43 protein-coding genes and 1 tRNA gene (1 of these 44 cut by a window edge) are annotated in these 45225 nt (G+C 63.2%); 15 read left to right on the plus strand and 29 right to left on the minus strand.

The window, feature by feature from the left end; all coding sequences use genetic code 11:
* A protein-coding gene (locus tag GVL04_RS19795) for a 1-acyl-sn-glycerol-3-phosphate acyltransferase (protein ID WP_159707782.1) crosses the window boundary here: on the minus strand, nt 1-617 show its 5' portion. It extends 175 nt beyond the left edge of the window; 617 of the gene's 792 nt are visible here — the first part of the coding sequence; it begins with the start codon at nt 615-617; its stop codon lies beyond the left edge, outside the window.
* Between the two features lie 109 nt (nt 618-726).
* On the opposite strand from GVL04_RS19795, the gene GVL04_RS19800 reads away from it, so the two are divergent.
* The 3 genes from GVL04_RS19800 to GVL04_RS19810 are packed head-to-tail and all read left to right on the plus strand — an operon-like array spanning nt 727 to nt 2856.
* Complete coding sequence (locus GVL04_RS19800) at nt 727-1515, plus strand: carboxylesterase (RefSeq protein ID WP_159707709.1); 789 nt, start codon at nt 727-729, stop codon at nt 1513-1515.
* Nucleotides 1512-2315, plus strand: coding sequence for a carboxylesterase (locus GVL04_RS19805; RefSeq protein WP_159707711.1), 804 nt, complete (start codon nt 1512-1514; stop codon nt 2313-2315). Before GVL04_RS19800 ends, GVL04_RS19805 begins: the two co-directional genes overlap by 4 nt.
* Nucleotides 2302-2856, plus strand: coding sequence for a hypothetical protein (locus GVL04_RS19810; RefSeq protein ID WP_159707713.1), 555 nt, complete (start codon nt 2302-2304; stop codon nt 2854-2856). Before GVL04_RS19805 ends, GVL04_RS19810 begins: the two co-directional genes overlap by 14 nt.
* Before the next feature lie 29 nt (nt 2857-2885).
* Here the strand turns inward: GVL04_RS19810 and GVL04_RS19815 are convergent, their stop codons facing one another.
* Nucleotides 2886-3944 (minus strand): ROK family protein, encoded by a 1059-nt coding sequence (locus tag GVL04_RS19815; RefSeq protein ID WP_159707715.1) that lies wholly within the window; start codon nt 3942-3944, stop codon nt 2886-2888.
* A 186-nt stretch (nt 3945-4130) separates the two neighbouring features.
* On the opposite strand from GVL04_RS19815, the gene GVL04_RS19820 reads away from it, so the two are divergent.
* Complete coding sequence (locus tag GVL04_RS19820; protein WP_159707717.1) at nt 4131-5942, plus strand: long-chain fatty acid--CoA ligase; 1812 nt, start codon at nt 4131-4133, stop codon at nt 5940-5942.
* 70 nt (nt 5943-6012) lie between these two features.
* Here the strand turns inward: GVL04_RS19820 and GVL04_RS19825 are convergent, their stop codons facing one another.
* Nucleotides 6013-9408: a pyruvate carboxylase gene (locus GVL04_RS19825; protein WP_159707719.1), complete on the minus strand. Its 3396-nt coding sequence runs from the start codon at nt 9406-9408 to the stop codon at nt 6013-6015.
* A gap of 301 nt (nt 9409-9709) precedes the next feature.
* On the opposite strand from GVL04_RS19825, the gene GVL04_RS19830 reads away from it, so the two are divergent.
* On the plus strand, nt 9710-10519 hold the full coding sequence (locus tag GVL04_RS19830; protein WP_159707721.1) for a ParA family protein: 810 nt from the start codon (nt 9710-9712) through the stop codon (nt 10517-10519).
* A gap of 112 nt (nt 10520-10631) precedes the next feature.
* Here the strand turns inward: GVL04_RS19830 and GVL04_RS19835 are convergent, their stop codons facing one another.
* The 5 genes from GVL04_RS19835 to gcvH form a co-directional block, all read right to left on the minus strand.
* The gene (locus GVL04_RS19835) at nt 10632-11225 is read right to left on the minus strand and encodes a MerR family transcriptional regulator (protein ID WP_011774391.1); all 594 of its coding nucleotides are present in this window, start codon (nt 11223-11225) and stop codon (nt 10632-10634) included.
* A gap of 235 nt (nt 11226-11460) precedes the next feature.
* Nucleotides 11461-11964 carry a bifunctional nuclease family protein gene (locus GVL04_RS19840; RefSeq protein WP_026548570.1) on the minus strand — a complete coding sequence of 168 codons (504 nt, stop codon included), beginning with the start codon at nt 11962-11964 and terminating at the stop codon, nt 11461-11463.
* A complete protein-coding gene (locus tag GVL04_RS19845; RefSeq protein WP_159707784.1) occupies nt 11964-12680 on the minus strand; it encodes a MerR family transcriptional regulator in 717 nt (238 codons plus the stop codon). The genes GVL04_RS19840 and GVL04_RS19845 overlap by 1 nt, the downstream gene beginning before the upstream one ends.
* Before the next feature lie 20 nt (nt 12681-12700).
* On the minus strand, nt 12701-13177 hold the full coding sequence (locus tag GVL04_RS19850) for an FHA domain-containing protein (RefSeq protein ID WP_144652821.1): 477 nt from the start codon (nt 13175-13177) through the stop codon (nt 12701-12703).
* Between the two features lie 137 nt (nt 13178-13314).
* Nucleotides 13315-13701 (minus strand): glycine cleavage system protein GcvH, encoded by a 387-nt coding sequence (gcvH, locus tag GVL04_RS19855; protein ID WP_159707723.1) that lies wholly within the window; start codon nt 13699-13701, stop codon nt 13315-13317.
* Nucleotides 13702-13818: 117 nt separating this feature from the next.
* Between gcvH and GVL04_RS19860 the strand changes: the two genes are divergently transcribed.
* Nucleotides 13819-14421, plus strand: coding sequence for a hypothetical protein (locus tag GVL04_RS19860; RefSeq protein WP_159707725.1), 603 nt, complete (start codon nt 13819-13821; stop codon nt 14419-14421).
* A 62-nt stretch (nt 14422-14483) separates the two neighbouring features.
* On the opposite strand, the gene GVL04_RS19865 is transcribed toward GVL04_RS19860, so the two are convergent.
* Nucleotides 14484-15692: an MFS transporter gene (locus GVL04_RS19865; protein WP_159707727.1), complete on the minus strand. Its 1209-nt coding sequence runs from the start codon at nt 15690-15692 to the stop codon at nt 14484-14486.
* 173 nt (nt 15693-15865) lie between these two features.
* On the opposite strand from GVL04_RS19865, the gene GVL04_RS19870 reads away from it, so the two are divergent.
* The gene (locus GVL04_RS19870) at nt 15866-16312 is read left to right on the plus strand and encodes a MarR family winged helix-turn-helix transcriptional regulator (RefSeq protein ID WP_159707729.1); all 447 of its coding nucleotides are present in this window, start codon (nt 15866-15868) and stop codon (nt 16310-16312) included.
* A gap of 125 nt (nt 16313-16437) precedes the next feature.
* On the opposite strand, the gene GVL04_RS19875 is transcribed toward GVL04_RS19870, so the two are convergent.
* From GVL04_RS19875 to GVL04_RS19920, 10 genes are all read right to left on the minus strand, one after another.
* Nucleotides 16438-16514: transfer RNA gene (locus tag GVL04_RS19875), tRNA-Pro, on the minus strand.
* A 141-nt stretch (nt 16515-16655) separates the two neighbouring features.
* A complete protein-coding gene (gene der, locus GVL04_RS19880) occupies nt 16656-18206 on the minus strand; it encodes a ribosome biogenesis GTPase Der (protein WP_159707731.1) in 1551 nt (516 codons plus the stop codon).
* Nucleotides 18207-18216: 10 nt separating this feature from the next.
* Complete coding sequence (locus GVL04_RS19885; protein WP_200846910.1) at nt 18217-18951, minus strand: 1-acyl-sn-glycerol-3-phosphate acyltransferase; 735 nt, start codon at nt 18949-18951, stop codon at nt 18217-18219.
* Nucleotides 18941-19654, minus strand: coding sequence for a (d)CMP kinase (gene cmk / locus GVL04_RS19890; RefSeq protein WP_159707733.1), 714 nt, complete (start codon nt 19652-19654; stop codon nt 18941-18943). The genes GVL04_RS19885 and cmk overlap by 11 nt, the downstream gene beginning before the upstream one ends.
* Nucleotides 19654-20760 carry a prephenate dehydrogenase gene (locus tag GVL04_RS19895; RefSeq protein WP_159707735.1) on the minus strand — a complete coding sequence of 369 codons (1107 nt, stop codon included), beginning with the start codon at nt 20758-20760 and terminating at the stop codon, nt 19654-19656. Before GVL04_RS19895 ends, cmk begins: the two co-directional genes overlap by 1 nt.
* A 3-nt stretch (nt 20761-20763) precedes the next feature.
* Complete coding sequence (locus tag GVL04_RS19900; RefSeq protein ID WP_159707737.1) at nt 20764-21975, minus strand: pseudouridine synthase; 1212 nt, start codon at nt 21973-21975, stop codon at nt 20764-20766.
* A gap of 150 nt (nt 21976-22125) precedes the next feature.
* Nucleotides 22126-22737 (minus strand): SMC-Scp complex subunit ScpB, encoded by a 612-nt coding sequence (locus GVL04_RS19905; RefSeq protein ID WP_200846911.1) that lies wholly within the window; start codon nt 22735-22737, stop codon nt 22126-22128.
* A gap of 37 nt (nt 22738-22774) precedes the next feature.
* Nucleotides 22775-23689: a ScpA family protein gene (locus GVL04_RS19910; protein ID WP_159707741.1), complete on the minus strand. Its 915-nt coding sequence runs from the start codon at nt 23687-23689 to the stop codon at nt 22775-22777.
* A gap of 6 nt (nt 23690-23695) precedes the next feature.
* Complete coding sequence (locus GVL04_RS19915; protein WP_159707743.1) at nt 23696-24595, minus strand: ParA family protein; 900 nt, start codon at nt 24593-24595, stop codon at nt 23696-23698.
* Between the two features lie 253 nt (nt 24596-24848).
* Nucleotides 24849-26195 (minus strand): cation:dicarboxylate symporter family transporter, encoded by a 1347-nt coding sequence (locus tag GVL04_RS19920; RefSeq protein WP_159707745.1) that lies wholly within the window; start codon nt 26193-26195, stop codon nt 24849-24851.
* Nucleotides 26196-26332: 137 nt separating this feature from the next.
* On the opposite strand from GVL04_RS19920, the gene GVL04_RS19925 reads away from it, so the two are divergent.
* The 6 genes from GVL04_RS19925 to GVL04_RS19950 all read left to right on the plus strand — a co-directional run bounded on the left by GVL04_RS19925 (nt 26333) and on the right by GVL04_RS19950 (nt 33073).
* Nucleotides 26333-27979 (plus strand): sensor histidine kinase, encoded by a 1647-nt coding sequence (locus GVL04_RS19925; protein WP_159707788.1) that lies wholly within the window; start codon nt 26333-26335, stop codon nt 27977-27979.
* Nucleotides 27976-28689 (plus strand): response regulator, encoded by a 714-nt coding sequence (locus tag GVL04_RS19930; RefSeq protein WP_159707747.1) that lies wholly within the window; start codon nt 27976-27978, stop codon nt 28687-28689. Before GVL04_RS19925 ends, GVL04_RS19930 begins: the two co-directional genes overlap by 4 nt.
* Nucleotides 28690-28764: 75 nt before the next feature.
* Nucleotides 28765-29406: a GntR family transcriptional regulator gene (locus tag GVL04_RS19935; RefSeq protein WP_159707750.1), complete on the plus strand. Its 642-nt coding sequence runs from the start codon at nt 28765-28767 to the stop codon at nt 29404-29406.
* A 23-nt stretch (nt 29407-29429) separates the two neighbouring features.
* Nucleotides 29430-30950, plus strand: coding sequence for an MmgE/PrpD family protein (locus tag GVL04_RS19940; protein WP_159707752.1), 1521 nt, complete (start codon nt 29430-29432; stop codon nt 30948-30950).
* Nucleotides 30951-31856, plus strand: coding sequence for a methylisocitrate lyase (gene prpB / locus GVL04_RS19945; RefSeq protein WP_159707754.1), 906 nt, complete (start codon nt 30951-30953; stop codon nt 31854-31856). It begins immediately after the preceding gene.
* Between the two features lie 77 nt (nt 31857-31933).
* Nucleotides 31934-33073 (plus strand): bifunctional 2-methylcitrate synthase/citrate synthase, encoded by a 1140-nt coding sequence (locus GVL04_RS19950; protein ID WP_159707756.1) that lies wholly within the window; start codon nt 31934-31936, stop codon nt 33071-33073.
* Nucleotides 33074-33180: 107 nt separating this feature from the next.
* On the opposite strand, the gene GVL04_RS19955 is transcribed toward GVL04_RS19950, so the two are convergent.
* Nucleotides 33181-33678, minus strand: coding sequence for an 8-oxo-dGTP diphosphatase (locus tag GVL04_RS19955; RefSeq protein WP_159707758.1), 498 nt, complete (start codon nt 33676-33678; stop codon nt 33181-33183).
* A 56-nt stretch (nt 33679-33734) separates the two neighbouring features.
* On the opposite strand from GVL04_RS19955, the gene GVL04_RS19960 reads away from it, so the two are divergent.
* Nucleotides 33735-34505, plus strand: coding sequence for a hypothetical protein (locus GVL04_RS19960; protein ID WP_159707760.1), 771 nt, complete (start codon nt 33735-33737; stop codon nt 34503-34505).
* A gap of 21 nt (nt 34506-34526) precedes the next feature.
* Here the strand turns inward: GVL04_RS19960 and xerD are convergent, their stop codons facing one another.
* From xerD to GVL04_RS24730, 9 genes are all read right to left on the minus strand, one after another.
* On the minus strand, nt 34527-35486 hold the full coding sequence (gene xerD / locus GVL04_RS19965) for a site-specific tyrosine recombinase XerD (protein ID WP_159707790.1): 960 nt from the start codon (nt 35484-35486) through the stop codon (nt 34527-34529).
* Between the two features lie 2 nt (nt 35487-35488).
* Nucleotides 35489-36151: an NUDIX hydrolase gene (locus GVL04_RS19970; RefSeq protein WP_159707762.1), complete on the minus strand. Its 663-nt coding sequence runs from the start codon at nt 36149-36151 to the stop codon at nt 35489-35491.
* Nucleotides 36152-36178: 27 nt separating this feature from the next.
* The gene (locus tag GVL04_RS19975; protein WP_159707764.1) at nt 36179-37924 is read right to left on the minus strand and encodes a CTP synthase; all 1746 of its coding nucleotides are present in this window, start codon (nt 37922-37924) and stop codon (nt 36179-36181) included.
* A gap of 146 nt (nt 37925-38070) precedes the next feature.
* Entirely contained in the window at nt 38071-39810 is a 1740-nt protein-coding gene (recN, locus tag GVL04_RS19980) for a DNA repair protein RecN (RefSeq protein WP_159707766.1), read from the minus strand.
* Nucleotides 39811-39813: 3 nt separating this feature from the next.
* Nucleotides 39814-40845, minus strand: a complete 1032-nt coding sequence (locus GVL04_RS19985) for an NAD kinase (protein ID WP_159707768.1) — start codon at nt 40843-40845, stop codon at nt 39814-39816.
* Between the two features lie 13 nt (nt 40846-40858).
* The gene (locus tag GVL04_RS19990; protein WP_159707770.1) at nt 40859-41671 is read right to left on the minus strand and encodes a TlyA family RNA methyltransferase; all 813 of its coding nucleotides are present in this window, start codon (nt 41669-41671) and stop codon (nt 40859-40861) included.
* A 3-nt stretch (nt 41672-41674) separates the two neighbouring features.
* A complete protein-coding gene (locus GVL04_RS19995; protein WP_159707772.1) occupies nt 41675-41968 on the minus strand; it encodes a hypothetical protein in 294 nt (97 codons plus the stop codon).
* 9 nt (nt 41969-41977) lie between these two features.
* Nucleotides 41978-42964, minus strand: coding sequence for an HAD-IIA family hydrolase (locus GVL04_RS20000; protein WP_159707774.1), 987 nt, complete (start codon nt 42962-42964; stop codon nt 41978-41980).
* On the minus strand, nt 42957-43784 hold the full coding sequence (locus GVL04_RS24730) for a hypothetical protein (RefSeq protein WP_235036370.1): 828 nt from the start codon (nt 43782-43784) through the stop codon (nt 42957-42959). The genes GVL04_RS20000 and GVL04_RS24730 overlap by 8 nt, the downstream gene beginning before the upstream one ends.
* A 36-nt stretch (nt 43785-43820) precedes the next feature.
* Between GVL04_RS24730 and GVL04_RS24735 the strand changes: the two genes are divergently transcribed.
* Nucleotides 43821-44834 carry a hypothetical protein gene (locus GVL04_RS24735; protein WP_235036371.1) on the plus strand — a complete coding sequence of 338 codons (1014 nt, stop codon included), beginning with the start codon at nt 43821-43823 and terminating at the stop codon, nt 44832-44834.
* Nucleotides 44835-45225 lie beyond the last annotated feature (391 nt).

A 45225-nucleotide genomic window follows, 5' to 3' on the forward strand; every position in this document is an offset into this window, starting at 1 on the left:
CGCATCAGTTCATACATGATTTCATCCGTCACGGCCCGCTGGATCAGTCGGTCATCCTCCATGCCGTAGTAGCGGCTGAAGTCCAGTGGTTGTCCGAAAATGATGCCGACCCGACGGATGCTCGGCAGCCGTTTGCCGATGGGCTGGACCTTCTCGGTCCCGATCATGGCCACGGGCACTACGGGCACACGTGTTTGCAGGGCCAGCCTGGCGACTCCCACTTTGCCGCGGTAGAGCCTGGCATCCGGACTGCGGGTACCTTCCGGATAGATTCCCAGCAGGCCCCCGGCAGTCAGGACGTCCTTGCCTGCCTGCAGTGACATCTCCGACGCGGCCCCTCCGGAACGGTCCATGGGGAGTTGGTTGCTCAGCCTGAAGAACAGTGCTGTCAGCCGCCCCTTGAGTCCCTTTCCAGTGAAGTACTCGGACTTGGCCAGGAAGATCACCGGCCGGTGCACCATGAGGGGTAGGAAGATGGAGTCCGAAAAGGACAAGTGGTTGGACGCCAGGATTGCAGCGCCACTTTCAGGAACGTTGTCCAAACCCTTGACCCAGGGCCGGAACAGGAGTTTGAGGATGGGACCCAGAAAGATCCTCTTCATGACCCAATAGAACACGCTTGTCCTCTCACGGCCGACGGCTGACGTGCGTCCGGCAACCCGGCCGGCATTCAACAGCAACCCTACTCCAGTGAGAAATGTCCGGAAGAGTGACACGATGGGACACATGACGGAACGCCCTTCACCTGCTGCGCCGCTCGCATTCCACCATCCCGGGCATGGACCCAATGCCTCCACGGGCGTGGCGATCTGCCATGGGTTCACTGGCAGCCCGCTGAGTATGCTCCCTTGGGCCGAGTACTTGGCCGCCCAGGGATTTGCTGTTTCCGTACCTCTCCTCCCCGGCCACGGCACCAGTTGGCAGGATCTTGCAACGACGCGTTGGCAGGACTGGTACAGGACCTTCGAGCGGAGCTACCTGGACCTGGCCGCCCGGACTGAGAGCTGTTTTGTCGCAGGACTGTCCATGGGAGGTGCGCTGGCCCTTCGGGTAGCCTCACTGCACGATGTTCCCGGGCTGGTTCTGGTCAACCCGGGCCTTAGTTTCTATGACCGAAGGGTGAAGTATGTGGGCGCCCTCAAGTACGTCATGCGCACCACCACACCCATAGTGGAGGACACACCAGCCCCGGCCACCGCTGAGACCGGCGACTATTCCAAGACGCCCCTGAAATCGGTGCATGAACTGAAGAAGCTCTTCCGCTCGGCGACCCGTGGATTGCCCCGGGTGGAGGCTCCGGCTTTGGTGTTCAAGTCGTCAGTGGACGGTGTCATACCGCCAAGCTCCGTGGCAACCATCAGCAGGCACATCGCATCGTCCCGTTTGAAAGTCGTCACGCTTCCCCACAGCGGCCACGTTGCCACGCTTGATGTTGACGCCCCCACCATTTTTGAACAATCAGCAGAGTTTTTCCGTCAGCACGCCAGCGACAGAGTAGCCTCAGAGTCATCATGAACATGCTTCCGGATTTCTCACCGTTCCACAGCAGCTGGAACGGAATCGGACCGCGCATTGGCGTCGTCATGTCCCACGGGTTTACGGGAAGCCCCCACAGCGTCAGGCCGTGGGCCGAGCACCTGGCAGCGGCTGGATATGCAGTCAGGCTGCCCTTGCTGCCAGGCCACGGTACCACCTGGCAGGACATGGCCACCCGTTCGTGGCGGGAATGGCACAGAGCAGTGGATGACGCCTACCTTGAGCTGGCCGCCGAGTGCGACTACGTCTTCACCACGGGCCTGTCCATGGGAGGCACGCTGGCGTTGCGGATCGCAGCTACGCGTCCTGTGGCCGGCACTATCGTCGTCAACCCAGGGCTGGTCCTTGATGATCCGCGCGCCGTCATCGTCGCAGCGCTCAAGTATGTGGTCAAAACAACTCCGGCGATTGCCAACGACATCCTCAAGCCGGACCAGGATGAGGGCGCCTACGCCCGCACACCTGTAGCGGCAGCACACGAACTGAAAAAGATGTACAAGGACACTGCGGCGATCCTTCCGCGCATCAGCTCGCCCGTCCGCGTGTATAAGTCCACAGTGGACAATGTCATCTCGAATGCGAGCCTGGAGTTCCTGCGTTCCCGGGTGAGTGCACCCGTGGACATCAGCTACCTGCGCAACAGCTATCATGTGGCCACGCTCGACAACGACGCCCCGGAGATCTTCGCGGGCACCGTGGAATTCATCCAAAAGACCGTTGCAGCCCTGGCCGGACACGGGCCTTCCTCCGAAAAGGACACAGCCCATGAACAGGCCTGATCCCAATTCTGCCGATCAAAGCGCCAATAAGGACGACGACGCCGTGTGGCTGGACCTCGTGGCCCGGCTGGAAGCTACGCAGTCCTCCACGGCGGAGGAACCGCCGTCGTCCGATCAAACGGAGCCAACGCCCGGCGAGGCCGGGCCGGCCCCGCGTGAATCCAGCAAGACCTTCCGGGATTTTGATCCCCTGGGATTGTCCATGCCACCCGCCGAAGCGGCGCCTGAAGCGGCAGCAGTTCCTGCCACTGCTGAAGCCGCGGGACGCCCTCTGGGACCACGTGACTTCGAGGTCGAGGACGACGACGCATTCGTTCCCGAGGAACCCCCAAGCCTTGCCGGTACCGAACCACTGACCATGCTGGCCTGGGTTGGCGCAGTCGGAGGACCCGTTGCGTTGCTCTTCACGGCGATGTTCTGGCGGTCAGCGCCCCTCGCTGCGATACTCGGAATTGTTGCCGCCTTCGTGGCGTCCGTGGTGTTCCTCATCATGCGGCTTCCGCAGGAAAAGAATGAGGACGACGACGGCGCCCGCATCTAAGTGCCGACGCCCATCTCAGTGGCAACAACCTAGCTGTGCGCACGGCCGCTGACTCGTGAAAGGTCAGCAGCACCAATCATGCCGGCACTCGGGCCAAGGGCGGCGAGTTCCAGCCGTGCCATCGGCCTGAACCCTCTGCCTGTAAGGTTTTTCGCGAACGACTCCCGGGCCGGTCCAGCCAACAACTCCCCTGCATCGCACAGTCCCCCGCCGATCACGAACATCCCCGGGTCCAGGGCCGCGGCGAGATTGGCCAATCCCAACCCCAACCATTCGCCTTGGTCCGCCAGGAGTTCCCGCGATGTGGCATCGCCTTCAAGGGCCAGCGCTGTCACAGCAGCCCCGGTGAGGTTGTCTGCGGTCCCGCCGGCCTTTGCCAGCAGGGCGCGGCCCTCAGGAGAGTTTGTCCGAACGAGTTGGCGGGCCTCACGCCCCAGGGCGTTGCCGGAGGCGTACTGTTCCCAGCACCCACGGTTTCCGCATTCACAACGGTGCCCACCGGGAAATATAATCTGGTGCCCGAACTCGCCGGCCACCCCGTAGCGTCCGCGTTCCACCCGGCCATCCATCACCATGGCACCGCCAATGCCGGTGCCCAGGGTGACGCACACCAGGCGGCTCTCACCGTGGCCGGCACCGAAGCGCCACTCTGCCCAGGCCGCGGCGTCGGCGTCGTTCGTCAAGAGAACCGGACGCCTCAGCAGCTTTTGGAGGCTCGCCCGCAGGGGTTCGTTGCGCCAGGCGAGATGCGGGCTGAACAGCACGGTGCCGCCGTCGAGGTCCATCCATCCTGCGGCGCCGATCCCTACGGAAGCCACACGGTGTTCGGCGCTGAGCTCGTCCACCAGTTCCACGATGGTCTGTTCCACAGCACGGGGGTCAGCACCGGGAGTGGACCTGCGGGCCTCAGCGAGGACCCTGCCCTCGGCATCCACCACGCCGGCGGCCACCTTGGTGCCGCCGATGTCGATGCCGATGGCCAGGCCCCGACGGCCCAGATGGCTGCGGCGGGCAGCCCACGGCACGTCCTTCCATGCCGTGGGCTGTGGCTTGGGTCTGGCACGAAATGAGGACCGTAGTGCGGGCATCCCATCATCTTATTCCGCCGTGCACAGAGGCCCCGCATGCAAGGGTCCCCGTGGCCCCGAGTTGCTTGAAATGACGGCGCATCCGTAAAGTTACTCGCCAGTAGGTGAAATAGGACACACCTCCGCGAGCGGGCATACTAGAGTGAAAGCAGCCCCTCGTGGCCCGTGGATATCAAAGGAGCTACCGTGCGTGAAATCAGTGTTCCTCCCCTCGTGAACATCGCCCCGGAAACCAACATCACGGACCTCGTGATCCGAGAGGCAGAAAAAGCATCGAACCCGGCATTATTCTCAAAATTGGACGGCAACGGGCAATGGCAGGACATCCGGGCAAAGGACTTCCTCGCTGATGTCAGGGCCCTGGCAAAGGGCTTGATCGCCAGCGGCGTGGGCCAAGGCGACAGAGTGGGCATTATGTCCCGGACCCGCTACGAATGGTCCTTGGTGGACTTTGCCATCTGGTTTGCCGGGGCAGTCTCCGTCCCGATCTACGAGACGTCCTCGCCCTCCCAGGTGGCCTGGAATCTTGGTGATTCAGGTGCCGTCGCAGCATTCGGCGAAGCAGCGCATCATGAGGACGTCATCCGCCAGGCCGTCGCCGCCGAGGACATCAGTTCCGTGGCAAACGTCTGGCAGCTTGAAGGAGCCGGGCTGGATGCCCTGCGGGCAGCCGGTGCAGGAGTACCCGACGACGAACTCGAGTCACGCCGTTCCGCGGCCGGCCTCGCCGATCTCGCCACGATTATCTATACATCCGGTACCACTGGCCGGCCCAAGGGCTGCGAACTGACCCATGGAAACTTCGTGGAGTTGTCCGAGAATGCACGCGCGTCCCTTCCCGAGATCATCAATGAGTCCGCCAAGACCATCATGTTCCTCCCCCTGGCTCACGTCTTCGCACGCTTCATCTCCGTGCTGGCCGTCGCAGGCGGGGTCAAAGTCGCGCACACCCCGGACATCAAGAATCTGTTGGCCGACCTGCAAAGCTTCCAGCCAACGTTCATTCTTGCCGTACCCCGCGTCTTCGAGAAGGTATACAACTCAGCGCTGACCAAGGCCGAAGACGGAGGCAAGGGTGCCATCTTCCACCGCGCGGTGGACACGGCGATCGCCTATTCCAAGGCCCGCGAGTCCGGTTCCCTGGGCCTGGGCCTGAAAATCAAGCACGCTGTGTTCGACAAACTGGTCTACGGCAAGCTCCGCGCTGCCATGGGCGGCCATGTGGCCCACGCCGTCTCAGGCGGCGGCCCCTTGGGTGAGCGCCTCGGCCACTTCTTCCAGGGCATCGGCCTCCAAATCCTGGAGGGTTACGGTTTGACCGAAACCACAGCACCCATCTCCGTCAATACCCCGTCCATGATCCGCATTGGCACCGTGGGCGCCCCCTTGCCGGGAAACTCCGTCAAGATTGCCGACGACGGCGAGATCCTCGCCAAGGGTGTTTGCGTCATGCGCGGATACTACAAGCGGGAAGACCTCACTGAAGAGACCTTCGCCGACGGCTGGTTCCGCACGGGCGATATCGGCGAGTTGGACAGCAACGGCTTCCTGAAAATCACTGGCCGCAAGAAGGAAATCATCGTCACCGCCGGCGGAAAAAACGTGGTCCCCGCTTTGCTGGAGGACCAGATCCGCGCCGACGCCTTGGTTTCCCAGGTACTGGTGGTTGGAGACAACCGCCCGTTCATCGGCGCGCTGGTCACCTTGGACGAAGAAGCCCTCCCGGGCTGGCTGGAACGCCACGGACTGACTTCAGGCACCACGCTGGCCGAAGCTGCGGACCACGCTGTGGTGAAGGCTGCGGTACAAGAGCTCATCAGCAAGGCCAACCAGTCCGTGTCCCAGGCTGAAGCCATCAAATCCTTCCGGATTGTCCCCGCGGACTTCACCGAGGCCTCCGGCCATCTCACTCCTTCCCTGAAGGTCAAGCGTGCACAGGTCATGAAGGACTTCGACACCGTGATCGAGGAAATGTACTCGGCACCCCGCGCCTCCTAGAGGATCACAGCCATGACAAAAAAGTACCCCGTCCGGACCATGCCGGACGGGGTACTTTTTTAGCGGATTGCTAGCCGATCACCAGCAGCAAGTCGCCGCCCTGGACCTGCTCCACCGATGAGATCGCAAGGCGCGACACCGTGCCGGCCACCGGCGTCGTGATGGAGGCTTCCATCTTCATTGCCTCGATGGTTGCAACGGTGTCTCCGGCGTTGACCACATCGCCTGCCTTGACCGTGACGGTCACGGCACCCGCGAACGGGGCAGCCACCTGGCCGGGCTGGGCAGGATCGGCCTTCTCGGCCGCCTTGACGTTGCTGACTACCGAACGGTCACGGACAACGACGGGACGGGACTGGCCGTTGAGCGTGCACATCACCGTGCGCATGCCCTTCTCATCGGCTTCGGACACGGCCTCGAGCTGGGCAATGAGGCGGACGCCCTTCTCCAGTTCAATCACGTGCTCTGAGCCTTGCTGGAATCCGTACAGGTAGTCCCGGGTGTCCAGCACGGAAATGTTGCCGTAGGTGTCCACACTCTTCAAGTAGTCCTTGGTGGGACCTGCGAAGAGCAAGCGGTTCAGCGTGTGCTGGCGGGTCTTGGAGTCACCCTTGAGCGCAGCGCTGTCTTCGGCACTGATGTCCACATCGCGAACCTTGACGCTGCGGCCCTGGAGGGCCTTGGTGCGGAACGGCTCGGGCCAGCCTCCGGGAGGATCTCCGAGTTCGCCGGAAAGGAACCCAATGACGGAGTCAGGGATGTCGTAGTTCTGCGGGTTCTCGTTGAAGTCCGCAGGGTCGGCATTCAGGCCAACGAGGTGCAGGGCAAGATCACCCACCACCTTGGAGGACGGCGTCACCTTGACCAGCCGGCCCAGGATGCGGTCCGCAGCGGTGTACATGTCCTCGATTGCTTCGAAGTGTTCACCCAGGCCCAGCGCGATGGCTTGCTGGCGAAGGTTGGACAGCTGGCCGCCCGGGATTTCGTGCTGGTAGACACGTCCTGTCGGGCCCGGCAAGCCAGACTCGAACGGCGCGTAGACACGGCGAACGGCTTCCCAGTAAGGCTCCATCGCACCGACGTTGGCCAGGCTGAGGCCGGTGTCGCGTGGGGTGTTGGCCAAAGCTGCCACCAGCGCCGAAGCGGCAGGCTGGCTCGTGGTGCCCGCCAACGAAGCAGCGGCGACGTCCACAGCGTCCACTCCAGCATCCACGGCCGCCAGGAGGGTAGCGAGCTGGCCACCGGCGGTGTCGTGGGTGTGGAGGTGCACGGGCAGGTCGAAGCGCTCACGCAAGGCAGTGACCAGCTTCGCGGCCGCGGCAGGACGGAGCAGGCCTGCCATGTCCTTGATGGCGAGGATGTGCGCACCGGCGTCGACGATCTTCTGGGCGAGGTCCAGGTAGTAGTCGAGGGTGTACAGGTCCTCGTTGGGGTCCAGGAGGTTGCCGGTGTAGCAAAGGGCAACTTCTGCAACAGCGGTCCCGGTTGCACGCACGGCCCGGATCGCCGGAGCCATCTGGTTCACGTCGTTGAGGGCGTCAAAGATGCGGAAGATGTCGATACCCGTGGCCGCAGCCTCGTTAACGAAAGCCTCAGTGACTTCTTCGGGGTACGGCGTGTAGCCAACGGTATTGCGTCCACGGAGGAGCATCTGAAGGCAAGTGTTGGGAAGTGCCTGCCGCAGTGCCGCCAAGCGGTCCCAGGGATCCTCACCGAGGAAGCGCAGGGCGACATCGTAGGTCGCGCCGCCCCAGGCTTCGACGGACAGAAGTTCCGGCATGAGGGCGGTGACAGCCGGACCGGCCGCTACGAGGTCCCGGGTGCGGACGCGGGTTGCCAGCAGCGATTGGTGGGCGTCTCGGAAGGTGGTATCCGTGACCGCCAGGGCCTGCTGCTCCCGAAGTGCCTTGGCGAAGCCCTCGGGTCCGAGTTCCTTCAGCTTCTGGCGCGAACCTGAAGTGGGAACCGGACCTTCGATCACGGGCAGCTTGTTGGCCGGGTCCGAGTGAACAGTGAGCTCGCCGTTCGGCTTGTTCACGGTGACCTCAGCCAGCCACGTCAGCAGCTTGGTGCCACGGTCGGCGGAGATGTGTGACTTAAGCAGTTCGGGGCGCTTGTCAATGAAGTCCGTGGCCACGTTGCCCGCGTTGAAGTCCGGATCCGCGAGGACGGCCTGCAGGAAGGGGATGTTGGTTGACACACCGCGGATACGGAACTCAGCCAGGCCACGGCGGGCACGGGCCACCGCTGCCGGGTAGTCACGGCCACGGCACGTCAGCTTCACCAGCATGGAGTCGAAGTGCGGGCTGATCTCGGCACCTGAGTAGACCGTGCCGCCGTCGAGCCTTACGCCGGCACCGCCGGCAGAACGGTAGCCGGTGATCTTTCCGACGTCCGGACGGAAACCGTTGGCAGGATCCTCGGTGGTGATGCGGCACTGAAGTGCGGCACCCTTGATGGAGACTGTCTCCTGGCTGAGGCCGAGATCCGCGAGGGTCTCCCCCGAGGCAATACGCATCTGCGCCTGCACGAGGTCCACATCCGTGATTTCTTCGGTCACGGTGTGCTCGACCTGGATGCGGGGGTTCATTTCGATGAAGACGTGCTGGCCGGCGCGCTCACCCTCAGTGTCCACGAGGAATTCCACGGTTCCTGCGTTGACATAGTTGAGGGCTTTCGCGAAAGCAACGGCATCGCGGTAGAGCGCCTGGCGGATGTTCTCATCCAGGTTCGGCGCAGGAGCGATTTCCACCACTTTCTGGTGGCGGCGCTGCAGTGAACAGTCACGTTCGAAGAGGTGCATGACATTGCCCTCGGCGTCCGCCAGGATCTGCACTTCGATGTGGCGGGGACGCAACACAGCCTGCTCAAGGAACATGGTGGGATCGCCGAACGCGGCGTCAGCTTCACGCATGGCGGACTGCAAGGCCTCGGGGAGGGCTTCGCGCGTCTCCACGCGGCGCATCCCACGGCCACCACCGCCGGCAACGGCCTTGGCGAAGATGGGGAACCCGATCTCGTCCGCAGCCGCAATGAGCTCGTCGAGGTCCTTGGACGGCTTGCTCGACTTCAGGACCGGAACACCGGCCTTGCGGGCGGCTTCCAATGCGGCAACCTTGTTGCCCGCGAGCTCCAGGACCTCCGCGGGCGGACCCACGAACGTGATTCCCGCCGCCTGTGCGGCGCGGGCAAGGTCCGGGTTCTCCGAGAGGAAGCCATAGCCGGGGTAGATGGCGTCTGCGCCGGCTTCTTTGGCGACGCGGACAACCTCCGCCACGTCCAAGTAGGCGCGGACGGGGTGGCCCACCTCGCCGATCAGGTAAGCTTCGTCGGCCTTCTGCCGGTGGATCGAGTTACGGTCCTCGTGCGGAAAGACGGCTACGGTCTTGGCGCCCAGTTCATAACCAGCGCGAAACGCCCTGATCGCGATTTCGCCGCGATTGGCCACCAGAATTTTCGAAAACATACTTCTCCTGCATCATTGCGGGTGGATCGGTCGGTGGTCACAGTGTGTAGTGCCGCCAGCATCAAACACAAATCTTTGTGGCAACCATCACAAAGGAATCGTCATGTGGGCTGTATATGCGTGCGCGCGATCCGACGGCATGCTATTGCCGCCCTTCTCCCCTGCGGCCGGGCGCGTAGAAAGCGGGATTCGACGGCGATGCACCATATGATGTTGAGGGGGCTTCGGCGAGCCCCGGCTCCGGCTGTTCCGGAGCCGAATCAGCGCGATACGGCAACCGGCGTTAGGTTTTGGGTTTCAAGTGCAAGTAGTCAGCATCAGCAGCCTCAAAGGTGGAGTGGGAAAGACGTCCGTGACCACTGGTCTGGCGTCCGCGGCCCTTGCGGCCGGAATTCCTACCCTCGTGGTGGATCTCGATCCCCACGCCGACGCCACCACGGCGCTCGGCGTTCAGCCGGGCGGACAGCTCGATATCGGGCGGATGCTCAAAAGCCCGCGCAAAGCCCGGCTCCAGGAAAATGTGGCCGGCAGCAGCTGGGTGTCCAACGGTTCCAGCGATGGGACCTTGGATGTCGCAGTGGGTTCAGCCTTCACCGGAATCTACGACCGCCCTGATTTGGGCCGCCGCGACCTTCGCAGGCTCTCAGCCGTACTGGCCGGCACCACGGCCTACGAACTGGTCCTCGTGGACTGCCCGCCCTCCCTCAACGGTTTGACGCGCATGGCCTGGAGTGCCAGCGATCGCGTAGTCCTCGTGGCCGAGCCCGGGTTGTTTTCCGTCGCCGGTACGGAACGTACCATGCGGGCCATCCAACTGTTCCGGCAGGAGTTCGCTCCCAATCTGGCTCCGGCCGGCATCGTTGCCAACAGGGTACGGACAGGGTCGGCCGAGCACACGTTCCGCCTGGCCGAGATGGAGTCCATGTTCGGCGAATTACTGCTGACGCCCCAAATTCCGGAACAGGCCAACTGGCAGCAGATCCAGGGTGCCGCCCATTCGGTCCACCATTGGCCCGGAGATTCGGCCAAGAACTCCGCCAAGCTGTTCGACGCGCTCCTGCAAAGCCTCCTGGCGGGGCAATCGTCGTTGCGGGACCGCCGCCAGCGCTAGGCGACACCAAAGGTCGCCAAGCCCTGGAATCACGGGCACACGCAAGAAAGCCTCCGCCCGTAAGGGAAGAGGCTTTCTTTCTGTCTAAGTTCGCGGCCTATTGGATCGGCATTTAGCCGATGCGGCGGGCCACACGCCGCTTGCTCAGTTCGTCGTCGGGAAAGGACTGCTCCGCGGCGTGCTCGCTCGGAAGGGCGGCAAGGCTTCCCTCAACTTCCCGCCATACGCGTCCAACAGCAATGCCGAAGACGCCCTGCCCTCCTTGAACAAGGTCAATGACCTCGTCGGCAGACGTACATTCATAGACACTGGCGCCATCGCTCATCAGTGTTATCTGTGCAAGATCCTCAACGCCCCGCTCGCGGAGGTGCTCCACCGCGGTGCGGATCTGCTGCAGGGAAACCCCCGTATCCAAGAGGCGCTTGACGACCTTGAGGACCAGGATGTCGCGGAAACCGTAGAGGCGTTGCGAGCCGGATCCGGCTGCGCCACGAACGGCGGGCTCAACAAGTCCAGTACGTGCCCAGTAGTCGAGTTGGCGGTAGGTAATACCTGCGGCCTTGCATGCGGTGGGACCGCGGTAGCCCGCGTCCTCGTCCAGCACGGGAAGGTCCTCTGTGAAGAGCAAACCTTGGGCGCCGGATGCGGGCGCAGCAATGCCGGCAGAGGACTGCTTCAGCTCGCCTGCTTCGCCTTTCGGACTCACGTGACCTCCTTGTTCTCAGTTCCCTTGGGGACGGTGCATACGCTGGCACAACACCGAAATGCAGCAGTGTGATTCCCGCAAGTCCGCACCTTCCAGTGTGACTTGCGCAGGCAGTGTATGCAACGGGAACTTGATACCTTCGACGTTAGGCCCGTCGAGGGCCGAGGTCAAAGACCTTGGCCCCAATTTCCAGTCGTGTCGAAACTTTCACCCTCAACTTTAGGCTTAGGGTGACTCAGCCCTCAAAGTCCTCGGGTTCCACGTCGTCCAGGAACTCGCGGAAGCGCCGCATTTCGCGTTCTTCGTCCACTGATGGATCAGGCTCGGAGTCTTCGCCTTCATCGTGCTCCGTGATGCGGACGCCGGCTTCTTCCATCACGGCGTCGGCGCACCAGATGCGGCACTTGGCCCGAAGCGCCAGCGCCAGCGCATCAGAAGCGCGCGAACTGACGACCGTGCCGTCGTCGAACTGTAATTGTCCGTAGAAGATATTGTCCTCAACGGCGACGATGTTGACGCTGATGATGGAGTGTCCCAGGGATTCCACGACGTCCACCAAGAGGTCGTGCGTCATGGGTCGTGGCGGCACCACGCCCTGCTGGGCCAGAGCGATGGCACTGGCCTCCGGCGTACCGATCCAGATGGGAACGTGCCGCTCGCCGTTGAGTTCCCGGAGGAGGACCAAAGGCTGGTTTGATGGCAATTCAATCCGGACACCCACGATTTCGACTTCGATCATCAGCTATCCATCCGGGAGATGCGATCGTGGACGAGCGCCCTGTGGAGGGTGAGGCAGAGGTCGCTGATTTCGCGGGCGGCCTCTGCGGCGCGTGCCTGTGACGCTGCGTCCCTACGGGACGTCAGTGGAGCAACCGCCCTTTCGACCAGGCCGAACTCCCGTTCCGCCGCAGCTTGGAAGGGACGAAGATGCCGGGGCTCCAGGCCGTGGCTTTCCAACTGCACGCAAGCCCGGGCCACCTGGAGAGCATGTTCGTCGAACCGCCCGCCAATATGGCTGATCAGCCCAAAGCTCAAGAGGGACTCCAGCAACGGGACACTGGCACCCGACTCGACGCGCAACTGCTCCTCAGTCAATGCGCGCGCCCTCCCCTGCAACTCCGCGGCCATCCCCTCCGAGACGGCCTTGGGCGCCACATTAACGCCGGGCGGAAGGTTCTCCGGCCGCTCCCCGCGGTCTATGGCATCAAGGTAATCCTTAATGACTTTCAACGGCAGATATTGGTCGCGCTGCAATGCGAGGACAAAACGAAGGCGCTCAACGTCACTATCGGCATATTGCCTGTAGCCGGCAGGGGTCCTCTTCGGGTTAATGAGCCCCTTTTCCTCCAGGAAACGGATCTTGGACGCAGTCATCCCCGGAAAGTCGTCACTCAGCTGCGCGAGGACTTCCCCGATATTCAGGACCTGCGGTCCGCGGCGGTCCGGCTGGGCAATAGCCACAGGCAGGTACCCCGTCAGACTTGGCCTGCTGCGCGGACAGGGCTCAGGTAGTAGGTCAACCGGAACTTGCCGATCTGAACCTCGTTGCCGCTCTTCAGCTGCACGCGGTCAACGCGGTCGTGGTTGACATACGTTCCGTTGAGGCTGCCCATATCCACGAGTTCGAAGCCGGATGCAGAGCGGAGGAACTGGACGTGCTTCCGCGACACTGTGACGTCGTCGAGGAAGATGTCCGCATCCGGGTGCCGCCCCGCCGTGGTGGTGTCCGCGTCCAACAGGAACCGGGCTCCGGCATTGGGACCGCTATGGGCGATGAGCAAAGCCGAGTTCGGCGGAAGTGCTTCCACGGATGCACGCTCTTCAGGGGCCAACTTTGGTGCAACGCTTGGCTCGTCCCACGTTGGCGTGATGCTGATCGAGGTGGTCTCCGACGTCGGCTGTTCCTCCGCGCCGTTCCCGACATTGGCTTGATTCTGTTCGCCGCCAACCATGGAATTTCCTCCTCATCCGCCGGCAGTTCCAAAACCTGCCAGGCACTTCCGCATCCCGGTACCGCCGGGCAAATCGGTTGCTGGCCCGCCGTCGCGCTTTCCCGCTAAGGAAAATCAGCCTGGCGGGCCAGATAACTTTAGCCTACCTGTTGTTCGTACTCCGATGCACTGAGCAGGGAATCCACGGCATCTGCTTCTGCGAGCTTTACCTCAATGAGCCACCCTTCGCCGTAAGGGTCCGAGTTAATCAGGGCAGGATCGGTGTCCAGTGCGTCATTGCGGTTGATGACTTCGCCGCTCACCGGGGCGTAGATATCACTGACGCTCTTGGTGGATTCGACTTCGCCAACTACTTCATTGCCGGTGACTTTCGTCCCCGGTTCAGGCATCTGTGCGTACACGACGTCGCCCAGTGCGTCTTGCGCAAAGTCTGTAATGCCAATCCGCACAACTCCGTTGGCATCAGGAGCGGTAACCCATTCATGTTCCGCGGTGTAGGAAAGTTCTTCTGGAATATTGCTCACGGGTGGCCTTTCATCGGGACAATTACGAACCTCGACGGCGGCCCGTGCTGGTGGCCACCGCTGAAAGTATAGGCACATTTCCCCTGCACCTGATGGGGTCTCTGCCATGATTGACCCATGACTGAACAAGCACAAGTACCAGCTCAGAAAAAGCGCAATTGGGGCGTAAAAATAATCCTGATCCTGGTGGCATTGCTTGTCGCTGTGGCCGCCTGTTTTATCCTCAGGGCCATCCTCCCCCGCTGGTGGTCCGACGTCATCGCCGGGCAGATCAGGCGTGATCTAGGAGCCAGCGTCCTGGTAGGCATGTTCTACGGTTTCGTCTTTACGTTCATTCCGCTCCTGGTCGCATGGCAGGCCACCCGCAAGTCGGTTACCTGGCCCTGGAAAATCGCTATTGTCCTGGTGGCCGTCGCCATCGCCACCCCAAACCTGCTCACCGCCGGCATCGTCTTCGGCAGCACGGAGTCAGCCCACGCCGGTCAGCGTACTCTCAGCGTGGATGCAGGTTTCTTCACGACGTGGACAGCAGTTTCGGCCATTGCCGCGCTGCTCATCTTCATCGCCGTGACAGTCCTGTGGGCCCTTTGGCGGCGGCGGGGCAAGCAAATGAAAGTTCTGAAGCAGGCAGAAAATGAACGATTGAAGGCCGCGAAAGTCGCTGAACAGGAATCGCGCGATGCCTCACCCAACACACGCGACGCATCGCCCAACACATAGGACGCGGGAAGCCCGCCACGGAATGGTCCGTGGCGGGCTTCCTTCTTAACCGATGTCCAGCGTCAGGCGACAGTCGCCTCACGCGGTTCGCGTTCGACGTCGGGCGTTGCGGTGGGTGCCACAGCTCCCCTGCGCTTGGCTGCTGCGGCTGCGATCACCATGACCAGCAACGCAGCGACCGTAATGCCCGCGCCTGCCCAGATGGGAGACGTGTAGCCGAGGCCGGCGGTGATGGTCACGCCACCGAGCCAGGCTCCAAGCGCGTTGCCAAGGTTGAAGGCACCGATGTTGGCGCCCGACGCAAGCGTTGGTGCAGTGGAAGCGAAGTGCATGACGCGCATCTGCAGACCTGGAACCGTGGCGAAGCCGAACCCGCCCATCAGCGCCAGTGAGATCAGCGTGGCAATGCTGTTGGACGCCGTGAGGGCGAAGAAGACCAACACCACGACGAGCCCGGCGAGGATGACCACGAGTGACTTGTCGAGTGCTTTGTCTGCCGCCTTGCCACCCAGGAAGTTGCCCACGAACAGGCCTCCGCCGAAGAGCACCAGCAGCCACGGCACGGCGCCGGACTCGAATCCGGAGACCTCCGTCAACGTGAAGGCGATGTAGGTAAAGGCGCCAAACATACCGCCGAAGCCAAGGATGGTCACGATGATCGAGAGCCACACCTGGCCGGACTTGAAAGCCCCCAGTTCGCTGCGGAGACCCTTGGTGGGCTCGGTGCTGGCCTTGGGGACCATGAGTGCGATGCCGAGAAGCGCAACGACGCCGATGACCGTGATGGCCCAGAACGTTGAGCGCCATCCGAAGTTCTGGCCCAGCAGGGTTCCGAACGGAACACCGAGGACATTGGCGGCAGTAAGGCCCGTGAACATGATGGCGATTGCCGCAGCCTTCTTGTGTGCCGGGACAAGGCTGGCAGCTACCACCGAACCAATACCGAAGAATGCTCCGTGGCACAGTGCTGCCACAATCCGGCCGATCAGCATTGCTGTGTAGCTGTCGGCTATTGCGGAGAGGAAGTTGCCGGCTATGAAGAGGACGAGCAAGCCGATGAGCACGGGCTTGCGTGGCAGTCGGGTGACTGCGGCCGTCACCAGGAGGGCGCCGACAGTGACGCTGAGGGCGTAGCCGGAGATAAACCAGCCGGCCGAAGCCTCGCTGACGTGGAAGTCAGCAGCAACCTCGGGCAAGAGGCCCATAATCACGAATTCGGTCAGTCCGATGCCGAATCCGCCGAGGGCAAGGGCAATCAACCCTGCGGGCATGTGGAGCTCCTTAGATGGGTGGTTCCGTCGGGAAGTGGAAGTGCGCCGCCGGGAACCGTAGAATAATAGTTGCAGACGCTTTATATATAGTTGCACACGCTAGGTACTTGCGCAAGCAACTACTTTGGGATGCGTCGCGATCGACACTTAAACCAGGCAGGAGCACAGCAGACATGGGCATCAAGGATGACGCCGTAGAAGTACGGGCACAGGGCTGGCGGACCCTTGCCGCCCTGCACGGGAGCATCGAGGCGGAACTGGAGAAGTCACTCCAGGCTTCAAGCGAGCTGTCCGTGGTGGAGTACACAGTCCTGGATGCCCTGAGCCGCCAGGATGGCTGGCATATGCGGATGCAGCAACTTGCCCGCGCCACCGCACTGTCCAGCAGCGCCACCACCCGGCTGGTCAACCGACTCGAAGACCGGGGGCTGCTCACCCGCATCCTGTGCGCCGATGATCGCCGCGGCATCTACACGGAGCTCACCGCCGCCGGCCAGAAGCTGCTTGAGGCAGCAAAGCCGGTGCATGATGAAACTTTGGCTTCCGCGCTGGAGGCAGCCGAGGCAGTTCCCGAGCTTGAGCCGCTGGTGAGGGCCCTCGGCGCGCTCGAAAGGGTTTAGCCGACTTCCGGCCTTGTTCGTTTCCCCGGCGCTGAACGCGAGGGCCAACGAGCGAGGCCGGGAGAACGTGGCCCATTAACGACCAAAGGCCGGAATCACGCGTTTCCGCGTGATTCCGGCCTTCATGGTCGGGCTGACAGGATTTGAACCTGCGACCCCTTGACCCCCAGTCAAGTGCGCTACCAAGCTGCGCTACAGCCCGCTGGTTCCACCGTTCTCCGCCTAAGTTTTCCTCCGAAGAGTCCCACCTAAGCAGTCCGGCCGAACCACCTCCAAAAGCTTACACGAAGTTGGAGGTGGGAGACGCCATCACAGCCAATGTTGGCTGTGATGCCCGTCTCACTTAGCGCTTCTTGCCACGCTTCTCGCGCACGCGCATGTTGACCTCGATGGGCGTACCCTCGAAGCCGAACGTTTCGCGCAGGCGACGGGTGATGAAGCGTCGGTATCCGGGATCCAGGAACCCAGTGGTGAAGAGCACGAACTTCGGCGGGCGGCTGGAGGCCTGGGTGCCGAAGAGGATACGCGGCTGCTTGCCGCCACGAACCGGGTGCGGGTGAGCGGCAACAAGCTCGCCCAGGAACGCGTTCAGGCGTCCGGTAGGGATGCGGCGGTCCCAGCTCTCGAGCGCGATGTCCAACGCAGGGACCAGGCGGTCCTTGTGCCAGCCGGTCTTGGCTGAGATGTTCACGCGCGGAGCCCATTCGACGTGGGCAAGGTCCTGATCGATTTCGCGTTCGAGGTACCGGCGGCGTTCGTCGTCCAGCAGGTCCCACTTGTTGAAGGCGAGAACCAGTGCACGGCCGGATTCGATAGCCAGCTGGAGGATACGGACGTCCTGCTCGCTGAGGACTTCGTCAACGGCAAGAAGCACGACGGCGACCTCGGCCTTTTCGAGCGCGGCCTGCGTACGCAGGGACGCGTAGAAGTCGGCACCCTGGGCCATGTGCTGGCGGCGGCGGATACCTGCGGTGTCCACGAAGCGCCAAGTGCGGTCACCGAGTTCGATGAACTCATCAACCGGGTCGCGAGTGGTGCCGGCCAGCGGATCCACCACAACGCGTTCAGAGCCTGCGAGCTTGTTCAGCAAGGAAGACTTGCCCACGTTCGGGCGGCCGATCAGGGCGATACGGCGGGGGCCACCTGAGCGTTCCACGCCTTCCACCAAGGAGTACTCGGGCAGGGTGTCCATGACGTGGTCAAGGAGGTCGGCCACGCCACGGCCGTGCAGTGCCGAAACCGGGTACGGCTCACCAAAGCCGAGGCCCCACAGTGTTGCCGAGTCGGCTTCCTGCGCGAAGTCATCCACCTTGTTGGCCACCATGATGACCGGCTTCTTGCTCTTGCGGAGCATCTTCATGACGCCCTCATCCGTGGCGGTAGCGCCAACAGCGGAGTCCACCACGAAGAGAACGGCATCGGCCAGTTCCACGGCCATTTCGGCCTGCTCAGCGACGCGGGCGTGGATGCCCTTGGCATCGTGCTCCCATCCACCGGTATCGACCAAGGTGAAGTTGCGGCCATTCCAGCGGGCCGAGTACATGACGCGGTCGCGCGTCACGCCCGGGGTATCTTCAACAACGGCTTCGCGGCGGCCCAGGATGCGGTTGACCAGCGTGGACTTACCCACGTTCGGGCGTCCGATGATGGCCAGGACCGGATCCAGCTTGAGGGGACCTTCGTCGCCTTCATCGCCGTATTCACCGCTGAGCAGCGCGGCGTCTTCCTCGTCGAGTTCGTAGTCGTCCAAGCCGGCCCGGAGGGTAGCCGCGCGGAGCTCGGCCTCGTCATCGTCCAAGGCAGCCAGGTTTTCAGCCACCTGGTCGGTGCCGGTGGGCGTGTATTCGTCGTCGCCGGCTCCGTGGAGGCCGGATTTTTGAGTCGTATCGCTCATTGCACTTTCCTTAGTGGTGGTCTGCCGGCGTCCCGGCTACTGCTGTGTGGCGGTGCTGCGGAGTTGGTTCTCCGGGCGCAGGATCCTGGGGAAGGCCCTGGCCTGTTGCCCGGATGGCGTCCTGGACGTGTCCGGCCAGGGCTTCACGGATTTCCGCAGCCGCCCTGTCCATTGAAACACGCCCCGGTTCGCCCTTCCGGCGCTTCACCGTGATGGGTTCGCCGAAGCTGACATGGAGCTTCCGGCGTGGTTTGGGGATATGGTCGCGGTGCTCGTCGCCCTGACGGGTTCCGAGGATGGCGACCGGAATAACAGTTGCTCCTGAGTTGATGGCGAGCCAGGCAACCCCGTTGCTGATGCTTTCGGCTGCACCGCTCCCCCGGGTCCCTTCCGGAAGAATCCCGACGCAGCGGCCGTCGTCGAGCAGTTGTTTGCCGATGTGCAGGGCGGTGCGGTCGCCGGCGCGGTCAACCGGAATTTGTCCGGATCCCCGCAAGACTGAGCCCAGGAGTCCCTTGAACATTTCTTTCTTGACGAGGATGTGCATGGGGCGCGGGGACGCACCGAACATCACCGGCCCGTCCAGGAAACTGATGTGGTTCGCGGCGAAAACAACCGGTCCGGCGGCGGGAACGTTGCCTTTGCCCGCCACCGTGGTCCGGTAGATGACGTGGTCAAGGAACCAACCAACGGGTCGGCTCCACACCCTGGTCCACGCGGAGGGGAGCTGCTTCCTAGTCGCCATAGATCACCTTGCTGACGATCGCCAGGGCGGTCTCTACAGTTTCCTCAAAGTTCAGGTCCGAGGAATCCAGCGTCACAACACCATCTGCTGCTTGGGTGAAGTTCACCACGGTGGAGTCCTTGGCGTCACGCTGGATGACCTGGGCGGCGAGCTGTTCCTTGCTCTGCGTCCCACCCAGTTGGATGCCCCGACGCCGGAGCCGGGCTTCCTCACTGGCGGTCAGGAGCATGCGGACCTCGGCATTCGGGACGACGACGGTGGTGATGTCGCGTCCCTCCACCACCATGCGGTGGTGGTGCTGGTCGATCAGCTCGCGTTGGCGGCGGATCAACTCGGTTCGGGCGCCAAGGGTGGTAGCGACGGCACTGACAGAGGATGAGATCAGGGGATCCCGAATCTCATCTGTGATGTCGGTGCCGTCGACGGCCACGTACTCCGTGGCGGTGGTGGTGCTGATTTCCAAAGGCATGGTCTTGGAAGCCTGCTCCACTGCCGCGCCGTCCTGGAGGTCAACGCCGGTCTTGAGGCAGTACCACGTCAGGGCACGATACATCGCACCGGTATCGAGGTACGCCAGCTTCAAGCGCCGGGCTACTTCCTTGCTGACACTGGACTTGCCCGATCCCGAAGGGCCGTCGATGGCAATCACCAGCGGCTTGCCCGGGCGGGCGACCGTTTCCGGGCCGAAGAATTCACGCGTCATTACTGGAGTACCCGCCATCCACGGTCAGTCAAAGCTTCAACAAGGAGGTCATGCTTGCTGGGAAGCACGGAAAGCTCCACCATGCCCACGTTTTGTCCCGACGAATGGTCGAGTCGAAGGTCTTCAAGGTTCACACCGATCTCGCCGATCTCCGTGAGGAGGTGCGCGATCTGGCCTGGCTTGTCGTCCACCAGGATAGTGAGCCACGAATACGCCTGCGGAGGTCCACCGTGCTTGCCCGGAATCCGTGCCTGCCCGGCGTTGCCCTCGCTGATCAGCTGAGCCAGATCGAGCCGGGCGCCGGGCGCCATCGGTTCTTCCAGTGTTCCGATCAAGCGGTTCAAGTCCTCGCGGACACCGTGCAGGATGGAGACTACCTTTTCGGCATTGCCTCCCAGGATCTGAACCCAGAGGGTGGGATCGCTGGCTGCGATGCGGGTGGTGTCCCGGAGCCCGTTGCCTGCCAGCGACAGGGCGTGCAGAGGCGTACCTTGCAGCCGGCTGGCCAGCAGGGAAGACATGATCTGCGGCAGGTGCGACACCAAGGCCACGGCTTCATCGTGCTCATCAGCCGTGAACTGGGAGACGATACCGCCCAGGTCACCAGCGAGCGAACGCGCCGTTTGCAGGGCATTGGCTCCGGTTTCATCCGACGGGCAGACAACCCACGGCATGGAGGTGAAAAGCTCACCCCGCGCAGCCACGGGACCGGACTTTTCCCGGCCCGCCATCGGGTGCGTACCCACATAACGGGAAAGGTCCACGCCGCGTTCGCGCAGCTGCGCTTGGATAGTGGCCTTCACGCTGGCGATATCGACCACGACGGCGGACGGGTAGTCCGTCAGTGCCTGTTGGACAACGTCGGCAGTAACGTCCGGCGGTGCAGCAACAACGACGAGCTGGGGTACTTCTTCCAGCTCTGCCACCGGCCGTCCCGCTCCGATGTCCACCGCCACAGCCTGATTGGTGGGCGAGGGATCGGAAAGGAAGACCGGAACTCCACGTCCGCGCAGGCCCAGGCCAATGCTGGCCCCCAACAGGCCAGTACCAAGAACGACGACCGGACCATCAAGATGGCCCCGGCCGTGCGTACCGAATGCCGACATGCCCTAGAGCCCTACGGATGCCAGGAGGTGTCCGACTTCCTGCCTGCCGAGGTTGCGGATGCTCCCCTGGCGCTGATCGCCCAAGCCAATGGGACCAACCTTGACGCGGACGAGCCGCTCAACGGGGAATCCGACGGCGTCGAACATACGGCGCACAATACGGTTCTTTCCCGAGTGGAGGACAACCTCAATCAGGACGTGGCCCGGTGTGGAGTCCACCAAACGGAAGGAGTCCACGGCAGCCACGCCGTCTTCAAGCTCGACGCCGTTCTTCAGCTTCGCGCCGACGCCCTGCGGGAACGGACCGCGAACCTGGACGAGGTACGTCTTGGGCACCTCATAGGAAGGGTGCGTCAAGCGGTTGGCGAGTTCGCCGTCGTTGGTCAGCAGCAGCAGGCCCTCAGTGGCGACGTCGAGGCGGCCGACGTGGAACAGACGCTCGCCCTTGTTCTTGTTGTTCTTCAGGAAGTCGCTGATACAGGGGCGGCCCTCGGGGTCTTCCATGGTGGAAACGACGCCCTTGGGCTTGTTGAACACCATGTAGACGAGGGTCTCGTCCAGCTGGATCCGAATGCCGTCAACGTGGATTACGGCTGAAGTGGGGTCCACGCGCATTCCGAGCTCAGTGGTGACCACGCCATCGACCTCTACGCGGCCTTCAAGGATCATTTCCTCACACACGCGACGTGAAGCCACGCCTGCCTGGGCCATGACCTTTTGCAGGCGTACGCCGTCAACATCGTGAAGGTCCGACTGCGGAACTTCCTGGCGCGGACCACGGTTGCGGCCCGGCTTGCGGATGGGACCCAGGTTCTGGCCGAAGCGTTCGCTGCCGAAGGCCTTGGAACCGAACTGCTTGGCAGGCTTCGCCTTCGGCTTTATTGCGCCCGGAGTTCCCGGTGCTTTGCCGAAGCCGGGCTTGTTGGAGCCGGGCTTCCGGAAAGGCTTGGCAGGCCTGGCGGCCTGGCGGCGATCGAAGTCGGCAGCCGATGTGGGGTTATCGGGATCGAAGGGGGCCGCTTCCCGTGGCTTGGAAGCCTTGAACGGGCGGCCCTCGCCCTGGGTGAAGTTGCGCTTTCCAGCGCCGGCGCTTCCGCCGCGGCCGGAGAAGCCGCCGGCGTTGGAGCGGCCTGTGCCGCCCGTGGCCTCATTGCGTCCAGAACTGTTGCGTCCCGAACCGTTACGTGGTGAACTCTGGCGTCCCGCCTGTGTCATGACCCGTCCTTGTGTAGTAATGGCCGGCATTCCGTGCTGCAATCAACACTAGCCAGCCGGGGCAGACATCGTCTGCCCTTTGTCGCTGCGCACCTGGAAGGTGCTGTGAATCCATATGAAGTTCTCTTGCGGCGCCGGTACTGGCCTTGGCTACATCCGGCTGGCGTCGTAGTGCTCGTCGATCCCTTCCAAACCTGGAAGGTGCGGCGAAAGCTGGGGCAATTCCGCCACCGAGCCGATGCCCATCCGTTCCAGGAAATAGGAGGTTGTCCGGTAAAGGACAGCCCCGGATTCGGGATCGTTTCCGGAATCCTCGATCAAACCCCGTTGGGTCAGAGTCCGGACGACAGAATCGACGTTGACGCCGCGAATGGCAGACACCCGGGCCCTGGAGACCGGTTGCCGATAGGCAATGACTGCCAGGGTTTCAAGCGCTGCCTGAGTGAGCCTGGTGGTCTGCCCTTCGAGAACGAACCTGCCCACGATGTCGGCAAAATCCGACCGTGAGTAGATCCGCCACCCGCCGGCGACGTTCCGCAATTCAAAACCCCGGGGTGCAGTGCTGGCATCGGCAAAGCCGACAGCATCCACCTCCGGGGCTTTAACAGTATAGCCGCTATACTCCCGCTGCAGGTCATGCAGCAAATCCTCGACGACGGCGACCGTTACGTTAAGCCCTGCGGCCAGCTCTTCGGAGGTGGCCGGTTCGTCAATGACCATGAGGACTGCCTCCAGGGCCGACCGGGCACCGCCGGGCAGCATTTCCAGTTCAGACAGACCGTCCGGGGCCGCATCCTGTTCATTCACTGCTGTTCTCTCCGCTTCCCGCATCGGGACCAACTTCGTATTCCTCGTTCAGGCTGGAACTGTCCCAGTCGGCGTCATCGCCCGTCCAGCGAACCGTTAGCTCGCCCAGGGGCCCGGGCTGTTCGAACGCAACCACGCGGTCGCGGAACATCTCCAGCAAGGCCAGGAAACGTGCCACCACCACCAAGGTAGTCTCGGCATCTGCTATCAGCGTTTGAAAGGACAGTGGCGCACCCAACTTCAGGCGGTAACCCATGATCTCGGCCTGCTCCTTGACGCTGACCGGAGGGGCATGGAGGTGGTCCAATCCCACCTCGGCCGGGGCCGCGTCCTTGGGTTTCAGTGCTTTAGCAGCGAGTTCCGCGAACTGCTCCGGGGTGTGCCGCCACACGAGTTCGGGCAACAGGGCGGCGAAATGACCTTCCAGCGCCACCTGTCGCGGGTATCGGCGGGCTTCCTGTTCCAGGGTTTCGCCCATAATTCCGGCGATCTGCTTGAAGGCCTTGTACTGCAGGAGCCGGGCGAACAGAAGGTCCCTGGCCTCCAGCAGCGCGATATCCTCAGCGTCTTCCACCTCACCCGCAGGCAGAAGACGGGCTGCTTTCAGGTCAAGCAGCGTCGCGGCGATCACCAGGAACTCGCTGGCTTCATCGAGCGCCCAGTCCTCCCCCAGTTCCTGGAGTCGGCGGATGTATTTGATGAATTCATCGGTGACTGTGGCCAAGGCCACCTCAGTGATGTCCAGCTTGTGTTTCGAAATAAGGCCAAGCAAGAGATCGAACGGGCCCGTGAAGTTGGCCAGCCGTACCTCGAAGCCGGCCTTACGGCCTTCGGAGGTACCGGCGTCGGGCGCTTCTGCGGTGACGGCGGAACCCGCGTCCGTTGTCGGGGCGAGTGACGGTCCCACCGTGCGCTACGGCGCGCCGCCGCGCGAGATCAGTTCCTTGGCAAGGCGGCGGTAGGCGTCGGCTCCGATGTGGTTGCCCGCGTAACTGGTGATCGGCTCGGCCGCCACGGTGGCATCTGCGAACTTGATGGAACGCTTGATGACAGTCTCGAAGACCTTGTCACCGAAGGCCTCCACCAGGCGTGAGATCACCTCGCGGCTGTGCAGGGTGCGGGCGTCGTACATGGTTGCCAGGACACCGTCCACCTGAAGTCGTGGGTTAAGCCGGTCCTGGACTTTTTCAATGGTCTCTACCAGCAGCGCAACTGCCCGCAAGGCGAAGAACTCGCAAATCAGCGGGATGATCACTCCATGGGCCGCGGTCAGCGCATTGACGGTCAGGAGTCCCAGGGACGGCTGGCAGTCGATCAGGACGACGTCGTAATCGTCCTCGACGCTCTTGAGCGCGCGGTCCAGGACTTGCTCGCGGGCGACCTCGTTAACGAGCTGGACTTCCGCGGCGGAGAGGTCGATGTTGGCAGGAAGAAGGTCGACGCCCTCGACGCCGGTCTGCTGGATGGCATCGCGGATATCGACCTTGCGGTCCATCAGCACGTTGTAGACCGTGAGGTCCAGTTCGTGCGGATTGGCACCGAGGCCCGCGGACAGTGCGCCCTGGGGGTCGAAGTCCACCAGCAGGACACGCCGGCCGTATTCGGCGAGCGCCGCAGCGAGGTTGATGGTGGAGGTGGTTTTACCCACGCCACCCTTCTGGTTGACCATGGCGATGACTCTCGCCGGGCCGTGGGAGGCAAGTGGAGCCGGTTCCGGAAATTCGCGGTAAGGGCGGCCCGTGGGCCCCATGATGGCGTCTTCCAGATCGAGCTCGGTGCCTTCCAGCGTTGCTGAACCCCGTTCGATGCTCACGTATCTAACCACTCTTTCGACGACGATCTTCCCTGCCGCTGGCCCCCAGCTACAGCGCTACTACCCACCTAGGCTACAGCGCCCGACACGGTTATTTGGGGAACTTGACTTTGTCCCACACTTGAGCCTTGACCCTCTAGTTGAGGTCGAAGGTTGGCTAATTGGTCCGGTGCCGGCACGTGAAATGGCCGAAAGCCGGCACCCCGCGGGATGCCGGCCTTCGACTCATCTTTCCTGCAGGAGCTTGTCCTTGCTAGACGGTTGCCTTCTCGCGGGTCTCGGCATCAGGCGCAGCCTCTTCTTCGCCGCCGTGGGCGATCATGGTCTGCTCGTCGAAGGGCTCACTGCCGGAGAGGACGCGTTCGACCTGGCCGTTGTCGATTTCCTTGACCCAAGTACCGATCAGGACGGTTGCCACGGCATTGCCCGTGAAGTTGGTCAGCGCGCGGGCCTCGGACATGAAGCGGTCGATTCCCACGATCATGCCCACGCCGCCCAGGAGTTCAGGCTTGTGTGCCTGGAGGCCGGCCGCCAGCGTCGCAAGCCCGGCACCCGTGACTCCTGCAGCGCCCTTGGAGGCGATGATCATAAAGACCAGCAAGGAGATCTGTGCGCCGAGGTCCAGCGGGGTACCCATGGCGTTGGCGACGAACAAGGAAGCCATGGTCAGGTAGATCGCGGTGCCGTCAAGGTTGAAGGAGTAGCCCGTGGGAACCGTGACGCCGACCACCGGCTTGGAGACACCCAGGTGTTCCATTTTGGCGATGAGGCGGGGCAGCGCAGCCTCCGAGGAGGAGGTGGAGAAGATCAAGAGGTACTCGCGGGCCAGGTACTTCATGAGCCTGAAGATGTTCACGCCGGCAACTGCACGAAGCAGGGTGCCCAGGATGACCACAATGAACAGGGCGCATGTGATGTAGAAGGCCAGCATCAGGGTGAACATGCTGAGGATCGCCTGGGCACCCGTGGCACCGACGACGGCGGCGATGGCACCAAAAGCGCCAACCGGAGCCAGCCACATGATCATGATGAGGATGCGGAAGACAAGCCGTTGTCCGTGTCCGATGGCACCGAGGATGGGGGCGCCTTGCTTGCCCATCTTCTGCAGGGCGAAACCGACCAGGATGGCAGCAAGCAGGGTAGGCAGCACCGGGATGTCACCGGGGATGATTCCCAGGAGGAAGTCAACGGTGCTGTTGGTGTCGGCCTTCTTGGTGGGATCGTACGGTGTCAGCTTGAGCCCCTCACCCGGGTGGATCAGGTTGCCGACCACGAGGCCGATAGCCAGGGCGAAGGTTGACATGGCCACGAAGTAGCCGAGGGCGAGGCCGCCGACCTTGCCAACGGTGGCCGCCTTGGCGATGGAGCCGATGCCCAGGACGATGGTGCAGAAAATAACCGGAGCGATCATCATCTTGATGAGCTTGATGAAGCCATCGCCGAGCGGCTTGAGTGACTTGCCGACCTCGGGGAACACCAGGCCGACCACTGCGCCCAGCACTACGGCCAGGATGACCGCGATGTACAAGTAATGCGACTTGTCGAGCCCCTTGCGTCCAACTTTGGCAGCTACTGCCGACTCTCCTCGTTGAGAGGTCATGGGATTCTCCTTTGGATACTGTGTAAGGCGCTGCGGTCCTGCACTGATGTCCAATCCGCTGCCCTTGTGTGATATCCATCATTGAGCCGTTGGTGACACACATCACCGTTGCGGTCATATTGGTCATGGAGGTCCACGTGTTTCACAGCTGGAGCATCGCCCGCCGCTTGTTCGTGGCAAACCTGCTGTTCGTCCTTGTGCTGACGGCGGTCTTCGGGGCGTTCTCCGTCGTGGAAGCCAGGGACAGGGCCTATGACAACGCCGGTGGACGGATGCTTGCCCTCGCAACCTCGATTGCGAACAACCCCCTTGTCCTGGAGGCAGCCGGAACGGCAGATCCCTCAGCGGTCCTGCAGCCGTACGCCCGGGACGTCATGGACGACGCCGATGCCGACTTCATCACAATCATGGCTCCGGACCGGACACGTTGGACCCATCCCCGGACAGAGGAGCTGGGCAAGCCTTACATCGGCACCATTGAACCCGCGCTCCGCGGCGAAACCTTCACCGAAGTCACCGCCGGAACCTTGGGCCCCTCGGTCCGCACCATTGCGCCCGTCAAGGACGGCGACGGAAACATCAAGGCCTTGGTAGCTGCCGGAGTCACGGTCCGCACAGTGGACACCGATGTTGCCGAACGCTTGGGGGTGATTGGCGGGATTGCGCTGGTGGTGTTGACCTTTGGGTCTTTCGCTTCCTGGCTTCTGGGACGCTACCTCCGCTCCGTTACGCGCGGATGGGGCCCCGAGCAGCTGGCGCAACTTTTCGCCTACTACGAGTCCGTCCTCCATTCGGTCCGCGAAGGCGTGATCCTGATCGACACGCACGGCAAGGCCGTGATGTACAACGACCAAGCAGCGGAGCTGTTGGGACTCCAACCCTCCGACGCCGACCGGTCACCTGACGCTGCCCCGAAACTGTCCGAGCTCCCCTTTGACGGCAGCCTGCGAGCGCTGTTCGAATCCGGCCGGCCAGCACACGACGAAATCCATCTCACGGGTTCACGGATCTTAGTGGTCAACCAGGCCCCTGCGGTTGGGCCGGTGCCTGAGCGCAGCAGACAGAAGCCTGCCGTCTACGGCACAGTGGCAACTATCCGGGACCGCACGGAAATCGAGTCATTGGGAACAGAGCTCCAAACCATGAAAACTCTCTCCGATGCCCTGCGGGCCCAAACCCACGAACACGCCAACCGGCTGCACATGATCGTCTCCCTGCTGGAACTGGGCCGCACTCCGCAGGCCCTGGACTTTGCCACCAAGGATCTTGAACTCAGCCAGCAGCTGACCGATGACATGGTGGCCTCTGTGGACGAGCCCGTCATGAGCGCCTTGGTGATGGGCAAGGCGGCCGAAGCCCATGAACGGGGTGTGGACTTGGTTGTCAGGACGTCCGGGAATTCCGGTGTCCGGGGCCTGGAGGTCCAGGACCTGGTGACCATCCTGGGAAACCTGCTGGACAACGCGATTGATGCTGCCGCCGCCGGCGGTTTGCCCCGGAAGGTGGAGCTGGAAGTGGAAGCCTGGCCCGCCGTCGTCGAATTCACGGTGCGGGACTCGGGCGGCGGGATCAACCCGGACTCCATCGATGACATCCTGCAGTACGGATTCAGCACCAAGTCCTCAACTGACAATCCGCGGGGTTCCCACGGCCGCGGCGTCGGCCTCGCCCTTGTGCGTCAAGCAGTGGATCGGCTCAAAGGTACGATGACCATCAGCAATCCCGGCGGAGCACAGTTCCATGTTGTGCTGCCCGCTCCGGTTCCCGAGGAAGAGAAGGCATGACAGACATCCGCGTCCTTGTGGTGGAGGACGAGCCGATAGCCTCGGACGCCCACTCCGTCTACATTGGCCGCCTGGACGGTTTCACCTTGGTGGGGACGGCGCCCGATGGCCAGTCAGCCCTTCGCATCCTTGGCGAATTCGCCGCATCGGGTTCGCCCGTGGACCTGGTCCTCCTGGACATGAATTTGCCGGACTTGCACGGCCTGGATGTCGCCCGGCGCATGCGCTCGGCGGGTGTCTTCGCGGACATCATCGCCATTACGGCGGTACGCGAGTTGAACATAGTCCGCAGCGCCGTCTCCATCGGCGTCGTGCAGTACCTCATTAAGCCTTTCACCTACGCGACGTTCGCCGACAAACTCGGCAGCTACAGGACCTTTCGCGAACAGTTGGCTGGTTCACTGTCCGGGATCTCCAAAGCCGGAGCATCACAAAGCGACGTCGACCAGGCGTTTGCCAGTCTTCGTGCACCAACAGAGCTGCCGCTGCCCAAGGGGCTGTCCGCGTCAACCCTTGAATCAGTGAAGGACTTGGTGCGCGCCGGACTCCGGCCGGTATCCGCGAGTGAAGTTATGGACGCGCTTGGCATGTCCCGCGTCACCGCCCGCCGCTACCTGGAGTACTTGGCAGACGCCGGCACCGTCACCAGGGCGCCGCGGTACGGCACCCCTGGCCGCCCCGAGAACGAGTATCGCTGGAATCACGCCTAGCATTCCCTGTATACACAGCTAACGTTTTTCACCCAATAAGAGACAATTTTCGGGTCTTATGTATACACTGAGGACATGCGCGCCAGTGACCGGGCCTATGCTGCCCTCCGTGAAGACATCATCGAATGGCGCCTTCGGCCAGGCACGGTCCTTGCAGAAGTGGAGCAATCAGAACGCCTCGGAGTGTCCCGCACCCCGGTCCGGGAGGCGCTGAGCCGGCTCACCGCAGAAGGGTTGACGACGGCGGCAGGGGGCCGCGGCGTCGTCGTTACCGATATCTCGCTGGACAGCATCGACGAACTGTTCGAACTGCGCGAAACCCTGGAGGTGAGGGCCGCGGCCCTGGCCGCCCAGCGTGGCGAGCCCGGGGTGTTCGCCGAACTGCACGCCCAACTGCTGCGAGCGCCTGAGCTGCTCATGGACAGCGATCCAGCACGCCACGATTATTACGCCTTGGTGGGCCGCCTGGATGACGCCATCGATGCCGCGATCTCCAATGCGTACTTGGCCAATGCCATGCGCGGCCTGCGGGTACACCTGGTCAGAGTCCGCCGACTGGCAGCCGACGACGCAGCCAGACTCCACGCGGCCGCCGCCGAGCACGCCGCCATCGCCGAGGCCATCGCCGCCAGCAACCCACGGCTGGCAGAAGCGGCCACCACACTTCACCTCCACCGCAGTCTCACCCACGTCAAGGCCGCTCATCCGGCCCGCTAGAACGACTCACTAGAAGGAGCACCATGGTCAAGATCAACCACGTCCGCGTCTACAAGAGCGAAGAGAACCTCCCCCGCGAGGAGCAGTTGGCACACAAGATCGCAGTGGTCGCAGCGGACCCCGTCGAAGTATCCGCCGAGGTCACCGACATGGTGATCAACCGCATTATCGATAACGCTTCGGTGGCCATCGCCTCGCTGAACCGCGCGCCGATCGTAGCGGCCCGCGCGCAGGCACTCACGCACGCCCCGAGCGCCAACGGCAAGGGTGCTGCAGTGTTCGGCATCACCGAGCAGGTCTCCCCCGAATGGGCAGCATGGGCCAACGGCGTGGCCGTGCGCGAGCTGGATTACCACGACACGTTCCTGGCCGCGGACTACTCCCACCCGGGCGACAACATCCCGCCGATCCTCGCCGTCGCCCAGCACGTGGGCTCCAACGGCGCCGACCTGGTCCGTGCCATCGCCACCGGCTACGAAATCCAAGTGAACCTGGTCAAGGCGATCTGCCTGCACAAGCACAAGATCGACCACGTCGCCCACCTCGGCCCCTCCGCCGCAGCAGGCATCGGCACGTTGTTGGGATTGGACGTTGAGACGATCTTCCAGTCCGTGGGCCAGGCCCTGCATACCACCACCGCCACCCGACAGTCCCGCAAGGGCGAAATCTCCACCTGGAAAGCCCACGCCCCGGCCTTCGCAGGCAAAATGGCCGTCGAAGCCGTGGACCGTTCCATGCGCGGCCAGACCTCCCCGGTGCCGATCTACGAAGGCGAAGACGGTGTGATCGCCTGGATGCTCGACGGGCCGGACGCCTCCTACGAGGTACCCCTCCCCCTGCCCGGCGAAGCCAAGCGCGCCATCCTGGACACCTACACCAAGGAACACTCCGCCGAGTACCAGGCCCAGGCGTGGATCGACCTCGCCCGCAAACTCAATCGCGAGCACCCCGAAACCACCGATCCTGCCAACGTGGCCTCCGTGCTGATCAAGACCAGCCACCATACCCACTACGTGATCGGTTCCGGCTCGAACGACCCCCAGAAGTACTCCCCCACCGCGTCCCGCGAAACCCTGGACCACTCCATCCCGTATATCTTCACCGTCGCCCTGCAGGACGGCGCTTGGCACCACGTGGACTCCTACGCCCCCGAACGCGCTGCCCGTCCGGACACCGTGGAACTCTGGCACAAGGTCACCACCGTGGAAGACCCGGAATGGACCCGCCGCTACCACTCCCTGGACATCGCAGAGAAGGCCTTCGGCGGCACGGTTGTCATCACCCTCACGGATGGGTCGGTTGTCACCGACGAGATCGCCGTAGCCGACGCCCACCCGCTCGGTGCCAGGCCCTTCGCCCGCGAGCAGTACGTCAACAAGTTCCGCACCCTCGCTGCAGGACTCGTAGAGGACGCCGAAATCGAAAGGTTCCTCGCCGCCGTCGAGCGCGTCACTGAACTGGGTGCAGGCGAACTGGACCAGCTGAACATCACTGCAGCACCCGGCGTGATCGACCTCAGCAACGCACCCAAGGGACTGTTCTAAATGTTGTACTCCAAAGTCACACCCGAACAGAAACGGCTGAAGCTTAGGGAATTGCTGTCTTCAGGGACTGTGCAGCAGTTCCCGGGAGCGTTCAACCCGCTCTCGGCCCGGCTGATCGAGGAGAAGGGCTTCGCCGGGGTCTACATCTCCGGCGCGGTCCTGGCCAATGACCTCGGCCTGCCTGACATCGGCCTCACAACTCTCACCGAGGTGGCCACCCGGGCCGGGCAGATCGCCCGCATGACCGACCTGCCCTCACTGGTAGACGCCGACACCGGCTTCGGCGAACCCATGAACGTGGCCCGCACCATCCAGGAACTCGAGAACGCCGGCCTGGCCGGCTGCCACATCGAGGACCAGTTCAACCCGAAACGCTGCGGGCACCTGGACGGCAAGAACGTCGTGGACATCGACACCGCCACCAAGCGCATCCGTGCCGCGGCAGACGCACGCCGGGACCCGAACTTCCTCATCATGGCCCGTACTGACATCCGCGCAGTGGAAGGGATAGAAGCTGCGCAGGATCGCGCCAAAGCCCTGGTGGATGCAGGCGCCGACGCCATCTTCCCCGAAGCAATGGCCACCCTGAACGAATTCCAGGCCATCCGCGACGCCGTGGACGTGCCCATCCTGGCCAACATGACCGAGTTCGGCAAAAGCGACCTCTTCACCGTGGACCAACTTCAGGGAGTCGGCGTGAACATGGTCATCTATCCCGTCACCCTCCTGCGCATTGCCATGGGCGCTGCAGAGCGTACTCTGGAATCGATTAAGGCTACGGGGACCCAAGAAGCGCAAGTGGAAAACATGCTCACGCGTGCGCGCCTCTACGAACTCGTCGACTACGAGGCATACAACCAATTCGATACCGGCGTTTTCAACTTCCAGGTTCCTGGCACTCGCTAGGACCCGGGATTCATACAGGGGAAAGCAGGCAGTCCGGGGCTTCCGGGCCGCTTGCATTATGAACGAAGGAGTTCAGCATGGCTGCTGAAGACATCAAAAAAGGCCTTGCCGGCGTCGTGGTGGATTACACCGCCGTATCGAAGGTCAACCCGGATACCAACTCGCTGCTGTACCGCGGCTACCCGGTCCAGGAATTGGCTGCCAAATGCAGCTTCGAAGAGGTTGCCTACCTGCTATGGAACGGCGAACTGCCTGACGAAGCCCAGCTGGCAGAATTCACTGCCCGCGAGCGTGCAGGCCGCGCCCTGGACCCGGTAGTCAAGTCGGTGGTGGATACCTTGCCCACTGCGGCGCACCCTATGGACGTGTGCCGCACTGCAGCGTCGGTGATCGGTGCCCGGCACGAACTGGCCGAGGATTCCTCCCCGGAGGCAAACATGAAGAAGGCCATCGACCTCTGGGCTGCCATGCCTGCCGTGGTGGCCTACGACCAGCGCCGCCGCCGCGGCCAGGACTCCGTCGAACCGCGTGAGGACCTGGACTACTCGGCTAACTTCCTGTGGATGACATTCGGCGAAGAGCAGGTTCCCGAAGTGGTTGAGGCGTTCAACGTCTCGATGATCCTGTACGCGGAGCACTCCTTCAATGCCTCCACCTTTACGGCCCGGGTGGTCACGTCCACGTTGTCCGACCTGCATTCAGCGGTCACCGCAGCAATCGGCGCCCTCAAGGGCCCGCTGCATGGCGGTGCCAACGAGGCCGTGATGCACACGTTCGATGAGATCGGGATCCGCAGCGAAGAATCCCTCGAGGAAGCGGCCGCACGCGCCCGTGCCTGGATGGAGGATGCCCTTGCACAGAAGAAGAAGGTCATGGGCTTCGGACACCGCGTCTATAAGCACGGCGATTCCCGCGTGCCCACCATGAAGGCCGCCCTGGACAAGATGATCGCCCACTACGGCCGGCCTGAGCTCCTGGGGCTCTACAACGGCCTGGAGCAGGCCATGGACGAGGCAAAGGCCATCAAGCCCAACCTCGACTACCCGGCCGGCCCTACGTACCACCTCATGGGCTTCGACACCCAGACGTTCACGCCCCTGTTCGTCGCCAGCCGCATTACCGGTTGGACCGCACACATCATGGAGCAGGTAGCTTCCAACTCGCTGATTCGTCCTTTGAGCGAATACAACGGCCCGGAAGAGCGGCACGTACCGTAAAGCTTCTGGTTATTCAGGGAGGCCTACGACGGCGGGCCGGTCACCGACATGGTGACCGGCCCGCCGTCGCTGTTTTTACGGCACCCGGTTCTTATGGCACCGGGTTCTTAAGGAATCTGGTCCACCCACTCAGCGGTGTGCACGTCCGCCACATTCTCGTTGTCCTCGGCCAAGGCAACCCGCACCGCGATCCGCTGACCCGAGATCATGGCCGGCAGCCAGTGCTCGGCATCGGCCCACATGCGTTCCACCGGAAGCCGGGCCACGGGGAACCACTCAGGGGCGATCTCGTCGCTTTCGGACGGATCTCCCTCCCATGAGCGAGTGAGGAACACCGTGGTGGCCATGTTCCAATCCGGCCTGGCCGGGAACACAAAATCGACGGTGCCCGCCGGAATCAGATCCGGCGCACGGACCACTACGTTGATCTCCTCCATGACCTCCCGGCACGCCGCCTGCGAGGCTGTCTCCCCCAACTCCACGTGTCCGCCTACACCCACAATTTTGCCCTGGCCAAAACCAGTCTTCTTGGTACCAAGCAGGACATGTTGGCCGTCCGCGCCGTCACGGAGAAGGAAGCACAAGGTCACATGGGCTGCAGTCATGCTGCCTACCTTAACCTGATCTCCCCTGCCGCGTCCGCCATTGCTACAGTGAGCCCATGACTGAAGGTGGGGGTGACGCGCGCGCCGCAGTGGCCGCCGTCGACGACGCCGCTGAACCGCAGTCCACCGTGGGTGGTGCCGGCGAAGAAGCTGCTTCTGAAACTGTTCGCAAAGCGACGCCGGAGCGGGACACGTGGCTGCCCCGCTGGCTGGTGGCACACCCGCTCTACGCAGGCTGGGCCTGGACGGTCGTCTGGTCCGGGCTCATCGTGTTGGACGAAGTGGTGGACCTTGCCGGATGGACCTGGTACCTGCTGGTCCTGGTGGCTGCGCTGCCGACGTTGGCCTCAACGCTGGTGGTCCTGCATGCCACGCCCCGGAGCCACCTCAGGGCTGTGGACGCAACGGTACTTGGTCATTTCTTCGTGCGGTTCCTGGCGCTCGTTGCGGCCTTCATGGTGTGGGCTGCCTCCGTGGTGATGAGCGCCTCCATCTCCACCACGGTCCAGTCCTTGATAGGCGACTCCGAAAAGGAAGTCACGGCCCTCGGCTTCAATATCATGCTGGCCGCGGTTCCCTTGGTGCTGTCGATCCTCTGGATGGCGTTCATCGTGCGCTGTGCGTGGTTCCTGCGGCGGTTGCGGGGCTGGCGGCAAGTACCCGTGAAGACAAGGGTTCCCAAGAAGTTCCTCAAAGGACGCCCCAGGCTCAAGCGCGTGGTGGTGGGGCTCGCCCATCCGGGACTCTTGCTGGTGGCAGGCCTTGTGACCTCGTTGTTGGCACTGTTCGTCGACGCCCTGGAAGTGACGCTGGACGTGCTCGGGTAACCGGGCGCCTGAGGTATGCCCTTAGCCCAGCGCCCTGGGGTGAGCCGCTGCATAAACCTCGCGCAGCGTATCCGCGGTGACCAACGTGTAAACCTGCGTGGTGGTCACGGAGGCATGGCCGAGCAACTCCTGCACTACCCTGACATCCGCGCCGCCCTCAAGCAGATGTGTCGCGAAAGAGTGTCGCAGCGTGTGCGGTGAGACGTCCTTGGTGATGTTGGCTTTCTCGGCCGCCGCCTTGAGAATCGTCCAGGCGCTCTGCCTGCTGATCCGGCCACCCCGGGCGTTGAGGAACAGCGCCGGGGTGCCTTTGCCCTTGGACGCCAGCAGGGGCCTGCCGCGGACAACATAGGACCCGACGGCGCGGGCTCCGTAAGAGCCAAGGGGCACCAGCCGCTCCTTGGAGCCTTTGCCGAACAACCTCACGATGGCAGGGTCGCCCCCGGTGTCTTCGAGGGAAACGTCGTCCACGTCCAAACCGACGGCCTCGCTGATGCGGGCTCCGGTGGAGTAGAGGAATTCAAGGAGTGCGCGGTCCCTGAGCCCGGTAGGCGTATCAGCGCCCGCGGCCTCCAGGATACGCGTGACCTCGCCAACGCTGATGGCTTTTGGAAGGCGTTTGCCCGGCATAGGCGGGTGGACATCGCTGGCGGGGTCCGCCGTCGTGGTTCCCTCGAGTGCCCAGAACTTGTGAAGTCCGCGGACGGCCACAACTGTTCGCGCCGCAGAGCGAACACCCAGCACAGCGGCGCCATCGCTGCCGTCTGACAATGCCTGAACGAAAGCCGTCACGTGATGCCGGGTAATATTGCCGGGCCGTTCCACCCCCTGTGTCACCAGGAAGTTCGAGTACCGGGCCAAATCGCGGCGGTAGGCAGCCAGGGTGTTCGCGGCCAGGCCGCGCTCCACGCCTACGTGCTGAAGGTAGTCGGTGACGGCGCGATCAATGCCAGTGGGGGTTCGAGTGGCGGCCTCGGCCATGCTCAGCGCTGGCTCGGGTGGGCCGGCCACGGCGCATTGGCGGGACGAAGACTGGTGAATCCATCGGCCTTCGCGGCAGCGGCAGCCAAGATACCCACTACTGCCGAGGGATTGTGGAGGCGGCCTTCGAGCACAGCACGTACGGCGTCATCGAGGGGCACCCAATGCAACTCGATCTCCGCCTCTTCGTCGGTGCGCGTGTGGCGGTCCGCCTCCGGTACATCGCTGAGTCCGCGTGCCAAATAGATGCGGATGGCCTCACTGGACGAGCCCGGCGAGTTGAAGAAGTCCGCCAGGACGTTCCATGTGGCCGCGGTCAGGTCCGCTTCCTCTGCCAGCTCCCGTGCCGCGCCCACCACGAAGTCTTCGCCTTCGACATCAAGGAGGCCGGCTGGAATCTCCCAAAGGTCCATGCCCACGGGATGCCGGTACTGCTTCAACAGCAGGATCTCGCCGTCCACATTCATGGGAAGCACCGCGACGGCGCCCGGGTGGTCGATGTAATCACGGACCAAGGTGTCAGTGTCGTCGCTGAGCTGGAACGAGTCGCTGACCACGTCCCAAATGCGGCCCTCGTAAACCTTGCTGGTAGACAAAAGACGGCGCGGGCTCGGCATGTCCGAAACCTGCCTGGATGTGCGGGGGGTTTCAGAAATACCGGGCATCGCGCCGTCCTTCGTTGAGTATTGCAGTTACTTGGCGGCTACCGTGCGGGCACCGGTCTTGGTGGCAACAGAGACGCCTTCACGACGCTCAAGGGCAGCCTTGACCAAGCCTGCGAACAGCGGGTGGGGCCGCGTCGGGCGGGAACTGAGCTCCGGGTGCGCCTGCGTCGCCACGTAGTACGGGTGGACGTCGCGGGGAAGCTCAACGTATTCCACCAGTTTGCCGTCAGGGGACGTACCGGAGAACACCAGGCCTTCGGCCGCAATCTGGTCGCGGTACTTGTTGTTGACCTCGTAGCGGTGGCGGTGGCGTTCGCTGACGGTAGTGGTGCCGTAGGTCTCTGCAATGACAGAGCCCTCGTCCAGCTTGGCTTCGTAGAGGCCAAGGCGCATGGTGCCGCCAAGGTCTCCCTTGCCTTCCACGATGTCCAGCTGCTCTTCCATCGTGGCGATGACTGGGTACTTGGAATCGGGCTCGAACTCGCTGGAGGAAGCACCTTCGAGGCCAACGACGTTGCGGGCGTACTCGATCACCATGCACTGCAGGCCAAGGCACAGGCCCAGGACCGGAAGCTTGGACTCACGGGCGAACTTCAACGCGCCGAGCTTGCCCTCGAGGCCACGGATGCCAAATCCACCCGGTACACAAATGGCGTCTACACCGGCGAGGGCCTTGGTTGCACCTGCGAGGGTTTCGCACTCGTCCGAGGGGACCCAACGGATCTTGACCTTGGCTTCGTTGGCGAAACCGCCGGCGCGGAGTGCCTCGGTGACCGAGAGGTAGGCGTCCGGAAGGTCGATGTACTTGCCCACCAGTGCCACCTCAACCTCATGCTTGGGGTTGTGGACGGCTTCAAGCAGCTTGTCCCACTTGCTCCAGTCAACGTCCTTGAACGGCAAGTCCAGTGCACGGACGATGTAGGAATCCAGGCCCTGCGAGTGAAGGGTCTTGGGGATGTCGTAAATGCTGGGTGCGTCGGCGGCGTTAACCACGGCGTCGATGTCGACGTCGCACATGCGGCCGATCTTCTCGCGCATGGCGTCAGGCACTTCGCGGTCCGAGCGGATCACGATCGCCTCAGGCTGGATGCCAATGGAGCGAAGGGCTGCCACGGAGTGCTGCGTCGGCTTGGTCTTCAGTTCCTGGGAAGGACCGATGTACGGGACCAGTGAGACGTGCAGGAAGAAGACGTTGTTGCGGCCAACGTCCTGGCGGACCTGGCGGGCCGACTCCAGGAACGGCTGCGACTCGATGTCGCCCACCGTGCCGCCGATTTCGGTGATGATGACGTCCGGAGCGTTCTTGCCCTCGGCAGGCAGGCGCATGCGGCGCTTGATTTCATCGGTGATGTGCGGAATGACCTGGACGGTGTCTCCGAGGTATTCGCCGCGACGTTCCTTGGCGATAACGGTGGAGTAGATCTGGCCCGTTGTGACGTTGGCCGAACCTTCAAGGTTTTCATCGAGGAAGCGCTCGTAGTGTCCGATGTCGAGGTCGGTTTCGGCGCCGTCATCCGTCACGAATACTTCGCCGTGCTGGAAGGGGTTCATCGTGCCCGGATCCACGTTCAGATAGGGATCGAGCTTCTGCATAGTTACAGACAAACCGCGTGCCCGCAGCAGGTGGCCGAGGCTGGAAGCCGTCAGACCCTTACCGAGCGAGGACGCCACACCACCGGTGACGAAGATGTGTTTGGTCGTCTTGGACGAGCCCGGGAACCGGGAATTTACACGGGAATTTGATCGCTGCACCACGGAATTCGAGCTTATCATCAATTACGCCTTCCAAGCGTCTGTTCGGATTCCCCAAATGGTCAATAGTTGCTCACCACCGCATTCCAAGCAAGAGCCGGGCGGGATTAAGTGTCCCGATGTGATAGTGCTCGCACTCCCCGCGGTACCCTGCCGTGGCCTTGGAATCAGGCGCGCTGCGGCAGGAGCTTTGCGTCGTCCAACAATTCCTGGGCGTGCGCCTGCGCAGACTCGGAGTCCTCTTGCCCGGCCAGCATGCGTGCCAGTTCCTTGACGCGCTCGTCATCGCTCAACAGCTGGACGTCACTGGAGGTGAACCCGGTGGTTGTCTTCCCGTCGGCGCCCCGCACCGAGGTTTTTGTCACGCGGATGTGTTGATCGGCGAATGCAGCTACCTGGGGCAGGTGCGTTACCACCAGGACCTGGACGTGGCGGGCCAGCATGGCGAGCCGGCGTCCGATTTCGACGGCGGCACGCCCACCCACGCCTGCGTCCACCTCATCGAAGACGAACGTCGGAACAGGATCCACGGCGGCGAGCACTACCTCGATGGCCAACATGACCCTGGACAGTTCACCGCCAGAGGCTCCCTTGCCCAACGGACGTGCCGGGGCACCAGAGTGCGGCTGGAGGAGGAAAGCGATCTCGTCGGTGCCCCACGGGCCCAGCGTTCCGCTGCCATCGACCTCGATGACCAACGTGGCATCTGCCATTGCCAAGGCCTTCAGCTCCGCGCTCACCCGGGCTGAGAGGTCCTTGGCCGCCTTGAGGCGGGCCTTGCTGATGGCCGATGCCTGCTTGCGGAGAGTTGCCTCCGCAGAGGCAACTTCAGCATCCAGGGACTCGATCCGGCTGGAGTCATCCTGCAACTCATCCAGGCGCGTCCTCGCAGCAGCCGACCATTCGAGTACTTCGTCGATGCTCGGGGCATATTTGCGGATCAGCTTGGCCAGGGCAGCCCGGCGTTCCTCGATTTCGGAGAGCCGCTCAGGGCCTTCGGTGTCCAATGCGGCTTGGTAGCTTGAGAGCTCAGCCGCGATGTCGTTGAGGAGAAACCCAACTTCAGCGAGCCGGGTGGCAGCCGAACGAAGTTCTTCGTCGTGCTCCGCTACGTGCTCCAGCGTCCGTTTCGCCGCGTCCACCATGGAGGTTGCGTCACCGGCGTCCCCGAATTCCTCCGCAATGAGGGACTCATGGGCTGCTGCTGCGGCCAGCCGGAGCTCTTCGACGTTCGCAAGCTTCACGGCCTCGGCTTTGAGAGTCTCGTCTTCGCCCGGCTGGGGATCCACCTCGTCGATTTCCTTGAGGGCCGCGTCCAGCGACTCAGCCTCGCGGAGTCGTTCGCGGGCCTCGCTGCGGAGCGTTTCAAGTTCTGTCTGGATCGCTTTCCAGTGGTTGTACAGATCCTGATACTCCCCCAGCGTTTTGGCCAGGGGCGCTCCGGCAAACCTGTCCAGAGCATGCCGTTGCGCAGTTGCGCTCTTGAGACGGATCTGGTCGGACTGGCCATGAACCACCACCAGGCTCTCCCCCAGTTCGGCCAACACCCCCACAGGTGCCGCGCGCCCGCCAACGTAGGCCCGGCTGCGACCATCGGCACCCACGGTGCGGGCCAGCAGGAGCTCAGCCACGCCGTCGAACTCTTCCGCTTCGCCGCCGGCCTCCTTGGCACGCTCCACGGCGCTGTGCGCGGGATCCAGCTTCAGCACAGCTTCGGCGGACGCGGACTTGGCGCCACTACGGACGGCGCCGGCATCCGATCGGGCACCAAGAAGAAGCCCGACGGCGGTCACCACCATGGTCTTGCCCGCGCCGGTTTCGCCGGTAACGACACTCAGGCCGGGGCCCAGCGGCAGGGCGGCGTCGGTAATGACGCCAAGGTCACGGATTCGGAGTTCTTCAAGCATGGTTCACTTCGCATTCGTGGAGTCGGGAAGGTCACCGTCCCGGGGACCATCTACATCCCGCGGACTGGGCAACGGAGCCGGTGAAAGGGTACGGATGACGGGGATGGGACCGGTGTGGACTTCGCCGCTCCGGGGAGCCGGGCCACGCCAGCCGTGGATGGGCAGCTCGAACTTGCGGACAAGCCGGGCCGAGAACGGCGTCTTATGGGTGCGCGCGAGCCGTACCGGGGTAGCGGAGCGCGTGACTTCAACGCGGGCACCCGGCGGGAGATCCACGGAACGCCGCCCATCGCACCATAGAACGCCCAGGGCGTCTGTCCTGTTCATGATTTCGACGGCCAGCTTGGACCGCGGCGACACCACCAAGGGCTTGGCGAACAGCGCATGGGCACTGATGGGAACGATGACCAAGGCTTCCACCTCCGGCCAGACGACTGGCCCGCCGGAAGAAAAGGCATAAGCAGTGGAACCTGTGGGGGTTGCCAGGACAACGCCATCGCATCCGAACGACGTCAACGGACGTTCATCCACCTCCGTGACTACTTCCAACATGCGTTCGCGGTTGGCCTTCTCGATGGCTGCCTCGTTCAACGCCCACGTGTGCCAAATCTTCTGGCCCTTGACCCAGACCTGGACGTCAATAGTCATGCGCTCTTCCACCGTGTACTGACGGCTGGCAATCCACTCGACAGTCTGCGCGAGGTCTGCGCGTTCACTCTCGGCCAGGAAGCCAACGTGTCCCAGGTTCACACCCAGCAGCGGGACGTCCACCTCTCGGACCAACTCTGCGGCCCTCAGGATGGTTCCGTCGCCGCCCAGGACCATTACCAACTCCACGTCCTCCAGGTTGACGTGGTCGTTGAGAATCTCAATAGGCGTGTCCAACGCACCGAAAAACCGTTCAACATCGGCGAGTTCGGACTTTTGCAGCACGGGCACCAAGCCTGACGAATGCAGTTGCGTACAGGCATCCCACGCTGCACGGAGCGATTCCTCCCGCCCTGTGTGGGCAAGGACAAGTACACGCCTGCTCATCGGGTTCTGCTTTCTAGTGGTTCGGCCAGAGTTTCGTAATCAACGCAGCAACGTCCCCGTCACGCTCTTCGATCTTAGGCAACACCGCGGACATCCTGCGCTTCATCCACAGGAAGTACTCAACATTTCCGTCCTGGCCCGGCAGCGGACTGGCCGCGAGGTCCATCAGATCCAGCCCCGCGTCCACCGCAGCCCGGGCAACCTGGGCGACGGCCCGGCGTCGTTCATTCTCGGATGAGACCACGCCGGTTCGGCTCAGCCGCTCCTTTCCCACTTCGAACTGCGGCTTGACCATCAGGACAAGGTCGCCGCCGGGTTCAGTGCAGCCTGCGAGCGGAGCCAGGACCAGGGTCAAAGAAATGAAGGACAAATCGGCCACCGTCAGCTGCGCCGGCCCGCCAACCTGCTCCGGAGTCATGTACCTGACGTTAAGGCCCTCGTGGACGTCCACACGGGCGTCATCGCGGAGGTGCGGCACCAACTGGCCGTGCCCGACGTCCACCGCCACAACGCTTGCCGCTCCCTGCCGGAGCAGGACATCGGTAAAACCTCCTGTGGAGGCACCGGCGTCGAGACACCGCTTTCCGGCAACCACGACGGCGGGAAACGCCTTCAGCGCACCGGCCAGTTTGTGCCCGGCACGGCTGACATAGATATCTTCCAGATGTGATTCGACATCCAACTCGGTATCCGCATTCACTTGGATGGCGGCCTTCGGGAGGACAGTTCCCGCGGAACTTACCTTTCCGTCACTGATGAGCTTTGCGGCATGGGTACGGGACCTCGCCAGCCCTCGGGTAACGAGCTCCTGATCGAGACGTGCCATGCGTTAGCTGTCGCCTTCCGGGCGGGAGTTGCTTTTGGGGGACGCCGGAAGTCCGGGTTCGGCGTCCAGGGCCTCCAGCAGGGAGTCATGGAGTCCTGAGTACAATTCACCGTGGTCTGCCACGGGAGTCGCTGGCACCAGGCCCAAGATCCCCAGAGCCTTGTCCACCAGTGGGTCCCCCGTGGGAATCGCGGCGTCCGGCCATTGAATCTCGGGGCGTGCCGGTTCGGGACCGTCAAGCATGTGGCCTTCGTGGTTTTCCGGTTCCGGATCCGGAAGGTTGTTGGGCTCGGTCATCGCACCAGTCTAGTGAGTCCGCCAGTCCAGCTGCGGCGCCCGTGCTACAGCCGTGGTGGGAACTGCGGCCCACCAGGCTGCGCAGGCTGCGCGCCAAGCGTCAAGGTCGTCCTCGCCACCCGTGACTGTGACGGTGCCATCCCCGGCAACTGCTGAGGCTGCACCGCAACGGAACGTTCCGCCGTCGCTGACAACCTCGGGGTACGGGGCATAAAGGCCCTCGAGGTCCGCCAGTAGGTAGTCGGGACGCTCGTCGGTCCGCGCCGCCAGGATGGTACGGGTGGTGTCCACGCCGGTGAGGACAGCCGCCGTCGCAAATCCTGCGCGATTGCCGCCCAGGATGTCGGTGTCCAGACGGTCTCCGACCACCAGAGGCCGGGTGGCGTTGAGCCGCTTTGCGGCGGCGTGGAACAGCGGTGCCTCCGGCTTTCCGGCCACCAACGGGGTCTTTCCCGTGGCTGCTGCTACCGCAGCCACCAACGTGCCATTCCCCGGCGCCATACCGCGAGCCTGCGGAATGGACATGTCCGTGTTGGTGGCAAACCACATGGCTCCCCCGGCCACCACATACGATGCCTCTGCGAGATCCTTCCAACCAATCTCCGGATTGAATCCCTGGACTACGGCCACAGGGGACTCGGCCGCACTGTGCACCGGCTTAAGGCCAACCAATTCGATCTCATGGGCCAATGCCGCGCTGCCCGTGATGAGGACATGCGCCCCCGCAGGCAGCATGGAAGCCAGAAGCTCCCCCGCTGCCTGCGAGGAGCTGACCACCTGATGGTCCTCCGCCGGTGCACCCAGCTCACGCAGGTGCGCCGCGACCTGGGCCGGCGTCCGGGAGGCATTGTTGGTCACGTACCCCAGGCCAACGCCCACGGTTTCGAGACGCTGCAACGACTCCACGGCCCCCGGGATGGCATGCGGTCCTGCATAGACCACTCCATCCAGATCTGACAGGACAGCATCAAAGGAGGAGATCAGTGAATCAGCCATGCTGGGAGTCGTTGCCCTCGTCCTCGGTGTCTTCTTCCTTGGCTTCTTCCTCAGCTGAGTCGATGTCCGACTCCGCGTCATCCGACTCGAAGTAGTCCGACTCGGCGTCGTCCAGTTCAACGTCATCGTGCTCAACGTCGGCCGCCGCGGCTTCCGCGATGACCGTTTCCGTTTCAGGCTTTACGACGTCGGCCTCCGGGGCCGGCTTTTCGAAGCGCGGCTTGCGCGCAGCAGCTTCTTCCTGCTCGTCCCAGCCAAGGTCAAGGATCTCCGGCTCAGCGAAGTCGCCGACACCCAAGGCATTCTCTGCCACGAGGGCCTGGCGGGCCCACTTGTCCGCTTCCTCGGTACGACCCACAGCACTGAGAGCTTCAGCGTAGGCACGGAACAAGCGCGGGCTGTAGGAGAACGCCCGGTTGATGTCCAGCTGGGGGATCTCCAGCTCTGTGACGGCAGCATCAAACTGCTTGAGATCTGCACGGGCACCGGAAGCCACCATGGCGAGCTCCACCTTGCCGGGAGCATCAAGGTCCTGGGCTTCAGGAGAACGAACCATATCCAGTGCACGGTCCGGACGTCCGAGGCCACGCTCGCAGTCAGCCATCACAGGCAAGTGCACATTGGAGCCACTGATGCGGCGGTACGTACGGAACTCACGCAGCGCCTCGCCGTAGTGGCCGGCGGCGTAGGCCGTCAGGCCCACTGCTTCACGAACTACCGAGAGGCGCCCGCCGCGACGGCTTGCCGCCAAAGCGTGCTGGAAGGCCAGCTCGGGCTCAATGTCGATGAGGCGGCCGGCCATAACCAGGTGCTTGGCCACCCAGCCTGCACTCTGCTCCTCGAGGGTTTTGATCTGGTGACCTGTGGCGCGGTCGAGTTCCTTGCCCGTAACGTCCTCGTCAATCTCTGGAGAACGTTCGCGGTCGGGACGGTTGGAGCTGCGGATATCCTTGGCGTTCGGGACGCGTGCCGGACGGTCTTCCCAGGAGTTGCCGCGGTCGTTACGGTCACGGTCGCCACCGAAGGAGCGACGTTCGCCGTCACGGGCCGGACGGTCACTGAACGGCTTACGATCGCCGTTGAACGGGCGACGATCATCGCCGTCACGACGGGGCCCATCAAAGTTCCGCGGACCACGTTCGGGACGGTCGCCGAACGGCTTACGGTCGCCGCGGTCGTTGTTGAACGGACGACGCTCACCATCACGAGCCGGACGGTCATTGCGGTCACCGAAGGGCTTACGGTCACGGTCGCCGCCGAAGGAGCGACGTTCGCCGTCACGGGCGGGACGGTCATTGCGGTCACCGAAGGGCTTACGGTCACGGTCGCCACCGAAGGAGCGACGTTCGCCGTCACGGGCCGGACGGTCACCGAACGGCTTGCGATCGCCGCGATCGTTGTTGAACGGGCGGCGGTCATCGCCGTCACGACGGGGACCGTCGAAGTTCCGCGGACCACGTTCGGGACGATCGCCAAACGGCTTACGGTCGCCACGGTCGTTGTTGAACGGACGACGCTCACCATCACGAGCCGGACGGTCATTGCGGTCACCGAAGGGCTTACGGTCACGGTCGCCACCGAAGGAGCGACGTTCGCCGTCACGGGCAGGACGGTCACCGAACGGCTTACGGTCGCCACGGTCGTTGTTGAACGGACGACGCTCACCATCACGAGCCGGACGATCGCTACGGTCACGGTCGCCGCCGAAGGAGCGACGTTCGCCATCACGGGCGGGACGGTCATTGCGGTCACCGAAGGGCTTACGGTCACCACGGTCGTTGTTGAACGGACGACGCTCACCATCACGAGCCGGACGATCATTGCCGTCGCGGTTCTCCCTGGAACGGAACCCACGGGGATCGCCGCCTGAGTTGTTGTTTGGGCGGTACGAACCGCGGTCGTCCCGGTTCCCGCCGAAGTTTCCGCGATTGCCGCCGCGATTGCCGCCGTTGTGCTCAGCCATGGTGGATTCCTCCTGTTGCGAGCCGACCACTGGCGCGTGCGTAGTCGCTCATAACCCTTATTTCGTTGTCACGCCGCCGGCAGCGCTCAGCTACCGACTCGTATGTCTCATGCAATTCTATTCGACGCTGCCACGACCACCGAACGTTTGGAGGCTATTACCGGTGCCCCGTGGCAAGTCTCACAGCCTGCTTGAGCTCCCGGCCGTGTCAGTCTTCCGGGTGGGTGGAGGGTCTTAAATGGATGAAGCCTCCGGGGGGAGGCTTCGGCGGTGTTGGGGTGTGTGGGTGGTTAAAGTG

This window comes from Arthrobacter sp. 18067, from assembly GCF_902706295.1.
Classification (GTDB): Bacteria; Actinomycetota; Actinomycetes; order Actinomycetales; family Micrococcaceae; genus Arthrobacter.

Bases quoted from the DNA above. Each gene is read 5' to 3' on its own strand.
- GVL04_RS19885 (WP_200846910.1), bottom strand. From the start codon at position 18,951: ATGGCGACTAGGAAGCAGCTCCCCTCCGCGTGGACCAGGGTGTGGAGC.
- GVL04_RS19905 (WP_200846911.1), bottom strand. From the start codon at position 22,737: ATGCTGCCCGGCGGTGCCCGGTCGGCCCTGGAGGCAGTCCTCATGGTC.
- GVL04_RS19865 (WP_159707727.1), bottom strand. From the start codon at position 15,692: ATGCCCGCAGGGTTGATTGCCCTTGCCCTCGGCGGATTCGGCATCGGA.
- recN (WP_159707766.1), bottom strand. From the start codon at position 39,810: ATGCTTGAAGAACTCCGAATCCGTGACCTTGGCGTCATTACCGACGCC.
- GVL04_RS19960 (WP_159707760.1), top strand. From the start codon at position 33,735: ATGACTGAAGGTGGGGGTGACGCGCGCGCCGCAGTGGCCGCCGTCGAC.
- GVL04_RS19970 (WP_159707762.1), bottom strand. From the start codon at position 36,151: ATGCCCGGTATTTCTGAAACCCCCCGCACATCCAGGCAGGTTTCGGAC.
- GVL04_RS19955 (WP_159707758.1), bottom strand. From the start codon at position 33,678: ATGACTGCAGCCCATGTGACCTTGTGCTTCCTTCTCCGTGACGGCGCG.
- GVL04_RS19995 (WP_159707772.1), bottom strand. From the start codon at position 41,968: ATGACCGAGCCCAACAACCTTCCGGATCCGGAACCGGAAAACCACGAA.
- GVL04_RS19985 (WP_159707768.1), bottom strand. From the start codon at position 40,845: ATGAGCAGGCGTGTACTTGTCCTTGCCCACACAGGGCGGGAGGAATCG.
- GVL04_RS20000 (WP_159707774.1), bottom strand. From the start codon at position 42,964: ATGGCTGATTCACTGATCTCCTCCTTTGATGCTGTCCTGTCAGATCTG.
- xerD (WP_159707790.1), bottom strand. From the start codon at position 35,486: ATGGCCGAGGCCGCCACTCGAACCCCCACTGGCATTGATCGCGCCGTC.
- prpB (WP_159707754.1), top strand. From the start codon at position 30,951: ATGTTGTACTCCAAAGTCACACCCGAACAGAAACGGCTGAAGCTTAGG.
- GVL04_RS19935 (WP_159707750.1), top strand. From the start codon at position 28,765: ATGCGCGCCAGTGACCGGGCCTATGCTGCCCTCCGTGAAGACATCATC.
- GVL04_RS19895 (WP_159707735.1), bottom strand. From the start codon at position 20,760: ATGTCGGCATTCGGTACGCACGGCCGGGGCCATCTTGATGGTCCGGTC.
- GVL04_RS19930 (WP_159707747.1), top strand. From the start codon at position 27,976: ATGACAGACATCCGCGTCCTTGTGGTGGAGGACGAGCCGATAGCCTCG.
- GVL04_RS19950 (WP_159707756.1), top strand. From the start codon at position 31,934: ATGGCTGCTGAAGACATCAAAAAAGGCCTTGCCGGCGTCGTGGTGGAT.
- GVL04_RS19870 (WP_159707729.1), top strand. From the start codon at position 15,866: ATGGGCATCAAGGATGACGCCGTAGAAGTACGGGCACAGGGCTGGCGG.
- GVL04_RS19920 (WP_159707745.1), bottom strand. From the start codon at position 26,195: ATGACCTCTCAACGAGGAGAGTCGGCAGTAGCTGCCAAAGTTGGACGC.
- GVL04_RS19990 (WP_159707770.1), bottom strand. From the start codon at position 41,671: ATGGCACGTCTCGATCAGGAGCTCGTTACCCGAGGGCTGGCGAGGTCC.
- GVL04_RS19850 (WP_144652821.1), bottom strand. From the start codon at position 13,177: ATGGTTGGCGGCGAACAGAATCAAGCCAATGTCGGGAACGGCGCGGAG.
- GVL04_RS19800 (WP_159707709.1), top strand. From the start codon at position 727: ATGACGGAACGCCCTTCACCTGCTGCGCCGCTCGCATTCCACCATCCC.
- GVL04_RS19815 (WP_159707715.1), bottom strand. From the start codon at position 3,944: ATGCCCGCACTACGGTCCTCATTTCGTGCCAGACCCAAGCCACAGCCC.
- GVL04_RS19900 (WP_159707737.1), bottom strand. From the start codon at position 21,975: ATGACACAGGCGGGACGCCAGAGTTCACCACGTAACGGTTCGGGACGC.
- GVL04_RS19805 (WP_159707711.1), top strand. From the start codon at position 1,512: ATGAACATGCTTCCGGATTTCTCACCGTTCCACAGCAGCTGGAACGGA.
- GVL04_RS19810 (WP_159707713.1), top strand. From the start codon at position 2,302: ATGAACAGGCCTGATCCCAATTCTGCCGATCAAAGCGCCAATAAGGAC.
- GVL04_RS19940 (WP_159707752.1), top strand. From the start codon at position 29,430: ATGGTCAAGATCAACCACGTCCGCGTCTACAAGAGCGAAGAGAACCTC.
- der (WP_159707731.1), bottom strand. From the start codon at position 18,206: ATGAGCGATACGACTCAAAAATCCGGCCTCCACGGAGCCGGCGACGAC.
- cmk (WP_159707733.1), bottom strand. From the start codon at position 19,654: ATGACGCGTGAATTCTTCGGCCCGGAAACGGTCGCCCGCCCGGGCAAG.
- GVL04_RS19975 (WP_159707764.1), bottom strand. From the start codon at position 37,924: ATGATAAGCTCGAATTCCGTGGTGCAGCGATCAAATTCCCGTGTAAAT.
- GVL04_RS19860 (WP_159707725.1), top strand. From the start codon at position 13,819: ATGACTGAACAAGCACAAGTACCAGCTCAGAAAAAGCGCAATTGGGGC.
- GVL04_RS19825 (WP_159707719.1), bottom strand. From the start codon at position 9,408: ATGTTTTCGAAAATTCTGGTGGCCAATCGCGGCGAAATCGCGATCAGG.
- GVL04_RS19840 (WP_026548570.1), bottom strand. From the start codon at position 11,964: ATGATCGAAGTCGAAATCGTGGGTGTCCGGATTGAATTGCCATCAAAC.